General features: G+C 70.1%; 54 protein-coding genes and 8 pseudogenes (1 of these 62 running past the window's edge). 25 read left to right on the top strand and 37 right to left on the bottom strand.

What is annotated here, in order from left to right; all coding sequences use genetic code 11:
- Positions 1 to 357: 357 nt before the first annotated feature.
- The 6 genes and pseudogenes from E4N62_RS29325 to E4N62_RS29300 form a co-directional block, all read right to left on the bottom strand.
- A complete protein-coding gene (locus tag E4N62_RS29325) occupies positions 358 to 1,005 on the bottom strand; it encodes a TetR/AcrR family transcriptional regulator (protein ID WP_184904846.1) in 648 nt (215 codons plus the stop codon).
- Positions 1,006 to 1,258: 253 nt separating this feature from the next.
- A pseudogene (locus E4N62_RS29320) lies at positions 1,259 to 1,549 on the bottom strand (DUF4229 domain-containing protein); the annotation flags it as partial.
- A gap of 99 nt (positions 1,550 to 1,648) precedes the next feature.
- On the bottom strand, positions 1,649 to 2,155 hold the full coding sequence (locus E4N62_RS29315) for a GNAT family N-acetyltransferase (protein ID WP_230220248.1): 507 nt from the start codon (positions 2,153 to 2,155) through the stop codon (positions 1,649 to 1,651).
- A gap of 182 nt (positions 2,156 to 2,337) precedes the next feature.
- A complete protein-coding gene (gene mqnE / locus E4N62_RS29310) occupies positions 2,338 to 3,501 on the bottom strand; it encodes an aminofutalosine synthase MqnE (RefSeq protein ID WP_184904852.1) in 1,164 nt (387 codons plus the stop codon).
- 59 nt (positions 3,502 to 3,560) lie between these two features.
- A complete protein-coding gene (locus tag E4N62_RS29305; protein WP_230219453.1) occupies positions 3,561 to 4,016 on the bottom strand; it encodes an Lrp/AsnC family transcriptional regulator in 456 nt (151 codons plus the stop codon).
- A gap of 117 nt (positions 4,017 to 4,133) precedes the next feature.
- On the bottom strand, positions 4,134 to 4,835 hold the full coding sequence (locus E4N62_RS29300; RefSeq protein ID WP_230219451.1) for a UbiX family flavin prenyltransferase: 702 nt from the start codon (positions 4,833 to 4,835) through the stop codon (positions 4,134 to 4,136).
- Between the two features lie 95 nt (positions 4,836 to 4,930).
- On the opposite strand from E4N62_RS29300, the gene E4N62_RS29295 reads away from it, so the two are divergent.
- A complete protein-coding gene (locus E4N62_RS29295) occupies positions 4,931 to 5,554 on the top strand; it encodes a rhomboid family intramembrane serine protease (RefSeq protein ID WP_230219450.1) in 624 nt (207 codons plus the stop codon).
- Here the strand turns inward: E4N62_RS29295 and E4N62_RS29290 are convergent.
- The 3 genes from E4N62_RS29290 to E4N62_RS29280 are packed head-to-tail and all read right to left on the bottom strand — an operon-like array spanning position 5,544 to position 8,523.
- Positions 5,544 to 6,116 carry a Uma2 family endonuclease gene (locus tag E4N62_RS29290; protein WP_230219449.1) on the bottom strand — a complete coding sequence of 191 codons (573 nt, stop codon included), beginning with the start codon at positions 6,114 to 6,116 and terminating at the stop codon, positions 5,544 to 5,546. The genes E4N62_RS29295 and E4N62_RS29290 overlap by 11 nt on opposite strands.
- Before the next feature lie 47 nt (positions 6,117 to 6,163).
- Positions 6,164 to 7,069 (bottom strand): menaquinone biosynthesis prenyltransferase MqnP, encoded by a 906-nt coding sequence (mqnP, locus tag E4N62_RS29285; RefSeq protein WP_230219448.1) that lies wholly within the window; start codon positions 7,067 to 7,069, stop codon positions 6,164 to 6,166.
- A complete protein-coding gene (locus tag E4N62_RS29280) occupies positions 7,066 to 8,523 on the bottom strand; it encodes a menaquinone biosynthesis decarboxylase (protein WP_230219447.1) in 1,458 nt (485 codons plus the stop codon). The genes mqnP and E4N62_RS29280 overlap by 4 nt, the downstream gene beginning before the upstream one ends.
- 95 nt (positions 8,524 to 8,618) lie before the next feature.
- Between E4N62_RS29280 and E4N62_RS29275 the strand changes: the two genes are divergently transcribed.
- From E4N62_RS29275 to E4N62_RS29230, 9 genes and pseudogenes are all read left to right on the top strand, one after another.
- Complete coding sequence (locus E4N62_RS29275; protein ID WP_230219446.1) at positions 8,619 to 9,065, top strand: PLD nuclease N-terminal domain-containing protein; 447 nt, start codon at positions 8,619 to 8,621, stop codon at positions 9,063 to 9,065.
- Between the two features lie 91 nt (positions 9,066 to 9,156).
- Positions 9,157 to 9,561 (top strand): annotated as a pseudogene (locus E4N62_RS29270) (gas vesicle protein K).
- Between the two features lie 48 nt (positions 9,562 to 9,609).
- Positions 9,610 to 10,080: a nucleoside deaminase gene (locus E4N62_RS29265; protein WP_230219445.1), complete on the top strand. Its 471-nt coding sequence runs from the start codon at positions 9,610 to 9,612 to the stop codon at positions 10,078 to 10,080.
- A 25-nt stretch (positions 10,081 to 10,105) separates the two neighbouring features.
- Positions 10,106 to 11,083 (top strand): isopenicillin N synthase family oxygenase, encoded by a 978-nt coding sequence (locus E4N62_RS29260; protein WP_230219444.1) that lies wholly within the window; start codon positions 10,106 to 10,108, stop codon positions 11,081 to 11,083.
- A 136-nt stretch (positions 11,084 to 11,219) separates the two neighbouring features.
- Positions 11,220 to 12,014: a hypothetical protein gene (locus tag E4N62_RS29255; protein WP_230219442.1), complete on the top strand. Its 795-nt coding sequence runs from the start codon at positions 11,220 to 11,222 to the stop codon at positions 12,012 to 12,014.
- Entirely contained in the window at positions 12,007 to 12,393 is a 387-nt protein-coding gene (locus E4N62_RS29250; RefSeq protein WP_184904889.1) for a GntR family transcriptional regulator, read from the top strand. Before E4N62_RS29255 ends, E4N62_RS29250 begins: the two co-directional genes overlap by 8 nt.
- A 207-nt stretch (positions 12,394 to 12,600) precedes the next feature.
- Complete coding sequence (locus E4N62_RS29245) at positions 12,601 to 13,197, top strand: HD domain-containing protein (protein WP_230219440.1); 597 nt, start codon at positions 12,601 to 12,603, stop codon at positions 13,195 to 13,197.
- A 137-nt stretch (positions 13,198 to 13,334) separates the two neighbouring features.
- Positions 13,335 to 13,665: pseudogene (locus E4N62_RS29240) on the top strand (substrate-binding domain-containing protein); the annotation flags it as partial.
- Between the two features lie 92 nt (positions 13,666 to 13,757).
- Entirely contained in the window at positions 13,758 to 15,596 is a 1,839-nt protein-coding gene (locus E4N62_RS29230; protein ID WP_230219438.1) for a HAMP domain-containing sensor histidine kinase, read from the top strand.
- Positions 15,597 to 15,683: 87 nt separating this feature from the next.
- On the opposite strand, the gene E4N62_RS29225 is transcribed toward E4N62_RS29230, so the two are convergent.
- Positions 15,684 to 16,064 (bottom strand): hypothetical protein, encoded by a 381-nt coding sequence (locus tag E4N62_RS29225; protein WP_230219437.1) that lies wholly within the window; start codon positions 16,062 to 16,064, stop codon positions 15,684 to 15,686.
- Positions 16,065 to 16,449: 385 nt separating this feature from the next.
- On the opposite strand from E4N62_RS29225, the gene E4N62_RS29220 reads away from it, so the two are divergent.
- The 3 genes from E4N62_RS29220 (at position 16,450) to E4N62_RS29210 (ending at position 19,361) form a co-directional block, all read left to right on the top strand.
- Positions 16,450 to 17,391, top strand: coding sequence for a helix-turn-helix transcriptional regulator (locus E4N62_RS29220; protein WP_230219435.1), 942 nt, complete (start codon positions 16,450 to 16,452; stop codon positions 17,389 to 17,391).
- Positions 17,348 to 17,476, top strand: coding sequence for a DUF397 domain-containing protein (locus tag E4N62_RS29215; RefSeq protein ID WP_230220246.1), 129 nt, complete (start codon positions 17,348 to 17,350; stop codon positions 17,474 to 17,476). The genes E4N62_RS29220 and E4N62_RS29215 overlap by 44 nt, the downstream gene beginning before the upstream one ends.
- Before the next feature lie 73 nt (positions 17,477 to 17,549).
- Complete coding sequence (locus E4N62_RS29210; RefSeq protein WP_230219433.1) at positions 17,550 to 19,361, top strand: hypothetical protein; 1,812 nt, start codon at positions 17,550 to 17,552, stop codon at positions 19,359 to 19,361.
- A gap of 371 nt (positions 19,362 to 19,732) precedes the next feature.
- On the opposite strand, the gene E4N62_RS29205 is transcribed toward E4N62_RS29210, so the two are convergent.
- The 14 genes from E4N62_RS29205 to E4N62_RS29140 form a co-directional block, all read right to left on the bottom strand.
- Positions 19,733 to 20,227, bottom strand: coding sequence for a MarR family winged helix-turn-helix transcriptional regulator (locus E4N62_RS29205; RefSeq protein ID WP_230219432.1), 495 nt, complete (start codon positions 20,225 to 20,227; stop codon positions 19,733 to 19,735).
- Between the two features lie 54 nt (positions 20,228 to 20,281).
- Positions 20,282 to 21,301: a branched-chain amino acid ABC transporter permease gene (locus E4N62_RS29200; protein ID WP_230219431.1), complete on the bottom strand. Its 1,020-nt coding sequence runs from the start codon at positions 21,299 to 21,301 to the stop codon at positions 20,282 to 20,284.
- Complete coding sequence (locus E4N62_RS29195) at positions 21,298 to 22,170, bottom strand: branched-chain amino acid ABC transporter permease (RefSeq protein ID WP_230219430.1); 873 nt, start codon at positions 22,168 to 22,170, stop codon at positions 21,298 to 21,300. The genes E4N62_RS29200 and E4N62_RS29195 overlap by 4 nt, the downstream gene beginning before the upstream one ends.
- On the bottom strand, positions 22,167 to 22,925 hold the full coding sequence (locus E4N62_RS29190) for an ABC transporter ATP-binding protein (RefSeq protein ID WP_230219429.1): 759 nt from the start codon (positions 22,923 to 22,925) through the stop codon (positions 22,167 to 22,169). Before E4N62_RS29190 ends, E4N62_RS29195 begins: the two co-directional genes overlap by 4 nt.
- On the bottom strand, positions 22,922 to 23,713 hold the full coding sequence (locus tag E4N62_RS29185) for an ABC transporter ATP-binding protein (RefSeq protein WP_230219428.1): 792 nt from the start codon (positions 23,711 to 23,713) through the stop codon (positions 22,922 to 22,924). Before E4N62_RS29185 ends, E4N62_RS29190 begins: the two co-directional genes overlap by 4 nt.
- Positions 23,697 to 25,013 (bottom strand): ABC transporter substrate-binding protein, encoded by a 1,317-nt coding sequence (locus tag E4N62_RS29180; RefSeq protein ID WP_230219427.1) that lies wholly within the window; start codon positions 25,011 to 25,013, stop codon positions 23,697 to 23,699. Before E4N62_RS29180 ends, E4N62_RS29185 begins: the two co-directional genes overlap by 17 nt.
- A 963-nt stretch (positions 25,014 to 25,976) precedes the next feature.
- The gene (gene ccsB, locus E4N62_RS29175; RefSeq protein ID WP_230219426.1) at positions 25,977 to 27,098 is read right to left on the bottom strand and encodes a c-type cytochrome biogenesis protein CcsB; all 1,122 of its coding nucleotides are present in this window, start codon (positions 27,096 to 27,098) and stop codon (positions 25,977 to 25,979) included.
- Positions 27,095 to 29,101, bottom strand: coding sequence for a cytochrome c biogenesis protein ResB (locus E4N62_RS29170; protein WP_230219424.1), 2,007 nt, complete (start codon positions 29,099 to 29,101; stop codon positions 27,095 to 27,097). The genes ccsB and E4N62_RS29170 overlap by 4 nt, the downstream gene beginning before the upstream one ends.
- A 4-nt stretch (positions 29,102 to 29,105) precedes the next feature.
- Positions 29,106 to 29,885 (bottom strand): cytochrome c biogenesis CcdA family protein, encoded by a 780-nt coding sequence (locus tag E4N62_RS29165; RefSeq protein WP_230219422.1) that lies wholly within the window; start codon positions 29,883 to 29,885, stop codon positions 29,106 to 29,108.
- Positions 29,886 to 29,889: 4 nt separating this feature from the next.
- On the bottom strand, positions 29,890 to 30,489 hold the full coding sequence (locus E4N62_RS29160; RefSeq protein ID WP_230219420.1) for a TlpA disulfide reductase family protein: 600 nt from the start codon (positions 30,487 to 30,489) through the stop codon (positions 29,890 to 29,892).
- Between the two features lie 65 nt (positions 30,490 to 30,554).
- On the bottom strand, positions 30,555 to 31,823 hold the full coding sequence (locus E4N62_RS29155; RefSeq protein WP_230219418.1) for a hypothetical protein: 1,269 nt from the start codon (positions 31,821 to 31,823) through the stop codon (positions 30,555 to 30,557).
- Between the two features lie 191 nt (positions 31,824 to 32,014).
- A complete protein-coding gene (locus tag E4N62_RS29150) occupies positions 32,015 to 32,689 on the bottom strand; it encodes a histidine phosphatase family protein (RefSeq protein ID WP_184904911.1) in 675 nt (224 codons plus the stop codon).
- Positions 32,686 to 34,005, bottom strand: a complete 1,320-nt coding sequence (gene hemL, locus E4N62_RS29145; protein ID WP_230219416.1) for a glutamate-1-semialdehyde 2,1-aminomutase — start codon at positions 34,003 to 34,005, stop codon at positions 32,686 to 32,688. Before hemL ends, E4N62_RS29150 begins: the two co-directional genes overlap by 4 nt.
- 594 nt (positions 34,006 to 34,599) lie before the next feature.
- On the bottom strand, positions 34,600 to 34,905 hold the full coding sequence (locus E4N62_RS29140) for a hypothetical protein (RefSeq protein ID WP_230219414.1): 306 nt from the start codon (positions 34,903 to 34,905) through the stop codon (positions 34,600 to 34,602).
- A 213-nt stretch (positions 34,906 to 35,118) separates the two neighbouring features.
- Here E4N62_RS29140 and E4N62_RS29135 point away from each other — a divergent pair, with 213 nt between their 5' ends.
- Positions 35,119 to 35,556, top strand: coding sequence for a hypothetical protein (locus E4N62_RS29135; protein WP_003974483.1), 438 nt, complete (start codon positions 35,119 to 35,121; stop codon positions 35,554 to 35,556).
- Here E4N62_RS29135 and E4N62_RS29130 read toward each other — a convergent pair.
- The 5 genes and pseudogenes from E4N62_RS29130 to E4N62_RS29110 form a co-directional block, all read right to left on the bottom strand.
- Positions 35,501 to 35,851 carry a hypothetical protein gene (locus E4N62_RS29130; protein ID WP_374117080.1) on the bottom strand — a complete coding sequence of 117 codons (351 nt, stop codon included), beginning with the start codon at positions 35,849 to 35,851 and terminating at the stop codon, positions 35,501 to 35,503. The genes E4N62_RS29135 and E4N62_RS29130 overlap by 56 nt on opposite strands.
- A gap of 135 nt (positions 35,852 to 35,986) precedes the next feature.
- A pseudogene (locus E4N62_RS29125) lies at positions 35,987 to 36,148 on the bottom strand (flavoprotein); the annotation flags it as partial.
- A gap of 153 nt (positions 36,149 to 36,301) precedes the next feature.
- A pseudogene (locus E4N62_RS29120) lies at positions 36,302 to 36,835 on the bottom strand (WbqC family protein); the annotation flags it as partial.
- 160 nt (positions 36,836 to 36,995) lie between these two features.
- Complete coding sequence (locus tag E4N62_RS29115) at positions 36,996 to 37,322, bottom strand: putative quinol monooxygenase (RefSeq protein WP_230219412.1); 327 nt, start codon at positions 37,320 to 37,322, stop codon at positions 36,996 to 36,998.
- A gap of 2 nt (positions 37,323 to 37,324) precedes the next feature.
- Positions 37,325 to 37,711 carry a VOC family protein gene (locus E4N62_RS29110; RefSeq protein WP_230219410.1) on the bottom strand — a complete coding sequence of 129 codons (387 nt, stop codon included), beginning with the start codon at positions 37,709 to 37,711 and terminating at the stop codon, positions 37,325 to 37,327.
- 63 nt (positions 37,712 to 37,774) lie between these two features.
- On the opposite strand from E4N62_RS29110, the gene E4N62_RS49725 reads away from it, so the two are divergent.
- Positions 37,775 to 38,185: a helix-turn-helix transcriptional regulator gene (locus E4N62_RS49725; protein ID WP_374117079.1), complete on the top strand. Its 411-nt coding sequence runs from the start codon at positions 37,775 to 37,777 to the stop codon at positions 38,183 to 38,185.
- Positions 38,094 to 38,489, top strand: coding sequence for a WYL domain-containing protein (locus E4N62_RS49720; RefSeq protein ID WP_374117078.1), 396 nt, complete (start codon positions 38,094 to 38,096; stop codon positions 38,487 to 38,489). Before E4N62_RS49725 ends, E4N62_RS49720 begins: the two co-directional genes overlap by 92 nt.
- A 54-nt stretch (positions 38,490 to 38,543) precedes the next feature.
- On the opposite strand, the gene E4N62_RS29100 is transcribed toward E4N62_RS49720, so the two are convergent.
- The 4 genes and pseudogenes from E4N62_RS29100 to E4N62_RS29085 all read right to left on the bottom strand — a co-directional run.
- On the bottom strand, positions 38,544 to 39,143 hold the full coding sequence (locus tag E4N62_RS29100; protein ID WP_230219408.1) for a DUF6262 family protein: 600 nt from the start codon (positions 39,141 to 39,143) through the stop codon (positions 38,544 to 38,546).
- On the bottom strand, positions 39,140 to 41,728 hold the full coding sequence (locus E4N62_RS29095) for a site-specific integrase (RefSeq protein ID WP_230219406.1): 2,589 nt from the start codon (positions 41,726 to 41,728) through the stop codon (positions 39,140 to 39,142). Before E4N62_RS29095 ends, E4N62_RS29100 begins: the two co-directional genes overlap by 4 nt.
- Entirely contained in the window at positions 41,725 to 42,897 is a 1,173-nt protein-coding gene (locus E4N62_RS29090) for a tyrosine-type recombinase/integrase (protein WP_230219404.1), read from the bottom strand. Before E4N62_RS29090 ends, E4N62_RS29095 begins: the two co-directional genes overlap by 4 nt.
- A gap of 226 nt (positions 42,898 to 43,123) precedes the next feature.
- Positions 43,124 to 43,339: pseudogene (locus E4N62_RS29085) on the bottom strand (YdcF family protein); the annotation flags it as partial.
- A gap of 64 nt (positions 43,340 to 43,403) precedes the next feature.
- Here E4N62_RS29085 and E4N62_RS48205 point away from each other — a divergent pair.
- Together E4N62_RS48205 and E4N62_RS48200 are read left to right on the top strand one after the other, a co-directional pair.
- On the top strand, positions 43,404 to 43,694 hold the full coding sequence (locus E4N62_RS48205; protein WP_308185778.1) for a DUF5131 family protein: 291 nt from the start codon (positions 43,404 to 43,406) through the stop codon (positions 43,692 to 43,694).
- Entirely contained in the window at positions 43,585 to 43,881 is a 297-nt protein-coding gene (locus E4N62_RS48200; RefSeq protein ID WP_268269900.1) for a DUF5131 family protein, read from the top strand. Before E4N62_RS48205 ends, E4N62_RS48200 begins: the two co-directional genes overlap by 110 nt.
- A gap of 94 nt (positions 43,882 to 43,975) precedes the next feature.
- Here the strand turns inward: E4N62_RS48200 and E4N62_RS29075 are convergent, their stop codons facing one another.
- Positions 43,976 to 44,929, bottom strand: coding sequence for an alpha/beta fold hydrolase (locus E4N62_RS29075; protein WP_230219402.1), 954 nt, complete (start codon positions 44,927 to 44,929; stop codon positions 43,976 to 43,978).
- 173 nt (positions 44,930 to 45,102) lie between these two features.
- On the opposite strand from E4N62_RS29075, the gene E4N62_RS29070 reads away from it, so the two are divergent.
- The gene (locus E4N62_RS29070; RefSeq protein ID WP_230219400.1) at positions 45,103 to 45,711 is read left to right on the top strand and encodes a TetR/AcrR family transcriptional regulator; all 609 of its coding nucleotides are present in this window, start codon (positions 45,103 to 45,105) and stop codon (positions 45,709 to 45,711) included.
- Positions 45,712 to 46,302: 591 nt separating this feature from the next.
- On the opposite strand, the gene E4N62_RS29065 is transcribed toward E4N62_RS29070, so the two are convergent.
- Both E4N62_RS29065 and E4N62_RS29060 read right to left on the bottom strand, forming a co-directional pair.
- Positions 46,303 to 47,763, bottom strand: coding sequence for a site-specific integrase (locus tag E4N62_RS29065; protein WP_230219398.1), 1,461 nt, complete (start codon positions 47,761 to 47,763; stop codon positions 46,303 to 46,305).
- 171 nt (positions 47,764 to 47,934) lie between these two features.
- Positions 47,935 to 48,531, bottom strand: coding sequence for a helix-turn-helix domain-containing protein (locus tag E4N62_RS29060; protein WP_230219397.1), 597 nt, complete (start codon positions 48,529 to 48,531; stop codon positions 47,935 to 47,937).
- A gap of 117 nt (positions 48,532 to 48,648) precedes the next feature.
- Between E4N62_RS29060 and E4N62_RS29055 the strand changes: the two genes are divergently transcribed.
- The 6 genes and pseudogenes from E4N62_RS29055 to E4N62_RS29030 all read left to right on the top strand — a co-directional run bounded on the left by E4N62_RS29055 (position 48,649) and on the right by E4N62_RS29030 (position 54,137).
- Positions 48,649 to 49,284 carry a bifunctional 2-polyprenyl-6-hydroxyphenol methylase/3-demethylubiquinol 3-O-methyltransferase UbiG gene (locus tag E4N62_RS29055; RefSeq protein ID WP_230219396.1) on the top strand — a complete coding sequence of 212 codons (636 nt, stop codon included), beginning with the start codon at positions 48,649 to 48,651 and terminating at the stop codon, positions 49,282 to 49,284.
- Positions 49,285 to 49,401: 117 nt separating this feature from the next.
- Positions 49,402 to 50,097 (top strand): annotated as a pseudogene (locus tag E4N62_RS29050) (MFS transporter); the annotation flags it as partial.
- Between the two features lie 256 nt (positions 50,098 to 50,353).
- On the top strand, positions 50,354 to 51,301 hold the full coding sequence (gene bla, locus E4N62_RS29045; protein ID WP_230219395.1) for a class A beta-lactamase: 948 nt from the start codon (positions 50,354 to 50,356) through the stop codon (positions 51,299 to 51,301).
- Between the two features lie 148 nt (positions 51,302 to 51,449).
- On the top strand, positions 51,450 to 52,661 hold the full coding sequence (locus E4N62_RS29040; protein WP_230219394.1) for a pyridoxal phosphate-dependent aminotransferase: 1,212 nt from the start codon (positions 51,450 to 51,452) through the stop codon (positions 52,659 to 52,661).
- Complete coding sequence (locus tag E4N62_RS29035; protein ID WP_230219393.1) at positions 52,658 to 53,707, top strand: S8 family serine peptidase; 1,050 nt, start codon at positions 52,658 to 52,660, stop codon at positions 53,705 to 53,707. Before E4N62_RS29040 ends, E4N62_RS29035 begins: the two co-directional genes overlap by 4 nt.
- 34 nt (positions 53,708 to 53,741) lie before the next feature.
- Positions 53,742 to 54,137, top strand: a complete 396-nt coding sequence (locus tag E4N62_RS29030; protein WP_184904919.1) for a molybdopterin-binding protein — start codon at positions 53,742 to 53,744, stop codon at positions 54,135 to 54,137.
- A gap of 28 nt (positions 54,138 to 54,165) precedes the next feature.
- Here E4N62_RS29030 and E4N62_RS29025 read toward each other — a convergent pair.
- Positions 54,166 to 55,110: pseudogene (locus E4N62_RS29025) on the bottom strand (phosphotransferase enzyme family protein); it runs 29 nt beyond the window's last position.

The following is a 55,110-nucleotide window of genomic DNA, read 5'->3' as shown; positions in this document are numbered from 1 at the left end:
GGTCGGCCGAGACCCCGGATCAGGTGGGTCGGGGGCACGGGTGGAGGGCGGGTTCACGTGAGGGGGCAGGTGTATCCGCTGGTGGGCTGAGCGGGTGGGTGGGCGTGGGGGTAGGCGTGGGGGCGGGCGAGGGGCGGGCGAGGGGCGTGGCCGGGTGCGGGTCCGGTGGGGCTTCTCGCGCAGTTCCCCGCGCCCCTAAATGCCCAGGCCCTGCGGGCCTGGGACCGCCACCGGGGTCGGGAGAACGAGGGTGCCGCTGGAGTGAAAGCATGGGGCGCAGCCCTGCTTTTCAGGGGCGCGAGGAACTGCGCGAGAAGCCCCACCGGGCCGCACCCGAAACGCGCCCCGCCTCCCCTCTCACACCACAGCCGGCGGTGTCCACGGACGCCCCTCCATCAGGTCTCCCAGGCCCGCCCACGCGAAGTTCATCAGCGTCGTGGCGGCCTGGCGTGCGGTGATGCCGGGCGTGGCGTTGGCCCAGGCGGCGAGGGCCTCGGCAGCGCCGACGAGGCCCTCGGCGAGACCGGCGACCTCCCGCTCCGGCAGGGACGGGTCCCGACGCGCCTCCCGCGCAGCGACCAGGATCAGCCCGGTCACGAACGCGACCATCTCCTCCCGCATCGCCGCCACTTCGGCGGCGAACGGCTCCCCGTGCGTACGGGCCTGGAGGTGCAGCACGGCCCAGGCGTCGGGGTTGCGCGCGGTGTGCGTGAAGAATGCGCCCAGCCCGTCCCAGAGTTGGCGGTCGGCGGGCAGTTCGGGGTCCACACCCGCCCGTACGGCCGTGGTGAGCGCCTTGGCCTCGCGGCGGATGCAGGCCGTGAAGAGGTCTTCCTTGGAGTTCAGGTACAGGTACACCAACGGCTTGGACACGCCCGCCAGTTCGGCGATCTCGTCCATCGAGGCCGCCCGGTACCCCCGCTGCCCGAACGTCCGCACCGCCGCGTCCAGCATTTGCTGTTCCCGCACCGCACGAGGCATCCGTTTGCTCTTCACCGCACCCATGCGGGCAAGCGTACGGTTCCGACGCCGGGGAGGGACCTGGGCGTCGGGCGGTTGATCCCTTTTCGCGGACCGGCGGACGCTCCCGCCGGACGGTCCGCGTACGGCCTGCGTAGCCTCTACGAAGCCGCTACGAGGCCTTGCCGGAGCCCGACTGGACGGCGGCGGCCGTGTCATCGGCCTCGCGGGCCTCGTCGGCCCCGGCAGCCGTGTCGGCCTCGGCCGTGGTCTCGGCGGAGGCCTCCGCGCTCGGGGTCCGGGCCGCGTCGTCGGCCTCGTCCTCCTGGCTGCGGTTGGCCGCGAGGTTGGACTTGACGCGGCCGATGGAGCGGTCGAGGCGGGGGGCGATCTGCTCGGAGGCGCGGTCGCGCTCCTTGCGGAGGGCGACGAAGCTGATCGGCGCGGAGACCAGGAGCGCGAGGACGACCATCCACATGCCGTTGGACGCGCCGAGGCCGCGCGGGGCGACGCCGGAGTAGACGAGGGCCCAGACGACCACGAAGCAGCCCACGAAGATACCGAGGCGCATCAGTGTGTAGCGGAGCATCTCAATCCACTCTTCCGTTTCCGTTCCGGACGTTTTCGAAGACCGTCGTCCAGTGAAGCACGATCGGGGGGCGATCTTGCACGGGGGTGTTGGCCCGGCTCACGTCAGGGGCAGCAGCATCGTGATGTCGTCGCGGTGGTCGTCGGGGGCGACCCGTATGGCGCCGGGGACCCGGCCGACCTCTTTGTAGCCGCAGGAGGCGTAGAAGTGCTCCAGGCCGAGGCCGCCTCGGCAGGTGAGGCGGATGGCGTCTATGCCGTCGAAGTCGCGGGCCGCGGTCTCGGCCGCCCTCATGAGGTCGCGGCCGTAGCCCTTGCCCTGGTGGGAGGGGTGGACCATCACCGTGTAGAGCCAGACCCAGTGGGTCATCAGGCGGTGGGTGTTGAAGCTGAAGAAGGCGGTGGCCGCGGGGATGCCGGTGTCGTCGAGGCCGAGGAGGAGGCGGTGTCTGCCCTCCGCCATGGCGGTGAGGTGTTTGCGGAGTTCCGGGCGGATCGCTTCGCGGGTGGTCGGGGGGACGAAGCCGACGGCTCCGCCGGTGTTGGTGACGGCTGTCCAGAGGGTGAGGATACCGTCGTGGAGGGTGGGGGTGAGGGGTGGGTCCAGGTGGAACGTAAGGGCATGGGGTGACCGTAGTCATTACGTGAGGCTCGCCTCAAGAGGGTTCTCGCCCTCGCCGCCCCTACCCGTCCCATCCTTCAGGGGCTGCGCCCCTTCGACCCCAGGCGTCCGTCCGGTGGGAACTGCGCGAGAAGCCCCACCCACCCGCAGCCAAAAAGCCGGCCCCCTCAGACCCGCATCGGCTGCGGGGACTCCCGGCGTGCCGGGTCCGGGCCCTCGTACTCGCGGATGATCTCGTACCTCGTGTTGCGTTCCACGGGGCGGAAGCCCGCGTCGCGGATGAGGTCCAGCAGGTCCTCGCGGGTCAGCTTGTTCGGCGTGCCGTAGTTGTCCGCATCGTGGGTGATCTTGTACTCGACGACCGAGCCGTCCATGTCGTCCGCGCCGTGCTGGAGCGCCAGTTGCGCGGTCTGGACGCCGTGCATGACCCAGAAGACCTTGACGTGGGGGACGTTGTCGAAGAGCAGGCGGGAGACCGCGAAGGTCTTCAGCGCCTCCGCGCCGGTCGCCATCTGGGTACGGGCCTGCAGCCTGTTGCGGACCTTGCCGTCCTTCACGTCCACGAAGTCGTGCTGGTAGCGCAGCGGGATGAAGACCTGGAAGCCGTTCGTCTCGTCCTGGAGTTCACGCAGGCGCAGGACGTGGTCGACCCGGTGGCGGGGCTCCTCGATGTGGCCGTACAGCATGGTGCACGGGGTCTTGAGCCCCTTCTCGTGCGCCAGGCGGTGGATCCGCGACCAGTCCTCCCAGTGGGTGCGGTGGTCCACGATGTGCCGGCGGACCTCCCAGTCGAAGATCTCCGCGCCGCCGCCCGTCAACGACTCGAGGCCCGCGTCGATCAGTTCGTCCAGGATCTCCGACGCCGTCAGACCGCTGATCGTCTCGAAGTGGTGGATCTCCGTGGCCGTGAAGGCCTTCAGCGAGACGTTCGGGAGGGCGGCCTTCAGCTCCTTCAGCGAGCGCGGGTAGTAGCGCCACGGGAGGTTCGGGTGCAGGCCGTTCACGATGTGCAGTTCGGTGAGGTTCTCACCCTCCATCGCCTTGGCGAGCTTCACCGCCTCCTCGATGCGCATCGTGTACGCGTCCTTCTCCCCCGGCTTGCGCTGGAACGAGCAGTACGCGCAGGAGGCGGTGCACACGTTGGTCATGTTGAGGTGGCGGTTGACGTTGAAGTGGACGACATCGCCGTTCTTCCGTGTCCGCACCTCGTGCGCCAGACCGCCCAGCCAGGCCAGGTCGTCCGACTCGTACAGCGCGATGCCGTCCTCGCGGGTCAGCCGCTCACCGGAGCGGACCTTCTCCTCCAGCTCGCGCTTGAGCCCGACGTCCATGCCCACACCCTTCACCGATCAACCGCCTCTACGACCTCACCCACCGTACGCCCACCGCCCTACTCCTCCTCCGGCAGCTCTCCCACCCGGTTCTCCCACTTCGTGGAGAGGATGATCGTCGTACGGGTGCGGGAGACGCCCTTGGTGCCGGAGAGCCGGCGGATGGTCTTCTCCAGACCGTCGACGTCGGGGGCGCGCACCTTGAGCATGTACGAGTCGTCGCCCGCGATGAACCAGCAGTCCTCGATCTCGGCCAGATCCCGCAGCCGGTCCGCCACGTCCTCGTGGTCGGCGGCGTCGGAGAGCGAGATGCCGATGAGCGCGGTCACACCGAGGCCGAGGGAGGCCGCGTTCACGGTGGCGCGATAGCCGGTGATGACGCCGGCCGCCTCCAGCCGGTTGATGCGGTCGGTGACACTGGGTCCCGACAGTCCGACGAGGCGTCCCAGCTCCGCGTAGGAGGCCCGGCCGTTCTCCCTCAGGGCCTGGATGAGCTGCCTGTCCACCGCGTCCATGCGATCGGTTGCCTTCCGCCTAAGAATTGCGTTGTGGGTGATGGGTGTTCGGTGATGCTCAGTCATGTACGACCATGCACGACCATGTACGACGAGACGAGAGCGGTGCGGGTGAGGTCACCTGTGGGACTCGCGTGCCCGGCCGACCTCGCCCTCCCAGCGCCGGTACAGGGTGTGCGGGACGCCCGCCGCGTCCAGCGCCCGTCCGGCGACGAAGTCCACCAGGTCCTGGATGTGCGTGGCCCCGGCGTAGAACGCCGGCGACGCGGGCAGTACGGTCGCGCCCGCCTCGTCCAGGGTCACCAGGTGCCGCAGGGTCTGCCCGTTCAACGGGGTCTCGCGTACGGCGACCACGAGCCGACGGCCCTCCTTGAGGGTGACGCTCGCCGCCCGTTGCAGCAGGTCCTTGGAGAGTCCGAGGGCCACGCCCGCGACGCACGCCGTCGACGCGGGGACGATCAGCATCCCCTTGACGGGGTACGAGCCCGAGGACGGTCCGGCTGCCAGGTCGCCGGGGTTCCAGTACCGGACCCGGTCGCCGTGGTCGCCGTCGAGGTCCACGGTGAACGTGCCGGGCTTGCCGTCCACGCCACGGGACAGCCATTCCCGCAGGTCGCCGTGCCAGTGTGCGTCCCGGAAGGCGATGCCCGTCTCGTCGAGCAGGGTCAGCCGTGAGGCCCGGGACACCACGAGGTCGACACTCTCGCCCGCGGCGAGGAGCGCGCGCAGCACGGCTGCGGCGTATGGGGTGCCGGATGCGCCGGACACCCCTACGATCCAAGGCGTACGCGGCGTCTTCCCTGGCTTGACTGGGTTCACGACACCGAGCCTATCCGGCGCCGCGCGGTGGGAACCGGCCAAGGGGGCCCGGCCGTTTCCACGAAGGACGGGTGAGGTCGGGACGGGGGTTCGACATGGCAGGCGGAGTGCGCGGGACGCTGGGGCCCGAGCGGCAGTGGTCGCGCGGGGACCGTGCGAAGGCGGCGGCCAAGCTGATGGTGGGCTGGGTCGCGCTGCTGTGGATCCTGGAGGTCGTCGACGTGGCGACCGGCCACGCCCTGGACGACTTCGGGATCGTGCCGCGTGCGGTGCCCGAGCTGGTCGACGTGGTGCCCGCCTCGTTCATCCACTTCGGCTTCGGCCATGTCGCGGCGAACAGCGTGCCGCTGCTGGTGCTGGGGTTCCTCGCGGCGCTGGGCGGACTGCGCCGCTTCGCCGCCGTCTGTGCGCTGATCATCGTCGCGGACGGGCTGGGGGTCTGGCTGATATCCCCGGACAACACCAACACCGCCGGTGCCTCCGGCGTCGTCTTCGGGCTCTTCGGGTTCCTCGTCGTCACCGGCTTCGTCGAGCGCCGGCTGCTGGGGGCCGCGGTGGGTGTCCTGGTGGCGGCCGTCTGGGGCGGCGCGATCCTCGGCGGCATCGCCCCGAACGCGACCGGGATCAGCTGGCAGGGCCATCTGATCGGGCTGGTGACGGGCGTGGTGGCGGCGTTCGTGTTCCGGCGGCGATCACCCCGCGCGGACCTCACCGCGTAGCGCGCGCCTTCGGGTCCACGGGGAGCCGACCGGTGGCGATGGTGAGCTTGCCGAGCGGGGTGTCGAGGGTCAGGTCAGGGCCGTAGGGAAGGGTGTCGCGGCCCTGGTAGCCGTCGGGGCCGGGGTTCCACATCGTGACAGCATGGCCCTTGAGGGGGTCCAGGATCACGTAGTGGCTGATGCCCTGGGAGGCGTACCGGCGAGGCTTGATCTCGTAGTCACGGCGGATGCTTTCCGGCGACACCACTTCGGCCACGAACCCGATCAGGTCGGCGGGGTACGCGCTGTGGTTCTCCGCCTCCGCCTCCACCGGGATGGCCGCGAGGTCCGGGCAGAACTCGTTGGCGTCGTCGAAGGGGAACGCCACATCGCTGACCAGCGCCCAGTCCGGCGCAAGCTGCTCCTCCAGGCTCGTCCACACCCCCAGGACGGTCTGCCCGTGGAACGGCCTGACCGGGCTCAGCATCATGCTGCCCTCGACGATCTCCGTCAGATAGCCGGGGAACATGTCCTCCAGCCTGCTGAGCTGCGCGTGCATACGGTCCGTGTCCGAGACTGTCATCCCGGCCTCCCTTGGGTCCTGACCCGCGACGATGGGCCGCACCGTAATCAGAGGGTCAGACCGCGAACCAGAAGATCGAGCAAGGCGCACACGAACAGGGCAATGCCGATGAACCCGTTGACGGAGAAGAACGCGCGGTTCAGGCGGGACAGGTCGTGCGGGCGCACGATCGTGTGCTCGTAGACGAACGCGCCCGCGACGATCGCCAGTCCCAGCCACAGGAACGCGCCCGCGTCGGTGAGGATCGCGTACCAGACGAAGAGGGCCGTGGTCAGCGCGTGGCAGACCCGTGCCGCCCAGATCGCCGCCGGGATGCCGAAGCGGGCCGGGACCGACAGCACGCCGGACTCGCGGTCGGAGTCGACGTCCTGGCAGGCGTAGATGAGGTCGAAGCCGCCGATCCAGACGCCGACGGCCAGGCCGAGGACGACCGCCTCCCAGGACCACTCCCCCGTGATGGCGAGCCAGCCGCCGACCGGGCCCATGGCCTGGGCGAGACCGAGGATGGCCTGCGGGTAGTTCGTGAAGCGTTTGCCGTACGGGTAGACCACCATCGGGATCACGGCGACGGGGGCCAGCGCGAGGCAGAGCGGATTCAGCAGCGCCGCCGAGCCGAGGAAGATCACGACCGCGATCAGGGCGCCGGTCCACGCGTGCTTGACCGACATCGCGCCGGTCACCAGCTCGCGGTGCGCCGTGCGCGGGTTCCGCGCGTCGATCTCGCGGTCGATGATCCGGTTGACCGCCATCGCGAACGTGCGCAGGCCCACCATGCAGATGGTGACCAGGAGCAGCCGGACCCAGTGGATGTTGCCGTCCAGCCGGAACATGGCCGTGAGCGCGGCGATGTACGCGAAGGGCAGCGCGAAGATCGAGTGTTCGATCATCACGAGGCGGAGGAAGGCCTTGGTGCGGCCCGGTTGCCGCGGAAGGGCCGCCGACGCGCTGGTCACAGGCCGTACTCCTTCCAGCGGCGGTCGACGAGCGCCGCCGTGGCCGGGTCGGACTCGACCATGTCGGGCCAGCCGCCGTCCCGGGTGTAGCCCTCCTCGATCCACTTCCTGGTGGCGTCGATGCCGGCCTTGCCGCCCCAGAACTGCTGGTAGGAGGCGTGGTCCAGATGGTCCACCGGACCCTCGACGATCGACAGGTCGCGGGAGTAGTCCGTGTTGCCCAGCGCCCGCCAGGCCACCTCGTGCAGGTCGTGCACGTCGCAGTCGGAGTCGACCACCACGATCAGTTTGGTCAGGGACATCATGTGGGCGCCCCAGATCGCGTGCATGACCTTCTGCGCGTGCTTGGGGTACTTCTTGTCGATCGAGATGATCGCGCAGTTGTGGAAGCCGCCCGCCTCGGGGAGGTGGTAGTCCACGATGTCCGGGACGATGATCTTGAGGAGCGGGAGGAAGAAGCGTTCCGTCGCCCGTCCCAGCGGTCCGTCCTCGGTCGGCGGCCGACCGACCACGATCGACTGGAGCAACGGCCGCTTCCGCATCGTCACACAGTCGATCTTCAGCGCGGGGAACGGTTCCTGCGGGGTGTAGAAGCCGGTGTGGTCGCCGAACGGGCCCTCGGGGAGCATCTCGCCGGGCTCCAGCCAGCCCTCGATCACGACCTCGGCGTTCGCCGGCACCTGCAGCGGCACCGTCTTGCAGTCGACCATCTCGATCCGCTTGCCCGCGACGAACCCGGCGAACAGGTACTCGTCGATGTCGCCGGGGAGCGGGGCGGTGGAGGCGTAGGTCACGGCGGGCGGGCAGCCGAAGGCGATGGCGACCGGCAGGCGTTCACCGCGCTTGGCGGCCACCTGGTAGTGGTTGCGGCTGTCCTTGTGGATCTGCCAGTGCATGCCGATGGTGCGCTTGTCGTGCCGCTGGAGGCGGTACAGGCCGAGGTTGCGCACGCCGGTCTCGGGGTGCTTGGTGTGGGTGAGGCCCAGGTTGAAGAAGGAGCCGCCGTCCTTGGGCCAGGTGAAGAGGGCCGGGAGCAGGTCCAGGTCCACGTCGTCGCCCTGGAGGACCACCTCCTGGACGGGCGCGCTGTCCGCCTTCACCTTCTTCGGCGGAACGTGCGCCATCGCGCCGAGCTTGCCGAACGCCTCGCGCACGCCCACGAAGCCCTGGGGCAGTTCGGGCTTGAGCAGGCCGCCGATCTTCTCGCTGATCTCGCCGTACGACTTCAGGCCGAGAGCCTTCAGCAGGCGGCGGTCGGTGCCGAAGACGTTCATCGCGAGGGGCATCGAGGAGCCCTTCACGTTCTCGAAGAGCAGGGCGGGGCCGCCGGCCTTGTTGACCCGGTCGACGATCTCCCCGACCTCCAGGTAGGGGTCGACTTCGGCCTTGATGCGCTTGAGATCGCCCTCGCGCTCCAGTGCGCGGAGCAGGGAGCGAAGATCGTCGTAAGCCATGGGGTCCAGTATCCCCGAGGGGCTACCCTGGCCCCGTCACGGGGCCCCGAGCACGGTCCCGATGTCACTTCCACCGCTTCCAGGGGGCCGTTGCAATGCTCAGGCTGTTGATGTACCTCGTGCCGTTGGCGCTGACCATCTACGCGTTCATCGACTGCCTCAACACCCCGGAGGACGAGGCGAAGCACCTGCCGAAGATCGCGTGGGTCTTCATCATCCTGCTCTTCTGGATCGTCGGCCCGATCGCCTGGCTCGCCGCGGGCAAGCTCCGCAACCCGTCGGCCGGCGGGCGCACGCCCTCCGAGTGGCGCCGCAACCACCGCACGCAGTACGTCGCGCCCGACGACAACCCCGAGTTTCTGAAGTCGCTCGCCGAGGACAACAAGAAGGACGAGTCGCTGCTCAAGAGCTGGGAGGCCGACCTGCGCCGCCGCGAGGAGGAACTGAAGCGGCAGGAGCGGGAGGGCGGCGCGAAGGACGGGAGTGGCGAGGTCGGCGAGAAGGGCGAGACGCGGGACCGGAAGGACAGCGACGAGGCGTAACGCGGCAGCGGTGAGCGGTGAGCCGATCGGCGAAGTCGCGGCGTTGCTCGGCGTGCGGACGTCGACGCTGCGGGTCTGGGAAGCCCCCTGCCTGACCGCGGCGGCCTGCCCTCACATCGACCGCCTCCGCGAGGTGTCCGCGGCCGCGTCCCGCGCGTTCTCCCTGCTGCCCGCCCGGCCGGAGGAGGTCGCCCCGCCGCCCCCGGCCCGGGGCGAAGCCGTGGCGCGCCGCTTGCGCACCGACCCCGACACGGTCGAGCGGGACCTCGTCCGTCTTGTCCTCACCATCGTCGAACTGCTCCGCCAGCTGATGGAGCGCTAGGCCCTGCACCGCGTCGACCAGGGCGGGCTGACCGAGGAGCAGGAGGAGCGCCTCGGCATGACCCTGATGGTCCTGCACGAGCGTATGACGGAACTCTGCGACCGCTACGACCTCACCCTCGACGACCTCAACCTCGACCTCGGCCCCCTGGGCACCCTCCTCCCGCCGCCCTGATCCCGCGTCGCGCACGTGAGCGCCGCCCGTCGCGGGCAGAGTGAGGTCATGAACCAGAACCAGGCACGCGCATGGCTCGCCACCGCCGTCGAGGAGGCGCGGGCGGGGCTGGCCGAGGGCGGCATCCCGATCGGGGCCGCGCTGTACGGGCCGGACGGCCGCCTGCTCGGGCGCGGGCACAACCGCCGCGTCCAGGACGGCGATCCGTCCACGCACGCCGAGACGGCGGCGTTCCGCGCGGCGGGGCGGCAGCGGACGTACCACGGTACGACGATGGTGACGACGCTCTCGCCGTGCTGGTACTGCTCCGGCCTGGTGCGACAGTTCGGGATCTCGCGGGTGGTGGTCGGGGAGGCCACCACCTTCCACGGCGGCCACGACTGGCTCGCCGAGCACGGCGTGGAGGTCCTGGTACTGGACGACCCGGAGTGCGTGGCCCTGATGCGGGACTTCGTCGAGCACCACCCGGCTCTATGGAACGAGGACATCGGTGATCCGAGTGACGCGAGTGACGCCTAAGACATCAGCGACGCCGGAGACATCAGTGACGCCGGACAGTAGGCCGCCCCGTGTCCCCACCATCGACCTGCGCCCCTGGCTCGACGGCGGCCCCGAGGACCGCGCCAGGATCGCCCGGACCGTCGACGAGGCGCTCCAGAGCGCCGGTTTCCTGCTCGTCACCGGCCATGGGGTCGACCCGGCGCTCCGGACGCGTATCCGGGAGGCCGCCCGCAGATTCTTCGTCCTGCCCGCCGAGGCCAAGCAGGCGTACGAGGTGAAGGTCGGCGGGCGCGGCTGGCTCGGGCCCGGGGCCGAGGCGAACGGGTACGCCGAGGGTACGGAGACCCCGCCGGACCTCAAGGAGTCGCTGACGTTCGCGACACACGAGCCGTTCGACGACCCGGTCGTGAACGCGGAGTGGTACGCGCCGAACGTGTGGCCTGCGGAGGTGCCGGAGCTGCGGGAGCTCTGCGAGGAGTACCTGGCGCGGATGGGCGAGCTGGAGAACCTGCTGCTCTCCCTCCTCGGGGAGGCCCTCGGGCTGGAGCCGGACTTCTTCTCCCGCCATATGAGCCACCCCACCTACGGCTTCAACATCAACTGGTACCCGGGGACGGACGTCATCGGCGACCCCGTGCCGGGCCAGTTCAGGATCGGCCCGCACACCGACTTCGGCACGGTGACCATCCTCGACCGGCAGGCCGGGAAGGGCGGGCTCCAGGTGTACACGGACGAGGGCGGCTGGGAGGACGCCCCGTACGACCCGGCCGCCTTCACGATCAACATCGGTGACCTGATGGCCCGTTGGACCGGTGACCGCTGGCGTTCCGGGCGCCACCGCGTCCTGCCGCCCCCGGCCGACGAGCCCGCCGAGGAGCTGATGTCGCTGGTCTACTTCGGCGAGTGCACGCCCGGCACGATCGTGGAGTCCGTCCCCGCGCCGGTCGGACGGGTGGCGTACCCGCCGGTGGACTCGCACGTGTACCTGCGGGCGCAACTGGACTCGATCACCGTCGACTGACCTCCCCTGGGGGAACCCGAACGCCCCGCATCCCGTCTTCCCCCGCGTCACCTTGTATCGAGTGTTTGACACAAGATCCCGGCCACGGCATCTTGTACTCACTGCTTGATACAAGATGATCCGGGGGGATCTCTCCATGCTCGACACCGCCCCGCTCCAGGACCGGCTCCTCGACCACGCCGACCACTACGCCCGCTGGTCCGGCCTGGCCGTCGGCCTGGTCGTCGCGCAGGCGCTGTCCACGCTCGGGCACATCGAGTTCGAGCAGCGCGTGGTGTTCTGCCTCACGGCCTTCGGCCTGTGCGCGGTGGCCGGTGTCCTCCTCGCCGACGCCCTGACCCTGCGCCCCCAGGAGGCCGTACGCACCGCGAGTCTCGCCCCGCGCCTGGTCAGAGACCATGTGCCACCGCGCATGGGTCCTCTGATCGTCCTCCAGGGTCTCTCCCTCGTCGTCCTGCTCGTGATCACAGGCGCCACGGCGTCCGTGGACGGCGACCGGATGTTCATCACCGGCAAGGTCGTCGACATCACCTGCAACGGGATGCGCGCCACCCTCGGCCCGTGGCCCGGCCTGTACTACAGCCTCCCGATGTTCGGCGCGCTCGCCATAGCCACCCCCACCTGCATCTGGGCCCTGCGCCACATCGCGCACGGGCCGGGCGGGGAACAGCAGCGCCGTGACCGCGCGTGGGCGGTCACCGGGGCCTGGGGCCTGCTGGTGTCGAGCCAGCAGCTGTACGCCGTCCTGATGATCTCCGTCGCGCTGACGGAGACCGGCTGCGCCGGCACGCTGGGCGCGATCACCTTCTGGGTCTTCTACCCCCTGGCCCTGCTGAACCTCTTCACGGTCGTCTGGTCGCTGGTCACCGTGGTCGCGCCCCGCGCGGTCGAGAACGAGAGCGCCGAGAACGGGGCACCCGACGATGAGTGACCCCGCCGTCCGCGTCGACACCACCAGCCAGGTCCCGCCGTACGAGCAGATCCGGGCGCAGCTCGCCGCGCTGATCGTCACCGGCCGCCTGGCCGAGGGCGAACGGCTGCCGACCGTGCGCCAGTTGGCCACCGACCTCGGTCTGGCGCCGGGCACCGTGGCCCGCGCCTACCGCGCGCTGGAGGCCGCCGAGCTGATCCGCACCCGCCGTGGCGCGGGCACCCGCGTGGCGGCGCCACGGACCGGACCGACCCGCCCGCACGCCCACCAACTGGCCACCCTGGCCCGCGACTTCACGGCCTCCGCCCGCGCCCTGGGCGCCGACACCGAAGCCATCCTGACCGCCGTCCGCGACGCCCTGGGCCCGGACCGGCCCTGACCAGTAGGACTCCGTTAGGTCTGTCTTGGTCTTGGTGTGGCCCTTCTGGGCCGGGGTTGGTGGCAGGTGTTGCAGGTGCCGGTCCAGCAGTTCAGCAGGTCTTGGAGGGCGTCGAGGATCTGGTAGAGGGTGAGTCCGGTGTGTCGGCTTTTGGGGTCAGCCGCTGCGGCGGCCGATCGCTTGTGGGTGGGAAGGTACGCTGCCGGAGTGATCCTTCCGACGGTCCATGAGGTACGCGCGCTGCACGAGCGGTACGCGCCCTCGCATGAGGCGCTGGACCTCGTCTTCACCCACTGCGAAATCGTCTGCGGCATCGCCGAACAGCTTGTGGCACAGACAGACCTCCCCCTCGACGCCGACCTCGTCCGTGTCGGCGCCCTGCTCCACGACATCGGCGTCTACCGGCTGTACGACCAGGCCGGTCGGCTCGATCACCGCCACTACATCCGCCATGGCGTCCTCGGCCACGAGATCCTCCAGGAGGAGGGCTTCCCGGAGCGCCTGCGCCGCTTCTGCTCCTGCCACACGGGAGTCGGTCTTACCCGGCACGACATCCGCGAACAGAAGCTCGCCATACCCGAGGCCGACTATCTGGCCGAGACCATCGAAGAGCAACTGGTCATGTACGCGGACAAGTTCCACAGCAAGACGACACCCCCTACGTTCCTCACCGCCGACTCCTATGCCGCGCACGTGGAGAAGTTCGGCGCGGACAAGGTCCACGCATTCGATCTTCTGCGCACCCGGTTCGGCGAACCCGACCTGACCTCAGCCAGGGCGCGATACGGCCACGCGCAGGCCTGAGGTCGGCAGCGTCGTGTCAGACAGCTCGCACCCGGACCCCGGGGAGGCCCGGCGACGTTCGCCCTCATGTGATCTGACACGCCGTCCGGGTGGCGCGTCTGCGCCAAGCAGTGCAAGTGGCAGAACGGGTGTAGCACTCCGACGGCTGTCTCTTCATCGGTCGGCACAGACCCCGGGCGGAGCTCAAGCGGCTGGTCGAGGACGGCTTCCCGGTCGTGCGCCTGGGCCGCCGCGAGGAACTGGAGGGCGTGGCATGGGTCGGCGCGGACCATGTCGAAGCCACGCGTGAAGTCGTGGGCCAACTGACCGAGTTGGGGCATCGGCGGATCGTCCTCGTCCGCGAGGACGACGACGCGCCCGCCTCGGCGGACCCGTCAGCGCGGCTACCTCGAAGGACTGGAGGCAGCAGGTCTGCCCTCCGGGCCCGCGACCGTCTTCCGGTCCACGCATCCGCAAGAAGATCGAACCGGATCCGCGGAGGCCGGTCCACCTGCTGACCGTCTTCGGCGTCGGATACAAGCTGGCGGACGGCCGGACGGGGCACGCGGAGAGCGGCGGCCATGTCTCGCCGTAAGGGGGCACGGCTCCCCCGCCGCGGGGTGCCGCTGCGGGGGAGCGTGCTGGCACGGCTGATGGCCACCTCGGTGCTGGTCGCCGTGTGTTCCATCGGCGCCACCGCCTGGCTGGCGGTGCAGACCACCACCCGGGCGATCCAGCAGGAACAGGGCCAGGTCCTTGCCGACGACGCCAGTGTCTACGACCGACTGCTGGGATACGCGGCCGTTCACCGCGACTGGGACGGGGTGGAGCCACTTGTACGCGACCTGGCGGAGCGGACCGGACGCCGTGTCGTCCTGACCTCGATGAACCGTGGCCCGATAGCGGACTCCGTCGCCTCCGCCGCACCACCGCCCTCGAAGGCATCCGCGGTCATCGACCCGCTGCGCACGGGCCAGGGGCTGCTGCACGGCAGCGGCGCCCCGGTCGGCGGCGACGGTATCGATCCCCGTGCCACGGGTCCCTATCAGCTGCCCGGAGCGGAGCGCTCCATACTACGCCGGCGGGCGGACAAACAGATCCGTTGCCTGCGCGACCGGGGGATCAACGCTCAACGCATCGACAGCCCAAGTGGCCGTCCGGCCGTCAGGTTCAACCCCGCCGCGCTCGCCGGGTCCGACGCGTGCTATCTCCCGCTCGACCAGCCCACCGCCACCGAACGCGAACCCCTCGCCCGCCTCAACACCATGACCGCTGCCTGCCTGGCCGCCCGGCACCCTGACCTGCCGCTGCCTCCCCAGTACGCGGTCAGGGTCGAGCCGGGTTTCTCCTTGGCCACGAAACTGCCCGACAAGTACACCGCCGTCATAGAGGACTGCGTCGCCGAAAGCCGCCGCGCGCAGCTGCGCACCTACGTGGCACCGGCCGCTCTGCTGTACCTCTCCACTCCCGGCGGCACCGACGCACCGCTGTTCGACCTCTCCGCGCGAAACCGCACCCGCATCATCGGCGTCACCGGCCTGGTACTGGTACTCACCGTCGGCGTGACCGCTGTGATCGCCTCCCGGCTCGTACGCCCGTTGCGGGCGCTGACGGACGCCGCACGCAACCCGAGCGGACCGCACCGGCGCGTGCCGGTGAGCACGAAGGACGAGGTCGGCTACCTCGCGCAGGCGTTCAACGAGATGTCCGAACGCCGGGAGCGCCTTGAGGAGCAGCGCAAGGTCATGGTCAGCGATGTCGCCCACGAACTGCGCACCCCACTCACCAACATCCGCAACGGGCTGGAGGCCACCGAGGACGGCATCGCCACGCCGAACCCGGCTCTGGTCTCCTCCCTGTTGGAGGAGGCACTGCTGCTGCAGCACATCATCGACGACCTCCAGGACCTGGCGGCGGCCGACGCCGGCAAGCTGAGCATCCGTCCCGAAGCCGTACGGCTCGGCGACATTCTGCATCACGTGGCCGCCGCGCACCGGGTCGCGTCGGACGCCGCGGGAATCCGGCTGACGGTCGGCGGCGAGGACGGCGTCCAGCTCATCGCCGACCCCGCGCGACTGCGCCAGGCCGTCGGCAACCTGGTGTCCAACGCGGTACGCCACACAGGGCGGGGCGGCAGCGTCACCATCTCGTCGTACGTGGACGGTGAGGATGTCGTCATCGAGGTGGCCGACACCGGCACCGGCATCGACGCCGATGACCTGCCCATGCTCTTCGAGCGGTTCTGGCGTGCCGAGAAGTCACGCAGCCGCCACGCGGGAGGCAGCGGCCTGGGGCTTGCCATCGTCCTCCAGCTCGTACGCGCCCATGGCGGAACGGCCGACGTCACCAGCACACCCGGAGCGGGATCCGTCTTCACCCTGCGGCTGCCTCGATCGGGCGCGGGCGGGCGGACAGGCTGACCGTGGGACCTCGCCAACCTCGTCGTTCGCCACGCGATCATTCTGTCGATCCGGTCGAATCGAGGGCAAGGGCCGATGCGGCCACCCTCACGAGGGCACCTCCTCCAGCGGCTCCAGCACCGAGTAGTCGCCGAAGCTGCGCCGGTAGCGCAGGTGCCGGGTCTCCTGTGTGTGCCTGCGCTGCCACTCCTCCACGGCCGCCGGATCACTGTGCACGCCCGACTCCGCGCCGCACTCCGTCTCGTCGCCCGACACACACCGCGCCTCGTACTCCGGCTCCGCCGTCGTGTCCTGCGCGATGACGTAGGGCACGTAACGGAAGACACGGCGGGCGCGGTCGCGAGTGCGGGGGCCTCCGGCGTGCTCCCGTCGCTGATGGTGACGGAGCAGCACGTTCGCGTCCGTCTCCGCGCTCCGGTCGTACCGGGCCCGCGCCTCGTCCCGCCGTACGGCCAGCTCCGCGCACACCGCACATCCGTTCACCGGAACGGGGGGCGGACCCAAGGGGTCAAGTTGACGCAACGTCACACCCTTCTCTTCGTAAGGCGGTTGGCGGCCCTGACCTGCGCCCCGAGCCGCTCCGCCGGAGTCGCCGGCCGCAAGGTCACCGGATCCGCCTCCCACTCCCGGCCGCCGCCCACCGGACGCAGCAACGCGTACGGCCCTACCCTGTCCCGGTACTCGCCCACGCGCCGCGTCCGCGGATCGAAGACAAGCTGCCCCTCTGGTTCCACGCCCACTCCACAGCCCCGTTCGTCACTCTGGGTGTATCCAGCGTCGCCCACGGGAACGGTCGATATCAACGCGGGACGTGTGGCACTGGACCATTGCCACACCGCACGAGGGGGTCGTCATGACGAGGCGGAACGCGGACGGGGCGGTCGGCACCGGGAGTTCGGTGCTGTTCGGCGAGGTGCTGCGGCACTACCGCGAGGGCGCGCTGCTGACCCAGGAGGCACTGGCGCGGCAGATCCCGTGCGACCGCTCCCAGGTGGCGAAGATCGAGGCGGGCACGAGGATCCCGAGCGACCAGTTCGCGAAACGGTGCGACGAAGTGCTGGGAACGGGTGGGGTGTTGGCGCGGATGTGGGCCAAGGTGGACTGGTATCCGACCGTCCAGCACCCGGATTGGTTCGAGCGCCGCGTGGAGATGGAGGCGGTGGCGGTCGGGCTGCGGCAGTACCAGGAGCGGGTCGTCCCGGGCCTGTTGCAGACGGAGGACTACGCCCGCGCGCTCTTCTCCCAGGCCATCCCGGGCGATGAGGTGGAGGAACGCGTCCGGGCCCGCATGAGCCGCCAGCCCCGCTTCCTCTCCGACGACGCCCCGCTGTACGTCGTGGTCCTGGACGAGAGCTGCCTTCGCACGGCGGTCGGGAACCCGGACATCATGCGCGACCAGTGCGCGCACCTGCTGAGCGCCGGACGGCGGCCCAACATCCGCATCCAGGTGGCTCCGGCGGACCTGTTCGGGATCTTCCGTCCCCGGCAGTCCATGTCCCTGATCGAGCTGCCCGACGAACGGTGGCTCTACTCCGAGTCGATGGACCACAGCCACTTCAACAACGAACCGACTGCTTACGCCCGTTATAGCCGAACCTATGATGTGCTCAGGGCCGACATCCCGTCAGCTCGCGAGTCCGCCGCCCTGATCAGCGACGTGATGAAGGGGTACGAGCAGCATGGACAGGTACGAGCTGAGCACAGCGACCTGGATCAAGAGCAGCCACAGTGGCGACAACGGCGGCGACTGCATCGAAATCGCCCCCGATATCCCCGCCGTCGTCCCCGTCCGTGACAGCAAGAACCCCCACGGCCCCATCCTGGTCATCAACCGTCCCGCCTGGCTCTCCTTCATAGCCGCCGTTCGGTCGGAGTCGTAAGCGAACGGGCAGACTTCGCCGCATTCCGAAACAACTGCCCCTCCTTCCACAGCTGTTGATAACACCAGCAGCTATGACTACGGCAACCATCCAGCCCCACGCCCTCCTCGACATACCCAAGGCGTTCCACCCCCCGGAGGGCCCCCCGTTCGTGGTGCTGGCGGGAGCCCGTGGGCTCGGCAGAAGCACGGTGCTGCGGGAGTTGCGCGCGGCCTACCGGGGGCGCAGCCCCGTCGCGTTGATCGACGGGGAGGAGACCCGGTTCGACCGACCGCCCCCGGGCCGGCCCCCGGCATCGTGGTCACCGGCGTACGAGGCGCTGACCGTGGTCGCCGAGCAGCTGGCGGAGCCGCTGGGCGGGGCCGGGCGGATCACGTTCCCCGGCTGGCGTGCGGGCTGCTCGCCGTCGCGGCCGGTGGGTGGGGATCGCGGGCTGTCGCGGATCTGCGCGGAGGCGGAGCGGGTCCTGCTGCTGAGCGACACGGGCGGCTGGCTGGCGGGGCGGTGGGTGGGGAAGGCCGTGGCGCGGCTGGTGTCGTCGCTGTCGGACCAGGGACCGGTGGTCGAGGCGATCGTCGAGGGCGCGCTGGAGGCGTTCAGCGAGGGGATGTCGTCCTCGCACCGGCGGCTGCGCCGGGGCGCCGTCTGGTACCGCGACCATCCGCACGCGGCCGGGAACCCCAAGCTCGGCATGGTTCTGCTCTCCCGGCACTTCCACGCGGGCGGCGACGCCCGGACCCACGCCGAGCACCATCTCGTACGGGCGCTGCTGACGGACCTCGACGACGCGTACGCAGGGGGCGCGGGGGTCGTACCGCGCCCGCAGCGGACCGGGCGGCCGGTGGTGCTGCTGGACAACGTGCAGGAGGCGGCGGGGCGGCGGCTGATGGAGTCCGTGCTACGGGCGCGGGCGGACGGCCAGGCGGACCAGGTGGCGTTCTTCGCGGGGCTGCGGGGGCAGGGCCACCCCGCCCTGCGGAACGCGGCCCGCCGCACGCTCGCGGAGGCGACCCGTACCGGCAACGGCTGGGCTCCGGGCGGTACGCCGTCCTCGCACGCCCTGCTGGTGTCGTTGCCGCCCCTCTCGGCCGACGACACGCGTGATGTGATCGAAGGGGCGTGCCCCCGGCAGCCGGTTCCGGCGCACCTCCCTTCCCTGGTCCACCGGTTGACGGGCGGCAACCCGCTCGGCACGGCACTCATAGCCGAATCGGCCCGCCGGAACCTCCCCCGAGGGCTCACCGGTCCGGCCGACCTGCTGCTCGCCGACCACGCCGGAAGCCCCACCTACCAAGCGCTGCTGGACCTCCTTCTCCCGGACGTGGACCATCTCGACGAGCTGACCGTCCTCGCCGTCGCCCACGACCACGACTCCGCCGTCGCCCTCGCCGAGTCCCGGCTCCCCTCCGGCTTCGGCGCGTCGGGCGTACGGGCGCTGGAAGGCCGACTGACGGCGGAGGGCCATCCCCCCGCCCCCGACCACTTCGTGGGCGACCCCTTCCTCCGAACCCTGCTGTTGCTGCGCCTGCGCCACGTGAACGGCCACCCGGCCGCCACGGTCTGGCGGGACGCCCACCGTGCCCTGGCCGCCCACTACGGCAGCGCTCGCCCCCTCCATCGGGCCCACCATGAACTCGCCCTGGGAGAACCGGACTTCGCGGTGTCCCACCTCCGGGAGACCCTCCCCGCGCTGGACCCCCACGAGTGGCTCGCGGCCCTCACCTTCATCGCGGCGGCCCCGCACCACTCCTCCGACGACCACCGCGCGGCCATCGCCGTCGGCCGCACGGACGAGTCCCACCGCCCACCGCCGGGCACGGACCCCGGCCTCCACCTCCGTGTACGCCGCGCACTCCACGCGACCTGGTACGAGGCGGACCCCTGACCCCACCGGCCCCGAGGTGACCGCCCGCCTCCAAAGGGACCTGGACCGCCTCGCCCCGGGAGCCTCATACCCCAATGCGAGGTGAGGCCATCGTCGAGAAGGGCCCGCACCCCGGCGGCAGCACCGGTCTGGCCTGTGCTGCCGCCTTCCGGCGGCCGGAGGGGTTCCGGCCATCACGCCGTCGCTTTCCCACGCGGAGGTCGATGCCGACGGCCTCGGCCTCCTCTCTGTCACCGACGGCTCGCCGTACGAGCCGGACGATTCCTCAGCCACTCCGGAGGGAAGGAGCCTCTGACCTCCTGCGCAGGCTGTGGCCCGGCAGGAACGGGAAGCGGGCCGGGCCGGGCGGCAGCCCGCTGGTCCCCCGGCCGTCAGCCCTGGTGCCACCCCGTCAAGGAGGCGAGCCCGTCCTCCAGGCCCTGCCGGAACGCGGACCGCCGCGTCTCCGGCATGCCGAGAAGCAGCTGGTCCTCCAGCTTCTGTACCGCCGGCGCGCACGCCGTCAGCAGGTCCTCCCCCTCCCGGGTCAGCCGGGCCTCCATGATCCGCCGGTTTCCCGGGGCATGGGCACGCTCGATCAGCCCGCGCTCCTCCAGCGCGCGCACCATCTCGTGCATCGTCTGGGGTCTGACGAAGGAGCGGCGGGCCAACTGGGCGGAGGAGAGCCCGCCTCGGTGCCGCAGCACGGTCAGGGCCGTGTACTGGAACGTGGTGAGCCCGTACGGCCGCAGGGCCTCGTCCATGAACGAGCGGATGGCCAGTTCGAGTTGCTTGACGAGATAGATCGTCAGCGGGCCCTTGTGGCCCTCGGAGTCCGGAGCGGGATACGTATCCGGCTCCGGATCCCGATCGGCTGCCTCCGCCATCGTTCGCACCTCACGGTCGGTCGTCGGGGAGGTCGGGCGGGACCGTCGCCCAGGTCAGACGCCCGGTGCCTTCACCCGATAGCCGACAGGTAGGAGTTCGAGGTCATGTCGGCGAGCCACGGTACCCCACAGCCCATGGGGCATCCACAGCGTCATCCCGATGGCCAGCGCGCCGAGCCCGATCAGGTACCAGGTGCCTCCGGTGTCGCCGAACCAGTCCTGCACCAGGAAGAACACGATCGCCCCGATGATCGGTCCCTCGAAGGTGCCGAGGCCGCCGATGACCACCATGAAGATCATGTACGCGGACCAGTGGACCCCGAAGATGGAGTCCGGCTGCACCCGCAGGGTGTTGGCGAGGGTGAGTCCACCGGCTGCCGCGCCGCCCACTGCCGCCAGGACGAAGACCAGCCGTTTCGCCGAGGTGACCCGTACCCCGACGGAGGCCGCGCCCACCGGGTCGTCGCGGATCGCCTCCAGCGAAGCTCCCAGCCTGCTGCGCAGCAGCACGAACACGGCCAGCAGCAGCGCACTCATCAGCGCTAGGGCGAGCCAGTACACCTGGGCCTGCCGCACCGCCGGATCGGTGGCCGACAGATCGGTGAGCGAGCGCCCGGAACCGCCGCCCAGCGAAGGCGTGTTCACCACGACGAGCCGGAAGAACTCCGCGATCGCCCACATGCCGATGGCGAACTGCCCGCCGGTGAGCCGGAACGCGAGCAGCGAGGTGGGCACGGCGACGGCACCCGCGAGCAGGGCCGACAGGACGACCGCGAGGAAGGGGCTGACGCCTCGGTCGACGAACAGGAAGACTCCGTACGCGCCGAGGCCGATGAAACCCTGCTGGCCGACGGAGACCAGGCCGGCGTAGCCCGCCAGCGCGTTCCACATGGCCGCGACGACGACGAGGACGAACAGGGTCGTCAGCTTCGCGGTCGCCTCGGGCGTGAAGACGAAGGGGGCGAACGCCAGCGCGAGCAGCAGGGCGGACAGTGCACCGGACGCCGTACGGGAGACGGGGGTCCACCGGTGGATGGTGGCGGTGGCGGTGGGCACCGGTGGTGCGGTGGTCATGTACGGCTCCTTCTCATGCCGAGCAGGCCCTGCGGACGGAAGGCCAGGACCGCGAGGAACACCACGTGTCCGGCCACGATGGAGAAGCGCGGATCCACCTGCGCTCCGACCGTCTGGGCGACGCCGAGGACCATGCCCCCCACGAGCGTCCCCCACAGCGAACCGAGCCCACCGATCACGACGACCTCGAAGGCGAACAGCAGCTGGGTCGGCCCCATGGCCGGGCTGAACGACGACCGCATCGCGAAGAACGCTCCCGCCAGACCCGCGGTGGCGACGGCGATCGCGGCGGCCCAGGCGTACACCCGGCGGCTGTCGATCCCGACCAGCTCGGCGGTGTCCGCGTCGGCGGCGGTGGCGCGGATCGCCCGGCCGATGCCCGTACGGGCGAGCAGCAGCTGCAGCCCGCCGAGCAGCGCGACCGCCACTGCCACGGTCAGCACACCGAGGTACGGGATGCTCACCGACGACCCGAGCTGGAGACCCGACGTGGACAGCGAACCGACGTCCAGGGAGCGGGAGTCGGCGCTGAAGATCTCCAGCAGCACGTTCTGCAGCACGATGGCGAGACCGAAGGTGGCCAGCATCGACGACATCTCGCCGGTGCGCAGCGCCTTGCTGAGGATGCCCCGCTGCAACGCCACTCCGACCAGGCCCATCGCGGGCAGGACCAGCAGGACCGCGAAGAACGGGCTGATGCCGACGGCGGCGGCCAGCACCGCGACGAGGAACGCGCCGAGGACAGCGAGGTCGCCGTGGCTCAGGTTGACGGTCCGCATCACGCCGAACATCAGGGAGAGGCCGCAGGCGAAGAGCGCGTAGACGCCGCCGAGCATGACGCCCTGCACGATGGCGTTGATCCAGTTCATGCCGGTTCCTCCTGCGCGGTTGCGGACATGGTGCGGTCCGTGGCCGCCGCCGCCCGACCGAGTCCGAAGTACGCCTCGACCACCTGGTCGCGGGTGACGTCGTCGGCGGGTTCGTCCAGGACAACGCGGCCTTCGAGCATGCACAGCACGCGCCGGGCCACCCCCAGGGCGCGGCCGAGGTCCTGCTCCACCAGCAGCACCGTCGTACCGCCGGAGAGGATCTCGCCGAGCGAGTCGTAGAGGGTGTCGACCACGATGGGCGCGAGGCCGAGGGAGACCTCGTCGAGCATCAGCAGCCGGGGGTTGGTCATCAGCGCCCTGCCGATGGCCACGGCCTGCTGCTCGCCGCCCGACAGGTTGCCGGCGCGCCGCTTCAGCAGCCCGTCGAGCAGCGGAAAGGCGGCCACGACGGCTGCCAGGTCCCACGGTCCGGGGCGCCGCACCCGGGACGCGACCAGCAGGTTCTCCTCCACGGTGAGGTCGGCGAAGAGCCGCCGCCCCTCCGGGACCAGCGCGATCCCGGCCTCGACACGGTCGTGGGCCCGCCGGGCCGTCACGTCCACACCCGCCAGGCCGATACGGCCCTCAGCCGGCCGGTGTGCTCCGGCGACGGCCCGCATCAGGGTGGACTTTCCGGCACCGTTGGCCCCGACCACCGCCACGACCTCGCCCTCCTCCACGGCGAAGGAGACGTCGCGGACGGCGCGCAACAGACCGTGCCGTACTTCCAGATTCTCGACCGACAGCAGACTCATGCCGCGCTCCCGAGGTAGGCCTCGACAACCCGGAGATCGGACATGACGGCGTCCGGTTCACCCTCGGCCAGGACTCGGCCCTGCGCCAGACAGACCAGTCGGTCGATCACCCTCAGCAGCGCGTGGATGACGTGCTCGATCCAGACGATGGCGATGCCTTCGGCGCGCAACTGCCCGATGGTGGCGATCAGTTCGTCCGTCTCGGCGTCGGTGAGACCGCCCGCGATCTCGTCCAGCAGCAGCACCTGCGGATCGGTCGCCAGCGCCCGTGCCATCTCCAGCCGCTTGCGCTCCAGCAGGGTGAGCGCGGCCGCGGGCCGGTTGGCCTGGCCGAGCATGCCGCAGCGCTCGAGTACGCCGAGCGCGTGCCGCTCTGCGGCCCGGCGCCGGTGCGAGCCACCCTGTACCGACGCGACCAGCACGTTCTCGTAGGCCGTCATGCCGGTGAAGGGGCGCGGCACCTGATGGGAGCGCCCGATGCCGCTGCGGCAGCGGCGGTCGACCTTCCAGCGGGTCACGTCCTGCCCCTGGAAGGTGACGCGGCCCTCGGAGGGGGACTGGGCCCCGGAGAGGATGTCGAGCAGGGTCGTCTTTCCGGCGCCGTTCGGGCCGACGATGCCCAGGGCCTCGCCGGGGGCGAGGGTGATGTCGATGCCTTCGAGGACGACCAGGCTGCCGAAGCGTCGGTGAATGCCGTTCGCGGCGAGCACAGGCGCGGCCGGGGAGGCCGCCGAGGCGGCCTCCCCTGTCCCCACGGTGTCGGTCGCCGGCTCAGCGGAGGGGCTCAAGTTCGCCTCCGAGCGGGATGTCGCGGAAGGCGCCGTTGTCGACGATGACCGGCTCGACGGCGAACTTGCTGCCCCCCGTGGCCTTGCGCCACTGCGCCATGACCAGCGGCTCCGTGGACACGTTCTTCACCGGCCCGGACGTGAAGTCCAGCGGCCCGGCGACGGTGGTGAGCCTGGCCTTGCCGATGGCGGCCGCCAGCTCCTTCCGGTCCTTGGGGTCGGAGGTCGCCTTCAGCGCGTGCACCGCGACCTCGAAGAGCGCCATGTTGGAACCGATGACCTGGTTCCACTGCTTGCCCGTCGACTTCTCGTAGTCGTCGGCCAGTTGTCCGGCGGTCTGGTCGGTGAGGGTGGACGTGAACGGGAACTTCGGCGACCACCAGAAGCCGGCGCTGAGGCCGTGGCCGAGCGAGCCGAGCGCCTCGATCTGGGAGGGGAGGAGGCCGGTCTTGGCGATGGACGCGATGCGCGGCCGGTAGCCCTGCTGCCGGGCCTGCTTCCAGAAGGTGGCGAAGTCGGGCGGCAGCGGGAAGGTGTTGAAGATCTCCGCGTCCGCCTTCTTGAACGCCGCGATCTGCGCCGAGTAGTCGTTCGTCCCGTCCTCGTACGCTCCGGGGTCGACGATCCTGAACCCGCTTTTCTTCAGCTGCGGTCCGAGCCCCTCCCGGATCGCCTTGCCGTCGGGGTCGTTGGGCCACATGACGCCGACCCGCCGGTTGGTCTCCACCCCGCCCTTGGTCCACAAGGAGGTGTACGCGGCATGGATCTCCGCGACGCCTATGAAGAAGTGGTAGGTGTACGTGTACGGCTTCTCGGGGGTGGCGCCGCGGCCGAAGTACCAGGCCTCCCACGGCACGGCGGTCGACAGACACGGGACCTTGGCCGCCTCGCACGCGTCGGCGACGGGGTTGACCGTCTCCGGCGTGGAGGTGACGAGCATCAGGTCGATCTTCTCGCTGTTGATCAGGTCGGTCGCGACCTGTGCGGCGGTCTGCGGATTCGACTGACTGTCGCGGTCGACGATCTCGACCGAGTACTTCTTGCCGCCGATCTTCAGTCCGCCCTCGAAGGTGGCGCGCATCTTCTTCAGCAGATACGCGTTCGGCTCGCCGAAGCCCGCGGCCGGTCCCGTGCTGGGTGAGACATAGCCGATCCGGAGCACCGCGTCGGTCTGCGCCGAGGACTCCTTGATGCCACCGCAGGCGGTCAGCAGACCGCCTGCGGTGAACAGCCCCGCGGCACCGGCCGTTCCCCGGAGAACGGATCTTCGGGACAAATTGCCGTTCGCGGGTGTGCTCATGGGTGCGCTCATGAATGCCTCCGGGCACGTCGAGGGAGCGGAAGTGAGGGTGGTGGAGCCGCCGGGGAAGTCGGAACGGGCGACTGAAGCCGCCGGGGGGCGCCCACAGCAGAGAGCGGTGGCGGGTTCCTTCGCATCCCGGTAGGGCCGGGCGACAAGCCCGGTATCAGGAACCCTGATGATGCCCATGATGATGCACACGCCGACGCCGGATGACAAGGGTGTTGCCGAGACGTGTCGGACCCGCCCTTCGAGGCTCCACGCCTCGACGCCTCGGAGGGGGAATGTTGCCGCAGCGGTCTTGACGGGGTCGCGCGACAGGCGTCAGTGTTTCTCAGGATTCCTGATGTAACAGCGTGACTGACACGCTCGAGACATGCCTCGGTCCCTCCACCCGCTTTCCCGCCTGCCCGCACACGCAGCCACGTAGACCGTCACGACACCCGCGCCAACAGCCCCCGTCGGCAGACGCCGGGGCCGTGGTGTCACGGCTGCGACCGGCGCGCCGCCCTGGCCACCCGGTAAGGGGGAGGAGTGCGAGCGCTGGACGCCCGCGCACGCGGACGGCCTCGCCGGGCGCGCCACTCCGGACAGGCCGGAGGCAGTCCACCGATGACCGAGGCCGCGTCGAAGGCCGAGGCGGGATCGGGGCCGAGCATCTCGCCCACCTCCGCCGGGCACACGGTGCCGGGCCCCGTCGCCCTCTCCGCGACCGGCAACGGTGAGCGGACGGTCTGGATCACCGCCAGCAGGTCAGGTCGCGGATCCGTGCCTCCTCCTTGGTGAGGGCGGACCCGTCCGTGGGGGCGGACCCGTCACACCGCACGCGGTCCGGCCCGTCCGCCACGTTGCCCATCCTGTGCGCGAGACGGGTGCACGCCGAACGCTGCGGCCATCTCCTGACAGGTCAGCGAGGTCCTTGACCCTGCCGGGCCCGGTCCACGAACGCCTGGAGGATGCGCGTCAGGAACGGACCGAGTGCAGCACCGCCAGGCCGACATCCGCGTAGGAGTGCTTGCCGCTGACGAAGATGTTGACGCCGTAGTAGTTGAACAGCCAGCAGGCGAACGCGGCGATGGCGATGTACGCGGCCTTGCGGCCCTTCCAGCCGGCCGTGGCGCGGGCGTGCAGGTAGCCGGCGTAGGCGACCCAGGTGATGAACGACCAGGTCTCCTTGGGGTCCCAGCCCCAGTAGCGGCCCCACGCGTCGCCCGCCCAGATGGCGCCCGCGATGATCGTGAACGTCCACAGCGGGAAGACGGCGGCGTTGACGCGGTACGAGAACTTGTCGAGCGAGGCGGAGGCCGGCAGCCGCTCCATGACCGAGGTCGCGAACCGGCCGGGCCGGCCGCCGCTCGCGAGCTTGCTCTCGTAGGAGTCCTTGAACAGGTACAGGATCGTGCCGACCGCGCCGACGTAGAACACGGCGCCGCAGAAGATCGCGGTCGAGACGTGGATGTACAGCCAGTACGAGTGCAGGGCGGGAACCAACTGGTCGCTGGCGGTGTACAAGACAGTGACGGCCAGACCGAGATCGAGGAGGACACTCGTGATGAGCGGCAGCCCGAGCCAGCGGACGTTCTTCCGCAGCGCGAGCAGCGAGAGGTACACGCCGACGGCCACGGTGGAGAAGGTGATGTTGAACTCGTACATGTTGCCCCACGGCGCCCGCTGCACCGAGAGCGCCCGCGTGAGCACCCCGCCGAACTCGACGAGGAACGCGACCACGGTGAGGGACACGGCGATACGGCCGTAGAGGTCGCCCTGCTCGTCCCCACCGTGGGCGCCGGGCCCGTCCGGCACGTCCCGGGAGCCGGTGGCGGCCCGCACGACCACCTTCGGCCGCTCCAGCACGGAGGTCCCGCCGGCCGTCTTCACCGTCACCGCGGGCGCGTCCGCCTTCTCCGCGGCGGCACCGCCCTCGGAGGTCAGCGCGGCGGCCGTACGGCCCACCTTGCTCCGGCTCCCGAAGAGCCATTCGGCGATGTAGGCGAAGAAGGCCAGGGTGTACACGGCCATCGCGGAGTAGATCAGCGTGTTGCTGATGCTCGCGAGGTTTTCGTTGGTGGCGGCGGCGAGATTCACTGCTCGGCCCCTTCGGACGGCACGGCTGGGGGGTTGGGGGTAGAGGTGGAGGTCTTCAGGTCCGTCTTTGCTGCGGGCAATCGTGCCGCTGGGGCGGCACGGGTGGGCGCAGCGGCACCCGGCGAGCGCCGGTCAGCGTCACCGCCGTCGGCCTCGGCACCAGCAGGCGGCTCACCATCGGGACCAAGCTCAGCGACAGTAGGAGCCTCGTCGTGCACAAGCCCGGCCAAGTCACCCAACTCCTCCGGCACCTTCGCCGACTCACTGCGCCCGAGCCCCGCCATCTCCACGACCGTGACCCCGTCGGCCCCGGCCACCGCCCGCACCCACACCCGGCGGCGCTGCACGAAGAGGGACGCGGCAAGGCCGAGAATGGCGGCGATCGCTCCGGCGAGGGCCCACCCGCTGCCGGGCTGCTGGGTGACCTGGAAGCCGGCCCACTCCTTCACCCCGTCGAAGGTGACCGTGCCGTTCCCCCCGGGCAGCGTCATGGTCTCGCCGACCTTCAGGTTCTCCCGCACCTGCGCGCCCTTGTCGTCCTCGTACGCCTTCAGCTTCCGCTTCTCCAGGCGGTACACGCTCTGCGGCACACCCGAGTCGACCCCGAGGTCACCGTGGTAGGGCTCCAGGTTGAGCACGGGGTTCAGCAGCGCGGGGAACTGCGAGAGCACGGCCGTGTTCTCGCCGCCGTACGTCGGCAGGAAGAACGCCTGGAAGCCGAGCTGTTCCCGCTTGCCCTGGGCGTTGGTGTAGCCGTCCATGACCTTGATCGCGCCGGAGGAGGTCACGTTGGAGTCCAGCGGCAGCAGCGGCGCGGCGTCGCTGAAGACGACCTCGCCCTTGCCGTCCCGCACGGTGATCACGGGGGCGTATCCGTGGCTGACCAGGTAGACCTTGGAGTCGCCGATCTCCAGCGGCTTGTTGACCTCGATCTTGGTCGACTTCTCCTTGCCGTCCGCGCCGACCGCGTAGTCGATGTACGCCTCGTAGATCCGGGGGGTGCCCTTGTTCGGCCCGCTCACCTCGTAGGTGCCCCGGAAGTTCTTGAGGTCGAAGCTGAAGGGGTTGAGGTCCTCGGCGGTGAAGAGGCTGCCGGACTTGAAGTCGTCGTACTGGGTGAGGGTGTTGGCGAAGCCGTCGCCCTCGACGATCAGCTTGTTGCCCTCGGAGCGGTAGAGCTGGCCCCAGGCGAAGGCGACGAGCATCACGATCAGGGCGATGTGGAAGGCGAGGTTGCCCGCCTCCCGCAGATAGCCCTTCTCCGCGGCGACCGCGTCCCCGGCGAGGTGCGCGCGGAACCGGCGCTTCTTCAGCGCCCTCAGCGCGGCCTCGCGCACCTGCTCGGGCGTCGCCTCGGTGCGCCAGGTGGCGTAGGCCGGCAGCCGGGTCAGCCGCCTGGGCGCGCCCGGCGGGCGGCCGCGCAGCTGGCCCACGAACTGCCAGGTGCGGGGCACGATGCAGCCGATGAGCGAGATGAACAGCAGGATGTAGATCGCCGAGAACCACACCGAGCTGTAGACGTGGAACAGCCCGAGCTTCTCGTAGATCGGTCCCAGGGTGTCGTGCCGCTCCATGAAGTCGGCGACCCGGGTCTCGTCCTGTCCCGACTGCGGGATCAGCGAGCCGGGGATCGCCGCGAGCGTCAGCATGAACAGCAGGATCAGCGCGACCCGCATCGAGGTCAGCTGCCGCCAGAACCAGCGGGCCCACCCGATCGCCCCCAGCGCGGGCAGGTTCGGCGCGTCCTCCTGCGGAGCGGTGGACAGCTGCGAGCCGGCGGCTCCGAGCTCGTTGTCGTCGGGGGACGCGGAGGCACGACCGGTGGCGGAGGCCGAAGCGGCGGGCCGGTCGGCGGCGGTGGAACCGCGTTTCCCGGACGGCCGGGCCCGGTCCGTGGACCGGGCCGCGCCGGCCGGACGGTCCTCGCCGTCGCCGTCGCCGGTGTGCTCGGTGCTGTTCTTCCGCTCGCCGGAGGCCTCGCGGCCGGAGTCGGTCGTCGTCATTGGCTCAGATCCCAGGGGTGAAACCGGAGGACCAGACCTGCATCTCCTGAATGATGCGGTCCCAGGCGCCGGTCAGCATGAGCAGTCCGATCGTGATCATCATGCCGCCGCCGATGCGCAGCACCCACGCGTAGTGCCGCTTGACCCAGGCGAAGGCGCCGAGCGCCTTACGGAAGGCCACCGCGGCGAGCACGAAGGGCAGGCCCAGCCCCAGACAGTACGCCACCATCAGCAGCGCTCCCCGCCCGGCGCTGGCCTGTTCGAGGGCGAGCGCGTTGACCGAGGCGAGGGTCGGGCCGATGCAGGGCACCCAGCCGATGCCGAAGAGCGCGCCCAGTATCGGGGCGCCCACGAGCCCGGTGGCCGGCTTGGTGTGGAAGCGGAACTCGCGCTGGGTGAACCAGGGCATCAGCCCCATGAAGAACAGGCCCATGGCGATCATCAGCGCGCCGAGCACCTTGGTGAGCACGTCCTGGTGCTCCAGCAGGGTCCGGCCGAAGTAGCCGAAGAGCGCGCCGCTGGAGACGAACACGATGGTGAACCCGAGCACGAACAGCCCGGCCCCGGCCACCATCCGGCCGCGGCGGGCGTCGACCAGGTCGGTGCCGCCGACTCCGGTGACGTACGACAGATAGCCGGGCACCAGTGGCAGGACACAGGGGGAGAAGAAGGAGACGAGTCCGCCGAGGACGGCGATCGGCAGGGCCAGCAGCAGGGCCCCGTTGAAGACGGTCTCGTTCAGCTCGGCGGCGGTCGTGGTGAGCGCGGCCGTTCCCGACACCATCACGTCACTTCTCCGCGAGGATCGGGTCGAGCATCTTGCGCAGCTTCTCCTCGCTCAGCGCCTGCTGGGTGCGCGCCGCGAGCTTTCCCTCCCGGTCGACGACCAGGGTGGAGGGGATCAGCTGCGGGTTGAGCGAGCCCTTCTCGAAGCGCAGCAGCAGCTTGCCCGTGGGGTCGTACAGGCTCGGGTACTCGACCTTGTACTGCTTCTCGAAGGCGATCGCGGGCCGGGTGCTGGTGTCGCGGGTGTTGATGCCGACGAACTGCACTCCCTGGTCCGCGAGGTCCTCGGAGACCTTGGCCAGGTTGGGGGCCTCGGCGCGGCAGGGCGCGCACCAGGAGCCCCACACGTTCAGGACGATGATCTTGCCCTGGTAGGCGGAGAGGTCGAGCTGCTTGCCGTCGATGGTCTTCCCGGAGAGGTCGGGCGCGGTGTCCCGGTCCCCCTTCTTCACCGTGGCGATCCCGTCGGATCCGGTGATGAAGCCGGTCTGACCGCCACCGCCCTCGATGCCCCCGCCCGCGCAGGCGGACAGCGTCAGCGCCAGGGCGGCGGCCCCGGCTGAGAGCAAAGCGGCACGACTGCGGCTCGTACGGACACTCATGTGAAAAGTTTCGCATGCCCGTTTCGGGGGCTTACGGCGGGGTCGACGGCCCCCTTCTCCGCAGGTCAGGCTGTCGAACCGGCTCCCAGGAACTCCTTCCACCCACCGGTCGGCTCCTGCCCCACGCCGAGGGTCTGGAGCTTGGCGAGGACGTCCGGGGTCTGCGCGTCCATCCAGTCCACGAACTGCCGGAAGGACACGATCCGTATCTCGCCGTCCTTGGCCTTCTCCTTGGCCCGCGCGATGTGCTTGAGGGCCTCCTCGACGGCGTCCATGTAGACCCCGCCGTTCCACTCCTCGAAGTGGTTCCCTATGAACAGTGGCGCCCGGTTCGTCTCGTACGCCCGCTGGAACCCGGCGACGTACGCGCCGGTGGCCTGGGTGCGGTAGGCCGGGTAGTTGGCGGGTGGGGCCTGGGTGGAGTTCTGGGACTGGTTGTACATGATGTTGTAGTCCATGGAGAGCACCTCGAAGCTCCGCCCGGGGAACGGCACGGACTGCAGGGGCAGGTCCCACAGACCCTGCTTCTTCTTCGGCCAGACCTGGAGGCCGCCGGGCGAGGAGGAGTCGTAGCGCCAGCCCAGCTCGCGCGCGGTGGGCAGCAGGTTCTCCTGCCCCAGCAGACACGGCGTCCGGCCGCCGACCAGCTCCTTGTCGTAGTCGAACGGCAGGGGCTCGACGTCCGTCCAGCCGCTGTTGGTCCGCCACTCCTTGACGAAGGACTTCGCCTGCTCGATCTCGCTGCGCCACTGCTTCGGCGTCCAGTTGCCGACCGAGCCGCTGCCGCCGCAGAAATGGCCGTTGAAATGGGTGCCTATCTCGTGCCCGTCGAGCCACGCCGTACGCAGGTGTCCCAGCGTCGACTTGATGTGCTCGTCCGTCAGATAACCGATGTCGGAGGCGCCGGGCGCGTTGTTCGGCGGAAGGTAGAGACGCTTCTTCGATTCCGGCAGGACATAGATCCCGGAGAGGAAGAACGTCATATGGGCGTCGTGGTCCCGCCCGGCTTTCAGGAACCGCTCGAAAAGCCCGTTCCCGACGTCTCCGGCCCCGTCCCAGGAGAACACCACGAACTGCGGCGGCGTCTCGCCGGGCGCCAGCGGCCGCGGCTTGCCCGGCTGGTTCGGCTGCTTGCCGGTGTACGAGGTCGACCCGTCACCCAGTGGCTTCGCCGTCTTCCCCGGCTTCTTCTTCCCCGAGCCCTTGCCGCCGTCACCGGCCCCGCCGGCCTCGGTCGGCTTGCCCCCGGACCCCGTACCGCATCCCGTCAGCCCCAGTCCGGCGACCGCTCCCGCGCCGACACCGAGCATCCCCCTCCGCGAAATCTCGCGCATTACGTCCCCCTTGGGTCAGTTCACGCACCAGTTCACGTGAAGCACACCGTCTGAGAGGGCGGAGAGGACGCGGCGGTTCCTATTGATCTCCGGAAAGCTCAGACGCCTTAGGGGCGCGGGGAACTGCGCGAGCAACCACGACGGACCCGCAGTTCCCCGACAACCTCACACACGGCTGTTCAGCGGAGCACTCACGCACCAAAGGCCTTGTCTTTTCCCTTGACCGGCTTGGCGCCCGCCAGCAGATGCGGCGGCACCAGATCCCGCGCCGGCTCGCTGTACCCCACGGAAACGATCCTGTCGCCCTGGTACGTGAACGTGGTCAGCGACGCGAGCGTGCACTGCCGCCGGCGCGGATCGTGCCACAGCCGCCGCTTCTCGACGTACGACCGCACGATCCAGATCGGCAGCTGGTGCGAGACCAGCACGGCCTCGTGCCCGCGCGCCGCGTCCTTCGCCGCGTCGAGGGCCCCCATCATCCGCACGACCTGGTCGACGTACGGCTCGCCCCACGACGGCTTGAACGGGTTGACCAGGTGCTTCCAGTTCTCCGGCCGCTTCAGCGCGCCGTCGCCGACGCCGAAGGTCTTGCCCTGGAAGACGTTGTCCGCCTCGATGAGGCGCCCGTCGGTGGCGAGGTCGAGCCCGTGCGCCTTGGCGATCGGCGTCGCCGTCTCCTGCGCCCGCTCCAGCGGGGAGGCGACGACGTGCGTGATGTCCCGGGGCGCCAGGTGCTCGGCGACCCGGTCGGCCATGCGCCGCCCGAGGTCGGAGAGGTGGTACCCGTCCAGGCGCCCGTAAAGGATCCCCTCCGGGTTGGCGACCTCGCCGTGCCGCATCAGGTGGACGACCGTGATGTCACTCATGCTGCCGAAGCCTCCGCTGCTGCCCGCGCCGCCGCCGGAAGGGCGTCGGCGATCCGCTGAACCGCCCGCTCGTCGTGCGCGGTCGACACGAACCACGACTCGAACGACGACGGCGGCAAGTAGACGCCCTGCGACAGCATCGAGTGGAAGAAGGCGTTGAAGCGGTACGACTCCTGCGCCTTGGCCTCCTCGTAGTTCCGCACGGGCGTCTCCGTGAAGAACACGGAGAACATGTTGGAGGCGTTCTGCAGCGTGTGCGCGACGCCCTCCTTGCTGAGCGCGTCCGTGACGAGCCCCTGGATCTGCCGGGACACGGCGTCGACGACGTCGTACGCCGCCTCGTCCAGCAGCCGCAGCTGGGCGAGCCCGGCGGCCGTCGCGACCGGGTTCCCGGAGAGCGTGCCGGCCTGGTAGACGGGCCCGGCGGGCGCGAGGCGGGCCATCACGTCGGCGCGACCGCCGAAGGCCGCGGCGGGGAAGCCGCCGCCCATCACCTTGCCGAAGGTCATCAGGTCCGGGACGACCCCGTCGATGCCGAACCACCCGGCCCGGCTGGTCCTGAAGCCGGTCATCACCTCGTCGGACACGTACAGCGCGCCGTTCTCCGCGCAGACGTCCTTGAGGCCCTGGTTGAAGCCCGGCAGCGGCGGGACGACGCCCATGTTGCCCGGGGACGCCTCGGTGATCACACAGGCGATCTCACCGGGGTGGGCGGCAAAGGCGGCGCGCACGGCGTCGAGGTCGTTGTAGGGCAGCACGATCGTGTCGCCGGCCTGGGCACCGGTGACGCCCGGGGTGTCGGGGAGCGCGAAGGTGGCGAGGCCGGACCCGGCGGCGGCGAGCAGCGAGTCGACGTGACCGTGGTAACACCCGGCGAACTTCACCACCTTGGCACGGCCGGTGAAACCGCGGGCGAGCCGGATCGCCGACATGGTGGCCTCGGTCCCGCTGGACACCAGCCGCACCTGCTCCAGGGGCCCGACCCGGTCGACCATCTCCTCTGCCAGCGCGACCTCGCCCTCGCCGGGCGTACCGAAGGAGGTGCCGCGCCCGACGGCCTCCTGGACGGCGGCGACGACCTCGGGCCGGGAGTGCCCGAGGATCATCGGACCCCACGAGCACACAAGATCTACATACTCCCGACCGTCGGCGTCGGTGAGATAGGGACCGGTACCGGACACCATGAACCGGGGCGTACCGCCCACGGCGCGGAAGGCGCGCACGGGAGAGTTCACGCCGCCGGGCGTGACGGCCGCCGCGCGCTCGAAAAGAGTCTGCGAAACTGGGGCTTCGTACGGATAGCTCACACAGGCCATGGTGTCAGAGGCTCCGAAGATCCTGCCGACTGGTGTTTGCGCGCACGTTTCGGCGAGCGGTCGCGGGGGAGGTCACTGACACGATGATCGGGTTGCGCGGCGGGGTCACGCGGCCCAGAAATGCGTTCGGGTGGAGATATGCATCGCGGTGGCGGACTGGGCGAGGGGACCGGTGACCTCGGTCCTCGTCGTGCCCGGCGGGGCAGGCACCGGCGCGAGGCGGAGGAGGCCGCGGAGACACGGCAGGAGCGGGGCGGGTCGACCGACCGCAGCGCGCCGGGCGAGGTGAGCGGGGCGGCCGGGCCGGGCCCGCAGTCGTCGCCGGGGCCGCAGAGCGGTCCGCCGGCCCGGCCGGTGGGACCGCCGGCGCCGCCCGTGCCACCCCTTCCCTCGGTACCGCCGCCGCCCGTGGGGTCGCCGGGGTCACAGCCCCCGTACACACCGCAGGGGCAGCCGGGCGTGTACGGTCCGCAGGGTGCACACGGCACACACGACCCACTCGATCCGCGCGCCGCGCGTGACGCACGCGACGCACGCGGTTCGCAGGACCAGCGGCAGGACCAGCGGCAGGAGGCTCCGCCGGCTTCGCCGCGCTCACGTCGCCGACGCGGTGCGCAGGGCGAGGCCGACCGTTCCCCGACCGGCACCGGGCAGACCGGCACCGGGGGAATTCCGACCGGTGCCGACCGGGGCGAGGGCGGAACCGACCGCTCCGCGCAGGGACCCGACCGGTCCGAGGGCGGACTCGGCCGCGCCGAGGGCGCTTCCGGCCGGATCCCGTCCAATGGCTCCGACCGGGTCCCGCCCGGTGGGTCCGACCGGATCCAGGGCGGTGGCGCTGAGCGGATCGGGCGGCGCAGCCGTATGGACGGTATGGACCGTATGGATCGCGCCGATCATGTGGATCGTGTCAATCGTGTGGACGGAATGGATCAGACGGACCGGATGGACCGGCCTGACCTGGTGGATCGCAGGACGCGTGCGGAACGCAGGAGCCGCGCGGACCGCAAGGACCGTACGGACCGCATCGAGAGCGCGGACCGCACAGACCGGGTGGACGGCCTGGACCACGCGGTGGGCCGGCTCCGGGCGGGGAGCGGGAATGGTGGTCGGGTGGGGGTGACGTACAAATACTTCGGCGCGCCCGACGGCGCGACCGCGGCCCGCGTCCCGATCTCGATGCGCCCCGAGGAACTCGGCGGCGACGAACTCGGCATGAACGGCATGTTCACCAAGATCAAGCCGGAGACGATGGCCGCGATGGTGCTGACCGGCATCGAAGGCGTCCCCCTCCACAAGGTGCCCCCGCTCGAACTGGTCGTCCTGCACCCCGACTACGCGGTCGTGAAGCTCCCCATGACCGTCGTCGACCCGCTGCGCGGCATCGGCGAGGAGGCGGTGGGCGCGGCCGCGTTCATCTGGTCGACGGTCCCGGACCGCGGCGGCCCGCGCGACGCGTTCAACGTCTACCAACTGCTGCACGAGTGGCAGGACTTCAGCCATCGGTTGCATGAGGCGGGGCATCAGCCTTATTGCCTGGTGTGGCCCTGACTTGGGGTTTCTTGGGCATTGGGTGGAGCTTTAAGGGCTCCACCCTCATCGTGTGCCGGGAGGCGCCCTCAGGCGGCCAGGGCACATTGGCTCTGGCGAGGGCACTGATGTGCCCTCCCTGCTCGGCTTCCTCGGTGAAGGCGTCGTCTATCGCCTTGCGGGTGTGGGTGTCGCTGGACGGCAGCAGGTGCGTGTACGTCCGCAGCGTGAAGCCCGGGTCCGAGTGGCCGAGGTACTCGGAGAGCGCCTTGATGTTCTCCCCCGCGTCCAGGAGCGCGGAGGCGTACGCGTGCATGCTTGAGTATGAAGTCCTCCACCACGTCGAAGTTCCCGATGTGGCCCGCTCATCTTGCGGCACGCGGCTGCCTACGCTGTGGAGGGCCTCGACCAAGAGATCATTCTTCGATTCGTTGCAGATCGGCTACCCCTCCGTGTCGATGAAACCCAGGCCCTGCGGAGTGGCCACCACGCCCACGTCCCAGTTCGCCTCCTGAGCAGCCGTAATCGACTTGCCGACGTCGCCAGCGACCCCGGCCGCACACACGACGACGTACAGGAACGGCTTCTTGCCCGACATCAGCGGCTCGGTCACGTGAAGCCCCCGAAGGACCTTGTCTCGTTGGGCCGCCAGCACGGCAGCCAGGGCTTCCGGCCCGATCTGGCTCAGTGCCCAGAGGCTGCTGACCCCTCGGGACCACCGCCAGAGTGGGTCTTCCGTATCCACAGGCGTGTGGAAAGCCAGCACCGGGATGCCGTGGGCATCGAATGGAGCCGGGTCGAGGTAGCGCCAGCCACCCGTGCCGCAGAGATAGTGGGTACTGTTCGTGACCGCGGCAAGGTCGGCGAGCCGTTCTGATCGGCCCTCCCGAGTCGGGATCGTGCTGCTGTCCAGTACGTCACCGCTCCAGCCAAGGGCGGTGAGCAGGGCGATAGTCGACGCCCTGGCTATGTCGGAGACGCGGTCGGCGTCCTCGAACTGATCGAGGACCGTGTCCAGGACTTCACGCACCGCGGGCCAGTGGCGGCTGCGGCCGTAGTACTGGCGAATCAGCAGGCTGACGGTACGGCGGGAGCGGCTGGGGTCGGCGAGCCGCGCCTGGTTGATCAGTGTCGGGCGCCCGTCGGGCAAGTGGCTGGGGAGCGTGAGCCACTGCTGCCTGGCGGGGCTGTCCAGGGCCGCGAGGCGGGCCCGGTGCTGGTAGTCGCGCCGGGCGAACTGGACGTCGTCGAGTTTTCCGAGCGTCGCGTGTGTAGAAGAGCCCCTGAACTGCAAGTTCACGTCCCGTGCATGTTCGCGACGTGGAGGACAGCGCTGCCGGCCGCCGTTCTGTCAGTGCTCGCATCATCAGCGGCGCGACGGGCATGTCAGTGCCGGTCCTACGCGACCCGGCCGCAGGAATGACCCCCGAGCGGGCCATTCTTGCGGCCAGGGGCGTGTGTCAGGGCCGGCCGTCGGCGGTGGGGAGACCCACTCCGCCGAGGACAGTCAGGTCCGTGCGTTGCGGCGGAGACGACAGCAGCGCGAGGACATCTGCAGGGTCGGGACCGTCGGCGCGCGACGGTGCGGCGAGGGCTGCCTGCGCACTGGCCGCGTCCCGCCAGACCTCGGTGACATGCACTGTGTCCGGATCGGCTGCGTCCTGGCTGATCAGATAGATCTCACAGCCAGGGAAGCCGTGCAGCGTCTCCGCGACCCTCAGCAGGACGGCGGCGAGTTCGCCGCCCCTGCCCGGGTGCGCGGTCATGGTCATGAGTCTGCCGATCATGCTCAGACCAGGGTGGTGATGCAGAACGGGTGGCCAGCGGGGTCCAGCAGGACCCTCCACCGGTCGGGCTGGGGCTGGGCCGGGGGCTCGACAGCACCCAGGGCCAGCAGGTGAGCCTGCGCGCCCTCCAGGTCGTCGACGCCCAGTTCGATGTGGGCCTGCTTCTCCTGGGACGGGTCCGGCCAGGTGGGACGCCTGTAGTCGGTCAGCCGATTGAACCCCAGTCCAGCCGAGCCCTCCTGGCCGAGCAGGATGAAGTCGTCGCTGGAGTAGGCGACAGGCAGGCCGAGGGCCTCTCCATAGAAGCGGGCCATTGCGGCGGGGTCCGGGCAGTCAAAAGTGATGGCCGAGTAGCGGATCGCGGGTGCGGACGTATTTCCGGTGCTCATGGGGAAGACGCTATGCCGGGACCAGGACAGATTCGGTCCTGGTCATGCGGGACACTTCACGATGTGATCAGTACATCCGCCCGTCTGCTGCGACTGGTCTCACTGCTGTCCGCGCGGCCGTCGTGGACCTGCGGCGAGCTGGCCGACCACATGGCGGTCACCGAGCGCACGGTGCGGCGGGACATCGCCAGGCTCCGAGAAATCGGCTACGGAGTCGAGTCCGACCCCGGGCCGTGGGGCGGTTATCGCCTCCGCGCCGGAGCACGGCTGCCGCCCTTGATCCTCGATGACGAAGAGGCACTCGCCGTGGCCGTCGGGCTGCGCGAGGCCGCGCTCAGCGGCGTTCTACACGGGACGCCGTTGGTACTTCGTCGCCCGGGACGTGAGGCGGAACGAGTGGCGTACCTTCCGAGCCGACAGGGTCGGCCAGATACAGCCGGCCGGACGCCCGGTGGAGTTCATCGACCCACCTGACCCGGCCCTTCTTGTTTCCCGCTCCATCGCGACCGGGACCTACCCGCTCTACGTGACGATCCGCCTCCCGCTGCCCCTGGATCAGTCGCTTCGGCTGATCCCGCCGACGGTCGGTACCCACCGCCCGGAAGGCCCCGACGCCACGATCGTCAACATCGGCGGCCCCGACGCGGACGGGCTCGCCAAGTACCTCCTCAGCCTGGCCACACCACTGCGGGTCCTGTCACCGGACGACGTGCGGGAAGCCCTGCTGTGCCGTACCCGGGAACTGTTCGAGGACAACGTGAACGGTCAGCCCCGGTAGAGGGACATTACACCGGGAACGAACATGTCTGGTCGCCAGGGCAGTTACGAAGCGTCAAGGCAAGTCCAGTGCGCCGCGTTGGGTCAGCAGCTCGGCAAGCTGAGCCTCGAGTTCAGCAACGCGCTTGTCGAGGAAGCGGTTGTTCTCGCGCGCCCCCTTCAACCGGTCTTCCAGGCTCCTGCGCTCGCCGCCGAGTTGCTGGATCTGGCGTCTGAGGGTGGTGTTCTCCGTCATCACGCGCTGGACGGCGTCCTTGGGTAGATCCTGTTCCAAGTCACGGATTCGGCCGAGGAGTTCGCCGATGCGATCACGCTGAGTACGGACCTCTCCCAGTGCTGTCTTCAGACCGTCCTCGGCGTTGAGTGCCCGTTCGCGCCACGAGGCCGTGAGGCGGGCGTCAGCGTCCTCGCGGTCTTGCTCACGGCCGACACCACTTCGTGTGGACGCTTGGGCAATGAGGTCCTTGGCCTGGGAGTTCTGGTAGAGGAACGTGCGGGAGACGTCGGCTTGACGGGCAACGGCGGCCACCGTGATCGGCGCGCGGCTGCGCTCCATCCGGGCAAGGGCCTCCCGGACTCGGTCGAGCATCGCCTCGGCGGTCTGACGGCGCGAAGCGATGGCGGCTGCGGTCCGTTGGTGCGGCTTGGTGCTCATGGCCCCTCGGTGATGGATGTGTAGGCGGCGTCGCTGGCGAGGTCGGCGAGGTCGCTGGTCTGGAAGGCGGTGTTCCAGAGGCGGTGGTAGAAGTCCTGGGGCCGGCGCAGGTCCAGCGCCAGCGCGTCTTCGAGCAGGCCGAGACCCGCCAGTACCCGTTCCAGGCCATCGATGGCCCGTGCGGTCGGTTCGAAGACCTGGTGGAGGTAGTCGGCGGTGGCGTCGTCGGGCGCCCTCTCGGCGATACTTCGCCACTGCTCCTGCTTGCGCCGCCAGTAGAGGAGGTCAGCGCCGGAGAGGACGAATTTGTCGCAGCCTTCGCAGTTGAGCTTCCAGGGACAGGCGTCGCCGTTGACCACGGGTTGGAAGGTGCAGAAACCGCCCTCGGCCGGAGTGCTGCGGCGGCTGAGGTCCAGGGCCAGGGCCGTGGCTTGCTCGCGGCTGAGGGGTTCGGCGCCGGTGAGGAGTTCCCCGGGGCGGGCGGCTCCGGGGCCGGAGACCCAGACGGCCTGCAGGACGGTCTCGATCTCGGAGTCGGCGACCTTGGCGTAGTGCTCGGCCATCCGGTCGGAGACCTGACCGAGGTAGCGCCGGATGTGGGCAAGGCTGGCGCCATTGCTCAGGAGCTTGGTGGCCAGCGTGTGACGCGCCTGGTGGGGGACGCATTTCCCGAGGTCGAGGCTGTCGACCCAGCTCTTGAACTGCAGGTGGAAGAAGGTGTGGCTGATTGATCGCCGCTCTCCGCGATTGCGTACCTCGGTGGGGAACAGCGCCATCCCGGTCCGCTCTTCAGCGGTGGGCTGGCGTCCGTTTCGCAGCTCGAAGCGTTCCAGCGTCGTGCGGCGGCGCTTTTCGAGGCTGGTGTAAAGCCGTTCGGGGATGCGGATGCCCTCGTTGTAGTTCCCGACCTTGGTCTGGTCGTGCCAGAGCATCGGCAGTCGGCCGTGGTAGCGGCCGACGCAGTCCAGACGGAGCTTGAGCACTTCGCTGCAACGTCGTCCGGTGAGCACGAGGGCCTCCCAAATGTCGCGCAGGCCACGGTCGTTGACGTCGTATTCACGAGCGAACTGCTGCAGGTTGGCCTCGTCAGCGAGCGCGCGGGCGACCTGGTCGGTGAAGGGGTTGCGCGAGACGCGTTGGGCCTCCCCGCCGGGTGGGAATGCGGTGATGAAGGAGCGGTCCAGGCCGATTCGGTCGGCTTCGCCGGATTCGAGGGCGTCATAGAGGATCTTGCGGCTGTAGTTGAAGACGATCCTTCGGATGTTCGGGGTGACGAGTGAAGGCGTGCCGTTGTCACGGACGGGTCGTGCGAGTGTCGGCATGCCCTTGCCTTCCCGTTGGCGTTGATCGGCGACAAACCGTTCGGCATGGCGGGTGGTAAGTGCCCTGGGGTCATGGCCGACGTCCGGGGCATCGATAGCCAAGAAGGCACTGAGCTCCATGCAGGCGCGGCGGGCGTTGTCCAAGGGGGCGCGAGAGCGCGGGCACTTGTGGGAGCGCATGAGAGCAGCGAGGTGGTCCCAGAGTAGGTCGCGCAGCCAGGGCTGGCTGACCGCGGTGAGATCGATACGGCTGGCGCTGCGTGGAAAGCGACGGCCGAAGTGCTCGGTCTCGATGTAGCCGGCCTCTTTGGTCTCCTCCGGAGTGGAGTAGAGCACCTGAAGGGTGTCGCGGAGCGACCGGGCGATTGCCCGGACCTTGTGGTGCTCGCCGTCAGTGTCTGCGTCCGCCAGCGAGTCGAAGCCCCGCTCGCGGCAGACGGCCACCAAGCGCTGGATCGAGGTGATCGCCCAGTAGCCGGGGTCCGCCTCCTGGGTGTGTGCGAAGAGGCCCCACTGGATCTCGGCTCGGACCAGGGGACGCAGTCTCTTGAGGTTGATCTGACCGGCCCGGAACAGCGGGCCGGTCCTCGCGCGCCACTGCGCGTAGGTGTGTTCATCCTCGATGTTCACAGGGACGGGGCGGCCTCGGTCTTCGTAGACGCGTCGCCATGCTTGAGGGATGGTCGCGCCGCCGGGCCTGCCCTCCAGGTTGTAACGATGGCGGTGTCCCAGGCACAGGCCCAAGGGGGAGACGGAGAGTTCGGCGCAGGCCGGGACTCGGCAGGTACCGAAACTGTGGAAGGCGCTTTGATCAGCCGCCCACTGCTCCAGATCCGGCGTCGCCGTCTCGTCCCTGCAGAAGACAGACCACAGGTGCTCGTGGCGTTCACACAGCCGCAATTCACGGGTGTGCGCCGGTCGCCCGGGGCAGACGCGGCAGCGTCCGTAGCCGAAGCCTTGGTGCGCGACCAACGCCTCAGCGGAAGCGAGGAAGACCGCTTTACGCTCACCCCGAGCGTGTGCACCGCGCCACTGACGATCATGTGTGGCACACAACCGCGATGCCTCGTAGCCCGGGCGTTCGCAGTGTGGAACCTGGCAGCCCCAGGTGAAGACCGAGTGCTGACCGGGGATCTGGATGATCTCGTCGCGGAACAGCGGGTCGAAACTCGGCGCGGCGATCAGGGCGGTGAGGATCTCAAGTCTGTCGCGAACGGTCCGGTCAGGTGCAGCACCGGACAGCAAGGGCAGGACCGTGGTCACTGCTCCTCCCAGGTGCGCTCCAGGGCGGCGGCGAGGACCGGGTCATGGACATCGGTGTGGCCGTAGACCTCCTCGACCATGGCGGCCGACTTCCAGCCGCCGGCTTCACGGGCGATCATCGTGTTGCCGTCGGACGCGTCGAGGACCGCGCTGGTGAAGGAGTGCCTGAACTCCTTGGGCAGGATCTTGCCGAGCTCGACGCGGATCCCGGCTCGCCGCAGCATTCCGCGTGCCGCAGCGGTGGCCCAGGGCTCGCCCCGGCGTGGCCCATGCAGCTGAACGAGCAGCATCCCGTGCCGGGCGGAGCGGGGGTACTCACTGGTGATGTACTCGAAGTAGGTGTGGATCATCGTCGGACTGGCCCTTCGGACCTCACCGCCTCGTACCACTCCGGATTCGACGATCCAAGGGTCCTTGACCTTGACGCGGGCCCGGTTGGCGTTGCGTTCCCGGTGGCAGATGTGGACGTGCGGAGAGACACAGTCCCCGCATGGGGCGCCGTCACGCAGATGGAGATCGGTGAGGTGGAGACCGCACAACTCGCCGATGCGGAAACCGCCGTCGTCGAGCCACGTCACGACCATGCGGTCCCTGGCCGAGGACAGCTCTTCGACAAGCCGGGGCCGGGCCTGCTCGGGCAGCATCTTGGGATGGCGCCGTCGCACGGTCTTCGTCGGGGTCAGCGGGTTGGAGGGCAGGGCCTGCAGGGTGTGCCCGAGGAAGGACCTTCGACGGTCCGCCTTTGTCGGCAACCGAGTTCCGTCCAGGGCCTTGGCGAGTGCCTCATTGATGCCCTGCCGTCCCTGGAAGACGTAGAAACCCTTGACACAAGCGGCGGCCGTGAGCAGGGAACTCGGCCCGTACGGGCGCTTGTCCGGGCGCCATGGCTGGCCGTACGGTCCCGGCACCTCCGCGCCGACCGCCCCCATGTAGCGCTCCAGGTCCCGCAGGCCCACCGACTCGGGCTTGAGGACCTCACACTCCAGCCAGCGCAGGTGATCGACCAGCAGGTAGGCGTACGTCCGAGCAGTCCCAGCGGTGCACGTGCGCAGGTACGCGTCCGCCAAGTCGTGGAGTGATCCGTCGGCGCGCACGATGGTGTGGCCCAACAGCCCGTTGTGTCGTACCTCCTGAACCCGTAGCTGTCCCAGGACCAGTCGCAGTGGCATGTTCTCTCCCCAACGTCCCGTACATCAGGACTCGGGGCGGTTAACGACTGTGGCACGGCTCAGGACACTGGTCTCGTCAACGTGGCACACACCTGGTGAGCGGGTCGGTTAAGTCGAGGATGATCCACCGATCGGCGGCGTACAGCTTGGCCAGCGTGGACAGCCGTGGGAAGAGGTTCGGTTGGCTGATCGCGCACACCCGCCCGGCGAACCAGCGTGGAACGGGTCAGGTGCCGATGAGGCGGCTGTCGAATCCGTCGCGTAGAAGGCGCTCGTAAGCGTCATGCACATCCCCCGGTACGTCCTGCTCGACTACGAAGCCGAGCTTCGGGTACTCGATCACCCGTTGCAGGTCACCGACGAGCATGTCGACGACGACCTTCTCGTCGCCGATGGACTTGATGTAGTCGTCCAACTCCAGCGGCTCCGAAGCGCACACGACTGCATCTCCCCTCCTACTGTGGAGACCCCGGCGTCTGCGTCGTCTGCTGGCATCGCAGAAGTTCGTGGACGCGGTCTGGACCGAGATGGAACAGTTGTCAGAGGACGATGCTGTTCCGCTGGCCAGGCCCGTGCGCGAGGACGTGCGCAAGCGTATGGCCAACTGGAGCGCCTTGAGTTTCTGGCCGCTTCCCAATGTCTGGATCGGCACGTCGATCGAGTCGGATGAGTACTGCTGGCGGGCTGATGAGCTGCGGGGCATCCCTGCGGCTGTCCGGTTTCTGCCGCTGGCCGCTGCTTGGGCCAGTGCCGTCCCTGGAGCTGTCGCGGATCGACTGGGTGATCGTCGGTGGTGAGAGTGGCCCGGCTCACCGGCCGCTGGACTTGGCCTGGGTCCGTGACATTCGCGATCGGTGTGTCGATCTTCAGGTGGCTCTGTTCCTCAAGCAGGTCGGCGGGCCGACCCCGAAGGCTGCAGGCCGCCTGCTCGATGGGCGGACCTGGGATGAGTATCCCGCCACGGCGGACATGGTGGGTGCGTGAGGCCCTCGGAGTATGGGAACGCTGATAGCCCGCGGGCCCCACGGCATCATGCAGGTCGGCGGGAGCGACCATGACCATGAGGCTCGCGGACGGACTACTTGGCTTCGACTCGTCCAACCGGGTCGGGGCCGGACGACAGGGCCTCGCGTGCGGTCTGCCAGGCGTTGTCGCCGGGGTGGAGCTGGCTGCGGAGGTAGGCGGAGGTGAGGCGGCCGACGGCAGCGACCCGTTCGGGGCTCTCGTCCGTGGTCTCGGCGACGTCGTACCCGGGGATTCCGCCGAGTGCGTGCCCCGCGCCGAACAGGGTGAGCAGGACCTTGGGGCCCGGGGCGAGGGTGTAGGGGTCGGCGTGCCAGTCGGGTCCCATGTCCGTGAAGTGCCGGGAGTCGTCCTCGTCGCCGGCGACGACCAGCACGGGTGTGGTCATCGTGGAGAAGTCGATGGTTCGGAAGACCGGCAGCATGTCGGCCATGGACCCGTTGAGGACGTCACCCCTGCCGGGCGCGGCGAGCAGCACGCCCGCCTTGATCCGGGGTTCGAGCAGGCTCACTTCCTCGCCGTCGTCCGTGACGCGGGCGCCGAGCAGGAGGCTGGAGGTGAAGCCGCCGAAGGAGTGTCCGGCGACGGCGATCTTGGTGTGGTCGATCCGTCCGGCGAGCAGCGGTACGGCCTTCTCGATCTCGTCGAGCCGGTCGAGGATGTGGCTCATGTCCTCGGAGCGCGAGCGCCAGAAGAAGGGGGCTCCGGGGGCGTCGGCGACATGGTCGCTCAGCGTCCTGGAGGTGAGGTGGGTGGGCTGGATGACGACGAAGCCGTGGGCCGCCCAGAAGTTGGCGAGCGGCGCGTAGCCGTTGAGCGAGGACAGGTTGTTCGAGGGTCCCTGGCCGTGGGAGAGAAGGATGACGGGAAGGTCCGTGCCGGTCTCGGGCGCGGTGACCCGTACCTGGAGGTCCACGGGACGTCCGGGTATGGACAGCACCACCGGGCTGTAGGACAGGACCGGGGCCGACGAGCTCAGGGTGTCGGCGGTGGTGGTGGATGTGCTCATGATGCGCGGTTTCCTTATCTGCGGGCCTTGTCGGCCACCGGTCCGGTTCGGAAGCGGTAGGACAAGGGAGGTGGGGGCGCCCGGTTTTCAGCTAACCTGAAGTGGAGCGTCGCACCACTTAATATCCGGAACAGCGCTCCGTTTCGTCAAGCGGCGCCGGAAGGAAGAGCGTGATGCCCAGCGAGAGCCCCACGGGGAAGGTACCGACCCGGAGCAAGCGGACCGACGCGCTGCGCAACCAGCAGACCGTACTCACCGCCGCCGCCGAGGTGTTCGTCACCTCCGGAGTCGACGCGCCGATTCGCCAGATCGCCGAACGGGCGGGCGTGGGAATGGCCACGATCTACCGCCACTTCCCGACCCGGGCGGACCTCGTCACCGCCGTCTACCGCCATCAGATCGAGGCATGCGTCGAGGCCGGACCGAAGCTGCTGGCCAGTTCGGAATCCCCGTTCGACGCACTGCGTCAGTGGATCGACCTCTTCGTCGACTTTCTGGCCACCAAGCACGGACTCGCCGACGCCCTGCAGTCCGACAGCGACCGCTTCGCCACGCTGCACACCTACCTCGTCGACCGCCTGGAGCCCGTGAGCGCCCAACTCCTCGACGCCGCGGTCGAGGCGGGCGACATCCGGCCCGGCATCCAGCCCTACGAACTGATGCGCGGCATCGGCAACCTCTGCATCGGGCGCGACGACGACCCCCGCTACGACCCCCGCCGCCTGATCGAACTGCTCCTCCAGGGGCTGCGGCAACCTCGACCGGCCACCCTGACCACCTGAGTGCCCACTCGGGCCGGTCCACCAGCTCGGTGTGAGGCGAGCGCCGCTGCACCGCCGCGTCCAGTTCCCGGCCGACCGGCTTCGGCCGGCCCAGCGCCCAGTCGATCACGACTTGTCGTCGTGGAAGGCTCGCCACACGATGTTCGCCGACCGGCCACCGCGGCCGCGCCGGTCGTCTCCGGTCAGCGCGGCCCACGGATCGTTGTGCTAGATGAAGGTCCAGGCCGCGTCGAAGACGGCGATCGGGGTGTCGGTCAGGCGGTCGAGCAGGCGCTGCACGCCGGGGCAGATGCGCTGAGGCACCAGTCCGCCGCTTTCGGCGGCGTGCCCTGCCAGGCGGCAGGCCAGTTCGTACTCGGCCTCCGCCAGGCGCAGCGGCCGTGAGAACGCGCGCAGGACGGCACCGCTGGGATGCGCGCGGCCCTGCTCGAGACGTTTGACGTAGTCCGGTGAGACGCGGCGAGCCAGGCGACCTCCTCACGACGCAATCCGCAATCCTGCGCGAGCCCGGCCGGAAGGGCAGGCCTACGTCTGCCGGCTGGACGCGAGCGCGCCACGAGCGCAGCGGAATCGCAAGACTCGGTGCGTCGGTCATCGACCATCACCCCATGTCGACCTTCGAGCGCTGCGTGGGGGGGCCGGACTAGGCCAGTCTGCCCGATCGATCGAGTGCCGGGGCCGAGACGCGACCGACGTGACCGCGTGCAGCAGGGCCGCGGAGGTCATGCGCCGTGGCCGGAGTGGTGCCGGGACCGTGTGGGCATGCCCAGGTCCACCCTGCCCCATAGCGGCGGTGCGGTGGGCCTGGGCGCGTTTGCTGCGCAGGAACCGCAGGGTGAGGTCGAGTCCTTCGACCTCACCGCGCCAGCCTTCGTCTTTGGCGCGTTGGCGGCGGGCCAGTAGGTCGGTCTCCAGTTCGTCGAGGCGGGGCAGCATCTTGGGGTTGATTGACAGCATCGGGCAGCGAATGCAGGCGTACTCATGGGCGCAGGGCGTGCCGTAGGGGCGTCCGCAGGACCCGAGTTCGACCTTGCGCTTGTCGAAGTGCTCTTGGAAGTCACTCCACTCTTCGCTGGTCGGCTGGCGGTACTCGGTTGGGGGCCGCTTGGCCCGGCGGCGGTCGAGGAATTCGGTGTAGTGGGCGATGACGTCCTCGTCGAAGACGGCGACGTAGCCGCGGGTGGTCTGGATGTCGAAGTGGCCGAGCAGGGCCGCGCCGATGTGGATGGGCAGTCCGTTGTTGACCAGGTCGGTGGCGAAGAGCCTGCGGAAGTCGTGCGGGGCGAAGCGGATTTCGGCGAACTCCGGGTGGGTGGGGATCAGGGCCTTGGCGGCATCGAGGACGATCTGGCGCACCCCGCTGACCGACAGGGCCCGCGGAGTGCCGCTCTGCACTCGCTGGAAGAGGTAGGGCAGCGGCTCGCACCAGGTGCGTTCGCTCTGGTCGTAGCGGGGGCAGACCGGGACGGTCCCGTGCTCCTCGCCGTGGCGGCGGATGATCTGCGCGGTGACGTGGAACGGCTCCACGGACATCGGGATGACGCGCTCGCGGTCGCTCTTGGACGGACTGACCACCAGCAGGGCGACGACCTCGCCGTTGGGGCGCTGGTATTGACGGACGCTCAGGTGGGTCAGCTCAACGAGTTCCTCGCGGCACAGCCCGGCCAGGCGCAGGGTCTCCACCACGGCCCATTGCCAGAAAGCGCTGTTCTCCTCGTAGGCCAGGCGTACCAGTTCGCCGGTGTCCCTGTTGATCACCCGGATCGGTTCGGAGCCGAGAAGTTCAGGTCGGCGCGCGGCGGCCTTGCTGGCGGCGCGCTGCCAGGTGACGCCGTCGACGGTGAACTGCTCGCCCAGCCGGGCTTGTTTCGCCGCGTCCAGCAGGATCCGCAGGCGCTGCCACTCGGTAGTGACGTGCTCGGAGAGGACCGCCAGCAGCGGCTGACGCTCGCGGGTGCGGTTGGCCATCCGCAGCATGTGGGCGGGGCTTTCGAGCCCCGCCTTCTTCATGTCCCCGGAGGGGCGTCTGGCGGCCAGGGCCGCTGCAATCACCGAGGGCATTACGTGCGCCGGTGGCCGTGCCGGCGCCGTTCTCGGTGAACGGCACTGCGCCCGTCGCCGTCGCGCACCGTCACCGATCAGCCCGAGCCGAGATCGCCGGAGGACCGCAGCGGAGCTGTCCACGAGCAGCAGTGGTCCCGGATGTGTGGTCCCTGAGCCTTCCTACTCGGCCGGGCCTTGTCTCGGTGCCGCACGGACGTGTGCGCGTTCGCCTTGTTTCCCGATGAGACTCAGGTACTCGACGGGGCCGGCGCAGGTGGCCCCGAACCAGTGCGGGGTGCGCGTGTCGAACTCCGCGGCTTCCCCGGACTTGAGGATGAGGTCGTGTTCCCCGAGTACAAGGCGGAGCGTTCCGTTGAGGACGTAGACCCAGTCGTAGCCCTCGTGGGTGCGCAGGTCCGGTTCGGCGTCGTCGCTTCCGGTCGGCAGGACGAACTTGTAGGCCTGGATCCCCCCGGGCCTGCGGGTCAGCGGCAGGATGACCGAGCCGTCGCTGCAGGAGATGGGACGCAGGTTGATGCGGGGGTCGCCCGTGGGCGGCGCATCGACGAGCTCGTCGAGTGTGACCCCGTAGGCGCGAGCAAGCGGAAGTAGCTGCTCAAGCGTGGGGCGCCGCAGGCCCGCCTCGAGCCGGGACAAGGTGCTGGTGGAAATACCGGTCTCCGCCGCGAGGTCGGCGAGCGTGACGTCCCGATGCAGCCGAAGGCGTTTCAACCTCGCTCCGACGGCGTCCAGGGTGCGGTCGATGGCTTCATCCATTCCGTCATTTTGCCATTCGGCAACAAGGTTTGCGCACCTGCCCTCTCTCTCGGCACCGTGAAGAACGAGCCGAGGAACGCACCCGCAGAGGGGCGTTGCGAACGAGGAGGGCGATACGTGACGCACGGATTCGACAAGGACTTCTGGGAGCGGCACTGGCAACAGGGGCAGGCCGGCGGCCCCGTATCCATGGGCGACAACCCGCCCAACCCGTACCTCGCTCGTGAGACCAGCGGCCTGACACCGGGCACGGCGCTGGATGCGGGGTGTGGCGGCGGTGCCGAGGCGATCTGGCTCGCATCCCACGGCTGGCACGTCACCGCGGCCGACATCTCGTCCAAGGCACTTGCTCGCGCTGCCGAGCGGGCGGCGACGAGCGAGGCTCCCGAGCGCCTGCGGTGGGTCGAGGCGGATCTGGGCGCCTGGAGCCCGGGCGCGCCGTTCGACCTGGTCATGACCCACTACGCCCACCCGGCAATGCCCCAGCTGGAGTTCTACGACCGCATCGCCGGATGGGTGGGCCCCGGTGGCACGCTCCTCATCGTGGGGCACCTGCACACCTCGGGCTCTACCGGCCACGGGCACCACCCTCCTGCCGAAGCGTCGGCCACCTGCGCGGCCATCACCGCGCGCCTGGACGGCAGGGAGTGGGAGATCGTCACCGCCGAGGAGCACCTCCGCACACTCACCGGCCACGGGGGCCGAGCGGTCCCCCTCCACGACGTCGTCGTACGCGCCACACGACGCCGGTGATCACACCGTCCTCCAGCGCCAGGGCCCGCTGATCCGGCGCCGATTCACCATGCCTTCCTGAAAGGATTCCCAATGGAGTTGTCAACTCAGGTTGGTGACTCGCTGTGAGCGTGTCAGCTGACGGTCTTCGGCGTGCAGGCAGGGATCTTCGTGGTCCGCTTCCCGTACTTCCAGGCGGTGCTCGGCTGGTCCGGCCTTCGCTCCACCCTGGCGCTCATGCCGATGGCGCTGCTGATGATGTTCGCCTCCGGCCTCGCCCCGCGGGCAGCCGCGCGCATCGGCACCCGCTCGACGATGGCCTCAGGGATATTCCTGGGCGGCGCGGGACTGGTCCTCATGGCCGCCTTCGTCTCCGTCGACGGCGGCTACCTCTCGATCCTCCCCGGCATGCTCGCCATGGGACTCGGTATGGGGTTGACGATGACACCCTCCACCGAGGCCATCACATCCGCCTTGCCGCGTGAGCGTCAAGGTGTCGCGTCCGCGCTCAACGACGTCACCCGGGAGTTCGGCACCGCGCTCGGTGTCGCGCTGCTCGGAGCGGTCCTGACCGCCGGCTACCGCGACGCCATCGACTCCCGGCTCGACGGAGTACCGGGCGACGCCGCCGACGGGGCCGGCCCCCAGGCGCAGGCGCTCACCCGAGCCGCCCACGAGTCCTTCGTCGACGGCTGGCAGCACGCCATGTGGGCAGGCGCAGTAGTCATGGCGATCCTGTTCGTCCACGTGCTCGCGAGAGGTCCGCGGCAACGGACCCAGAGTTCTGGTGGCCACAGCCGTGACTCCGACGATGTCGTCGCCGACCTGTGCTGACCTGTGAACTTGTCGTTCACTCTGCGGCCTCGTCATGCCGCGTAGTGGATCAGCGTCTCCGGCGCCGCCCCCGCTGTCCCCTCCAGGCTTCTGAAACGGATCCAGCCATGAGTCCGGCCGGTCGAATGCGGGCCCCGCGGAACAGCGCCGCCCGGCACTGCCTACGAACTGCGGGCGGGGTTCCCGGAACCCCGCCCTCGTCATATCGGTCAGAGACTACGACGACTCGATCACGACGACCTGTACGGAGACGACCTTGGCAACCACGAGAGCGCACCCACGTCCCCTCCCCCGCCGTCGGACGGCGCTCGGCCTCGGTGGGCTGGCGGCTCTGGGCACCGTCGGCGCGCTCGGCACGCTCGGTGCCGGGACGGCGTACGCCTCGGGCGGTGCCGGTGCGGGGCTCGCCGGGCAGCTGGCGGAGCTGGAGCGGGAGTACTCCGCGCGCCTCGGGGTCTACGCCCATGACACGGCGACGGGGCGCACGGTGGCGTACCGCGCGGACGAGCGGTTCCCCCTCTGCTCAGTGTTCAAGACGCTCGCCGCCGGGGCGGTGTTACGGGACCTCGACCGCGACGGCGAGTACCTCGCCCGGCGGATCCACTACACGAAGCAGTACGTCGAGGCGGCGGGCTACAGCCCGATCACGGGCACGGCGGCGAACGTCGAGGCCGGTATGACGGTCGGGGAGCTGTGCTCCGCGACGGTCTCGCACAGCGACAACGGGGCGGGGAACCTGCTGCTGCGCGAGCTCGGCGGGCCGAGCGCGATCACCCGCTTCTGCCGCTCGCTGGGCGACCGGACGACCCGACTCGACCGCTGGGAGCCGGAGTTGAACACGGCGGAGCCATGGCGGACGACGGACACCACCACGCCTTCGGCCATCGGCGGGACGTACGCGCGGCTCCTCCTCGGCCGGGCCCTGCGGGACGTGGACCGGGAGCTGCTGACGGACTGGCTGATCTCCAACTCGACGAACGTCCAGCGGTTCCGGGCCGGCCTGCCCGCCGACTGGACGCTCGCGGACAAGACCGGCGGCGGGGCGGCGTACGGTGTCGCCAACGACGTCGGCGTCGTCTGGCCCCCCGGCCGCCCGCCCCTCGTCCTGTCCGTCCTGTCGACGAAACTCGACCCGGCGGGCCCCACGGACAACCCACTGGTGGCCAGGGCGGCGGGCCTGGTGGCGGGGGCGCTCACGGCCTAACGGCACGCGGAACGGGCTGGAGGAGAGGAGGGCCCGGGGTAGGGGCGAACCAGTGGTGGTCCCCCTCGCCCCGGCCCCGCTCCAACCACCTGTCCGCACCCCGGTCGCCGCTGGCCTCCGGCCCCCTCCAGGCCGCAGCATGAGCGGCATGAGCAATGTGAACGACGTGAACGGCGACAGCGGCATGCGGGTCTCGCGGCGGGCCCGGGCCGTCGCTCCCTTCTACGCCATGGAGTTCGCCAAGCAGGCCGCCGCGCTGTCGGCCCAGGGCCATGACGTCGTCAAACTCAGCCTCGGCGAACCGGACTTCGGCGCACCCCCGGCCGTCGTGGAGGCGATGCGGGAGGTGATGGACGGGCGGCCGATGACGTACACGGCGGCACTCGGACTGCCCGCCCTGCGGGAGGCCATCGCCGGGTTCTACGGCGACCGGCACGGCGTCGAGGTCGACCCGGGCCGGGTCGTCGTCACGGCCGGCGCCTCGGCCGCGCTCGTGCTGGCCACCGCCGCGCTCGTCGACCCCGGTGACGAGGTGCTCATCGGCGACCCGTCCTACCCGTGCAACCGGCAGATCGTGGAGAGCTTCGGCGCCGACGTCACGCTGGTGCCCACCACCGCCGCGAGCCGGTTCCAGCTGGACACGGCGGCGGTGCGGACGCACTGGACGGACCGTACGCGCGGGCTCATGGTCGCCACCCCGTCCAACCCGACCGGCACCTCCGTCCCGGCCGACGAACTCGCCGCGCTCTGCGAACTGGCCCGTGAGCGGGACGCGTGGCGTCTCGTCGACGAGATCTACCTCGACCTCGGCGACCACGACGAGCGGGGCCGGCCGCCGCGCAGCGCGCTGTCGTACGACCCCGGTGCCGTCGTGATCAACAGCTTCTCGAAGTACTTCGGGATGACCGGCTGGCGGCTCGGCTGGTGCGTCGTCCCGGAGCCTCTCGTACCGGCCCTGGAGCGGCTGGCCCAGAACTACTTCCTCTGCGCCTCCGCCCCGGCCCAGCACGCCGCCCTCGCCTGTTTCACCCCCGAGTCCCTCGCGGTGTGCGAGGCGCGCCGGGTGGAGTTCGGCGGGCGGCGCGCGCTGGTCCTGGACGGGCTGGCACGGATCGGGCTGCCGGTCCCGGTGCCGCCCGACGGGGCGTTCTACGTCTACTTCGACGTCAGCGGGACCGGCCTGACCTCCTGGGAGTTCTGCGAACGGGCCCTGCGGGAGGCGCACGTGGCCCTGACGCCCGGCCGGGACTTCGGCACCCACACCGCCGACACCCACGTCCGCCTCTCCTACGCGGCCTCGGCGGACGAACTGCGGGAGGGGATCTCCCGGTTGGGGAAGTTCATGACGACGCTGCGATGAGGCAGACGCTGAAGCTGTGCGCGGCACAGCAGGTCGCCCAGGGCGAGGGCGTCACCGTCGCGGTCCTCGACACCGGCGTGGACGCCGACCATCCCGCTCTGAAGGGGAAGGTGACCACGGGCCCCGACTACATCGGGGAGGGCTCGGACTCCGAGGAGGCGGACAACGAGGGCCGGCACGGTACGGCCATGGCCTCGGACGTCCTCAAGGTCGCCCCGAAGGCGAAGATCCTCTCGCTGCGGGTGACCGACGGGAGCGGCGAGCCGGGGTACCCCAAGGGCGGCAACCCCATCGCGCAGGGGATCGACTACGCGATCGAGCACGGCGCGGACGTGATCTCCATGTCGATCGGCGACCAGATGCTCGGCAACAGCTACGACGAGGACGAGACCGACGCCGTGGGCCGCGCCGCCCTGGCGGGCGTCCCGGTCCTCGCCTCGGCGGGCAACAACGGCGACCTCTTCAACGATGCCCAGTACCCGGCGGGTTACCCGGGTGTGATCGCGGTCGCCGCGCTCCAGCAGGACGGCACCCGGGCCGCGTTCTCCACCGTGCGGACGTACAACGCGGTCGCGGCACCCGGCGTGGACATCATGAGCGCGAGCGACGGCGGCGGCTACGCGACGATCGACGGCACCTCGCCCGCGACGGCGCTCGCCTCCGGTGTCGTCGCCCTGATGCTCTCCCGCAACGACAAGCTGACCCCGGCCCAGGTCAGGACGATCCTGACCACGACCGCCGGGCACGCCGCCCAGGGGCACAGCCCGCTGGACGGGTACGGCATCGTCGACGCGCCCGCCGCGGTCGAGGCCGCGGGGAAGCCGCCGGAGGACCGCACCGCGCCGGTGGCGTACAAGGGCGAGGAGCACCTGGCCACCCCGGACGGCACGTCGAAGACCAGGCACCCCGAGCTGGACTCGGAGCTGGTGACGATCGGGGGCGGCGCGGCGGCGGTCGGGCTGCTGCTGGCCGTGGTGGCGGTGTTCGTCGGCCGGGCGGGCCGACGGCGTACGGCACCGGTCGCGGGCGGCACCGGGGCGCGCTGAGCGTATTCTCGCCGGCCCGCATATCTTGGCGCCCATGCAGTCCTACACGATCGGGCAGGCCGCACGGCTGCTCGGGGTCAGCCCCGACACCGCGCGGCGCTGGGCGGACGCGGGCCGGATGGCGACGCGACGCGACGAGAGCGGGCGTCGGCTCATCGACGGGAAGGACCTCGCGGCCTTCTCCGTACGCCTCGCCCGGGACGCCGCCGACGAGGCCGAGGTTCCGTACACGTCGGCGCGCAACGCCTTCTCCGGCATCGTCACCGCCGTGAAGCTCGGTGACGTGGCGGCCCAGGTCGAGATCCAGGCGGGTCCGCACCGCCTGGTCTCCCTGCTCACCCGGGAGGCCGTGGAGGAACTGGGCCTGGAGGTCGGCATGGAGGCCACGGCCCGGGTGAAGTCCACGAACGTCCACATCGACCGGACGTGAGCGCCGCCCCACCGTCACCGAGGGCCGGTCACCACTCGGGGGCGAGGGCGGTCACCAGCCGGTCGACGGCCGCGGGATCCGGCAGCCTGCCCTTGGCCAGCAGCTCCACGATCTGCCCGTCCGCGAACTCCCGCTGTGCCGCGGTGGCTTCCGGATCGATCGCGCACCCGGCCTGCACCCGCACATAGTTCAGCTCGGTCGCGAAGAGCATGGAGAACGACTCCACGCCCTCGATACGCCCGGGCCCTCCGGCCGCCACGTAGCCGCGCACCAGCCGCCGGGCGGACGCGGCGCGGAAGTCGTTCCCGCCGGCCCACACATGGACGGCCCGGGCGAGTTCCCGCTCCGCCGAGAGTCCCAGTCGAGGAGGGCGGGTCCGGTCGGCCCCACCAGCACGTTCTGCGGCCGCATGTCGAGATGCGAGGTCACGGTGTCGCCGACCCCGGACGGGGTGACGTACGCCGCCAACTCCACCGCCCGAGTGGCCGCGAACCGCTCCAGCGCCGCCGCCCACGGCACCCCGGCCCGCCGTACCGCCTCGCACACCCGAGCCCACTCCGCCGGCCCGGGACACCGCTCGTACCAGTCGTTCGGCGTCTCCCCGGTCCCCTCCCCGGCCCGGTGCAGTAGCGCGAGGGTCCGCCCGCACCAGGCGAGCAGCTCCCGGTCACGGGGGTCCGCCTCGCTCCCGTCCACCCAGCCGTACACCTTCACATACGCCCCGCCCATCGACTCCGGGAGCCGTGACACATACGCCCCGTGCCGGTCCGCGAGGAAGCGTGGCGCCGAGATCCCCAGCCCCTCCGCCGCGTTCCGCAGCCCGGCCTCCCGGGCGACCTGCTCCTCGTCACACCCGAACAGCAACTCCTTGACCGCCCACACCCCGTCGCCCCCGGACAACCGCCAGATCTGCCCCAGGGCCCCGCGGGCGACGGGCACCATCTCCCAGGCCCCGCCTCCCAGTCCGTACTCA

Source organism: Streptomyces sp. MNU76 (genome assembly GCF_020982545.1).
Lineage (GTDB): Bacteria > Actinomycetota > Actinomycetes > Streptomycetales > Streptomycetaceae > Streptomyces.
This window is presented reverse-complemented; position numbering and strand designations above follow the sequence as displayed.

Excerpts from the sequence above, each read along its gene's own strand:
- E4N62_RS29100 (WP_230219408.1), bottom strand. The coding sequence starts at position 39,143 with ATGAGCACCAAGCCGCACCAACGGACCGCAGCCGCCATCGCTTCGCGC.
- E4N62_RS29035 (WP_230219393.1), top strand. The coding sequence starts at position 52,658 with ATGAGGCAGACGCTGAAGCTGTGCGCGGCACAGCAGGTCGCCCAGGGC.
- E4N62_RS29150 (WP_184904911.1), bottom strand. The coding sequence starts at position 32,689 with ATGAGTGACATCACGGTCGTCCACCTGATGCGGCACGGCGAGGTCGCC.
- E4N62_RS29165 (WP_230219422.1), bottom strand. The coding sequence starts at position 29,885 with ATGGTGTCGGGAACGGCCGCGCTCACCACGACCGCCGCCGAGCTGAAC.
- hemL (WP_230219416.1), bottom strand. The coding sequence starts at position 34,005 with ATGGCCTGTGTGAGCTATCCGTACGAAGCCCCAGTTTCGCAGACTCTT.
- E4N62_RS29040 (WP_230219394.1), top strand. The coding sequence starts at position 51,450 with ATGAGCAATGTGAACGACGTGAACGGCGACAGCGGCATGCGGGTCTCG.
- E4N62_RS29295 (WP_230219450.1), top strand. The coding sequence starts at position 4,931 with ATGGCAGGCGGAGTGCGCGGGACGCTGGGGCCCGAGCGGCAGTGGTCG.
- E4N62_RS29230 (WP_230219438.1), top strand. The coding sequence starts at position 13,758 with ATGTCTCGCCGTAAGGGGGCACGGCTCCCCCGCCGCGGGGTGCCGCTG.
- E4N62_RS29250 (WP_184904889.1), top strand. The coding sequence starts at position 12,007 with ATGAGTGACCCCGCCGTCCGCGTCGACACCACCAGCCAGGTCCCGCCG.
- E4N62_RS29325 (WP_184904846.1), bottom strand. The coding sequence starts at position 1,005 with ATGGGTGCGGTGAAGAGCAAACGGATGCCTCGTGCGGTGCGGGAACAG.
- E4N62_RS29220 (WP_230219435.1), top strand. The coding sequence starts at position 16,450 with ATGACGAGGCGGAACGCGGACGGGGCGGTCGGCACCGGGAGTTCGGTG.
- E4N62_RS29195 (WP_230219430.1), bottom strand. The coding sequence starts at position 22,170 with ATGAACTGGATCAACGCCATCGTGCAGGGCGTCATGCTCGGCGGCGTC.
- E4N62_RS29200 (WP_230219431.1), bottom strand. The coding sequence starts at position 21,301 with ATGACCACCGCACCACCGGTGCCCACCGCCACCGCCACCATCCACCGG.
- E4N62_RS29155 (WP_230219418.1), bottom strand. The coding sequence starts at position 31,823 with ATGCGCGAGATTTCGCGGAGGGGGATGCTCGGTGTCGGCGCGGGAGCG.
- E4N62_RS29170 (WP_230219424.1), bottom strand. The coding sequence starts at position 29,101 with ATGACGACGACCGACTCCGGCCGCGAGGCCTCCGGCGAGCGGAAGAAC.
- E4N62_RS29110 (WP_230219410.1), bottom strand. The coding sequence starts at position 37,711 with ATGAGCACCGGAAATACGTCCGCACCCGCGATCCGCTACTCGGCCATC.
- E4N62_RS29265 (WP_230219445.1), top strand. The coding sequence starts at position 9,610 with ATGAACCAGAACCAGGCACGCGCATGGCTCGCCACCGCCGTCGAGGAG.
- E4N62_RS48200 (WP_268269900.1), top strand. The coding sequence starts at position 43,585 with ATGAGCTGCGGGGCATCCCTGCGGCTGTCCGGTTTCTGCCGCTGGCCG.
- E4N62_RS29140 (WP_230219414.1), bottom strand. The coding sequence starts at position 34,905 with ATGATCGGCGCGATCCATACGGTCCATACCGTCCATACGGCTGCGCCG.
- E4N62_RS29255 (WP_230219442.1), top strand. The coding sequence starts at position 11,220 with ATGCTCGACACCGCCCCGCTCCAGGACCGGCTCCTCGACCACGCCGAC.
- E4N62_RS29190 (WP_230219429.1), bottom strand. The coding sequence starts at position 22,925 with ATGAGTCTGCTGTCGGTCGAGAATCTGGAAGTACGGCACGGTCTGTTG.
- E4N62_RS29210 (WP_230219433.1), top strand. The coding sequence starts at position 17,550 with ATGACTACGGCAACCATCCAGCCCCACGCCCTCCTCGACATACCCAAG.
- E4N62_RS29290 (WP_230219449.1), bottom strand. The coding sequence starts at position 6,116 with ATGACAGTCTCGGACACGGACCGTATGCACGCGCAGCTCAGCAGGCTG.
- E4N62_RS29090 (WP_230219404.1), bottom strand. The coding sequence starts at position 42,897 with ATGCCACTGCGACTGGTCCTGGGACAGCTACGGGTTCAGGAGGTACGA.
- E4N62_RS29305 (WP_230219453.1), bottom strand. The coding sequence starts at position 4,016 with ATGGACGCGGTGGACAGGCAGCTCATCCAGGCCCTGAGGGAGAACGGC.
- E4N62_RS29280 (WP_230219447.1), bottom strand. The coding sequence starts at position 8,523 with ATGGCTTACGACGATCTTCGCTCCCTGCTCCGCGCACTGGAGCGCGAG.
- E4N62_RS29275 (WP_230219446.1), top strand. The coding sequence starts at position 8,619 with ATGCTCAGGCTGTTGATGTACCTCGTGCCGTTGGCGCTGACCATCTAC.
- E4N62_RS29060 (WP_230219397.1), bottom strand. The coding sequence starts at position 48,531 with ATGGATGAAGCCATCGACCGCACCCTGGACGCCGTCGGAGCGAGGTTG.
- E4N62_RS29205 (WP_230219432.1), bottom strand. The coding sequence starts at position 20,227 with ATGGCGGAGGCAGCCGATCGGGATCCGGAGCCGGATACGTATCCCGCT.
- mqnE (WP_184904852.1), bottom strand. The coding sequence starts at position 3,501 with ATGGACGTCGGGCTCAAGCGCGAGCTGGAGGAGAAGGTCCGCTCCGGT.
- E4N62_RS29160 (WP_230219420.1), bottom strand. The coding sequence starts at position 30,489 with ATGAGTGTCCGTACGAGCCGCAGTCGTGCCGCTTTGCTCTCAGCCGGG.
- E4N62_RS29070 (WP_230219400.1), top strand. The coding sequence starts at position 45,103 with ATGCCCAGCGAGAGCCCCACGGGGAAGGTACCGACCCGGAGCAAGCGG.
- E4N62_RS29180 (WP_230219427.1), bottom strand. The coding sequence starts at position 25,013 with ATGAGCACACCCGCGAACGGCAATTTGTCCCGAAGATCCGTTCTCCGG.
- E4N62_RS29030 (WP_184904919.1), top strand. The coding sequence starts at position 53,742 with ATGCAGTCCTACACGATCGGGCAGGCCGCACGGCTGCTCGGGGTCAGC.
- E4N62_RS29075 (WP_230219402.1), bottom strand. The coding sequence starts at position 44,929 with ATGAGCACATCCACCACCACCGCCGACACCCTGAGCTCGTCGGCCCCG.
- E4N62_RS29115 (WP_230219412.1), bottom strand. The coding sequence starts at position 37,322 with ATGATCGGCAGACTCATGACCATGACCGCGCACCCGGGCAGGGGCGGC.
- E4N62_RS29130 (WP_374117080.1), bottom strand. The coding sequence starts at position 35,851 with ATGCACGCGTACGCCTCCGCGCTCCTGGACGCGGGGGAGAACATCAAG.